Source organism: Terriglobia bacterium (assembly GCA_020072565.1).
GTDB lineage: Bacteria > Acidobacteriota > UBA6911 > UBA6911 > UBA6911 > JAFNAG01.
On sequence record JAIQGI010000030.1, the window covers coordinates 1 to 57,671 of the forward strand.

A 57,671-nucleotide genomic window follows, 5' to 3' on the forward strand; every position below is an offset into this window, starting at 1 on the left:
GTGTCATGTACAACGAAGAGATTCATATCCAATCGCTTCGAAATAAAGGGTCCGAGGTTTTGGACTTTATTGACAAGGCCGCATAGAGAATCATGAAATCAAAAATACTTGACAGACTACCTCAGATGTCTTCGGGCCTTGGCTCCGTGTTGAATGTATAGGCCCCAGGCCCTGGGCATCAGCCCGGTGTTGGGAGCAAGTGAGGAAGGAGCCCGGAAGGGGCGACACACCTTCCGACCAAATGCACCAATGCCTGTCAGGGAGGTCGGAGGTCGGACTATTCCACCCATTGGGTCCAGGATTGGAGGCGTGATTTGAGAGCCGCCATGCACTGATCTGCTACGGCGCCGTCAATTACGCGGTGATCGAACGAAAGTGCTAGGTAGACCATGGTGCGGATCGCTATGGCGTCGTTGATGATGACCGGCCGCTTTTCCAGACTCCCTACGCCCAGGATCGCCACCTGCGGCTGGTTGATGATCGGGGTGCCGAAAAGCGATCCGTAAATGCCGGGATTGGTGATGGTGATTGTTCCCTGCTGGACTTCTTCGGGTTTGAGCTTCCGGGCACGGGCGCGCTCGGCCAGGTCGCGGATCGCGAGCGCCAGACCGGTGAAAGACTTCAGGTGGGCATCCTTGATCACGGGCACAATCAGTCCCGTATCGAGGGCGACTGCAATGCCTACATTGATTGTCTTTTTGAAGATGATTTTGTCGCCGGACACCGAGCAATTCAGGATCGGAAATTCGCGTACGGTATCCACGAGCGCCTTGACGAAGAATGGCGTGAAGCTCAGTTTGAATCCCACGCGCGCTTCGAACTCATCTTTGTGCGTTTCGCGCACCTGTACTATCGAAGTCATGTCGACCTCGAAGACTGTCTGCACGTGCGCTGAAGTCCGCCGGCTGAGGACCATGTGATCCGCAATCGCTTTGCGCATGGGGGTCATTGTGACCGTTTCGGTCTCGCCATAAGACTTGGGAACTTCGATCAGCGCTGCCGGTTCGGGCACTCCTTGCTGCGGTGCAGTAGTTTCGGCAGTGGCCGGCCCTGCGGGTGCGACGGCCGGTATGCTTTCGGGCACTCTTGGAGTGAAAGCAGCAGGAAGGGGAGGAACCACAGCGCGCGGCTCCTCGGTCCGGAGCGCGGCCGCCGGCGGCCGCGGCGCAGTGCGCGGTACCTTTTTACCGGCCCGCTCAAGATGGCTGAAAACATCTTCCTTTGTGATTCGTCCCGACAGGCCTGTCCCTTCGATCTCCGACAATTCAACGTCGTAGTCCCGGGCAATCCGGCGCACGAGAGGAGAGGTGTGGATGAACGGCAAAGGTTCCGTGGCGATCGCCGGCTGTGGTGCGACCTCCGGTACCTCGCTCGGCGCGGGCTCAACCTCGACGGCAGGCGCTGCTTCTTCGACGGGAGCCGCCTCGGGTTCTGCCGCCACAACAGGCGCCTGCTGTTCAACGGCAATCAATCGCGCTTCTGCTTCGGGCGCGTGTTCTCCGGCCGGTGACGCCTCTTGGGGAGATACGATCGCCTCACTTGCCTGTTCCGGCACAGGCTCGACGACGGGCTCGGTGACTGCGGGCGTCTCCATGACAGCGGTCTTTGCTTCCTCAATAATCGCGACCACGCCACCGATCTTGACGATCTGACCCTCCGGAACAACTATCTCGCTCAAGACGCCATTTGCCGGGGATGGGATCTCGGAATCGACCTTATCCGTCGACACTTCAAAGAGAGGTTCATCTCTGGCAACCTGGTCGCCGACCTTCTTTAACCACTTCGTGAGAGTCCCCTCGAAGATGGATTCCCCCATTTGCGGCATAATCACATTGGTCAACATGAATCCCCCGCATGCTATGGAATCAGGTTCGTGAAATTCGGGTTCATTGCGGCAAGGTCCTTTTCAGACGCCGGAACCATCTGCCGTCCAAAAACCTGCCCGAAATGCACCGTCAGCCTGTCCTCGACTGCCGGCAGGTCCACTTCCCGTCCGAGAATTGCCCGCATCGAAGTGACCTGTTTGCCCTGCAGACCGCAGGGAACAATCAGGTCGTAAAAAGAAAGGTCCGTGTTCACGTTTAATGCGAAACCGTGCCTGGTCACCCAGCGGCTGATATGGACGCCCATGGCGCAGATCTTACCCGAATCCGTCCAGACGCCGGTCAGCTTCTCCTCCCGGCGCGCCACGATGCCGTACTCGGCCAGGGTGCGGATCATCGTTTCTTCGAGATTCCGCATATAGCGGTGCACATCCTGTTCGTGGCGCTCCAGCTTCAGGAGCGGGTATCCGACGACTTGGCCGGGGCCGTGGAAGGTGATGTCACCGCCACGATCCACGTGATAGCGGCTCACGCCCCTTGCCTTCAATGTCTCTTCCGCGACCACCAGGTTGTGCCAGTCGCCGTTGCGCCCGAGCGTGATAACCGGAGGATGTTCCAGAAGCAGTAGAACGTCCGGCGCAAATCCCTCTTTTTTGAGTGCGCAGATCTTCATCTGCAACGCGAGCGCACGCGCATATTCCACGCGCTCCTGGAAGAGGACGGCGTAGCAGGTTTTGTCGGCTCCGCTCACCAAAGCGCTCAAAAGTGGATCGCTGCCCCGTAGATCGCCTCTGCCGCTTCCATAACGGCTTCGGAGACCGTGGGATGGGCGTGGATCAGGTGGGACAGGTCCTCGGCTGTGGCCTCTAGGCCCAGCGCGGCCGTCCCTTCCGCGATGAGTTCGGTAACATGCGGCCCAATCATGTGGACGCCAAGAATCTGATTGTACTTCCTGTCGCAGACCAGCTTCACAAAGCCGTCATTTTCGCTGAGAATCGAGGCTTTCCCGATAGCCGCAAAGGGAAATCTGCTCGTTACCACATCGTAACCCCGGTCACGCGCATCGTGCTCGGTCAGCCCTACGCTGGCCACCTCGGGATGGCAGAAGGTGCAGTTCGGGACCTGGTCGTAATTGATGGCAACAGTGTTTTCACCGGCCAGATGGCGCATGAGGAGCATTCCCTGATGAGAAGCAAGGTGAGCCAATTGCTGTGTCGGCACCACATCCCCAATGGCGAACACGCCCGGCACGTTCGTCTCCATATGAGCACCGACCGGGATGCGCCCATTTATGGTGGCCACGCCCAAGGTTTCAAGGCCGATTCCCTCGGTCACCGGCCTGCGTCCCACGGCGATCAGAGCCCTTTCTGCCGCAATCGTCTGCGCTTCACCGCCTGAAACCGTCACCGTGGCAACGACCTTGCCATCCTGCACGGCCATGTTTTCCAGACGCGAGCCGGTCAACACCTTGATTCTCCTCTTGGACAGCAGCTTATGCAACTCCCCGGAAATCTCCGCGTCCTCCAGCGGCAGGATGCGGGGGAGCATCTCGACGATCGTGACGTCGGAACCGAAGCGCCCGAACAACGAGGCAAACTCGATCCCGACCGCACCCGCACCCACCACAAGCAATGACTTGGGAACACTGCCGATATCCAGTATTTCCTTATTCGTCAAGATCGCGTGCCCATCCAACTCCAGACCGGGAAGGAGCATCGCTTCGGAACCGGTGGCAATCACGATATTTCGGGCTTTCACCTCGGCAGGAGTTGCGCCCTCAACCTGTACGGTTCCAGGCGCGGTTATGGTTCCCCTGCCTTGGAAGGTCGTTATTCGGTTCTTCTTCATCAGGAAAGCCGTTCCCATTGCCAGCTTCTTGACAATCTTGTCCTTGCGCGCCACGGCCAGGCGGAAGTCGAGCTTTATGTCCTTGCACAGGATGCCGAATTCCCTGCCCTTGAGCGTTTTGTCATAGAGCTCGGCGCTGTAAAGCAGCGATTTGGTCGGGATGCATCCCCAGTGCAGGCAGGTGCCGCCGAACTTCGCATATTTTTCGATGAGGGCGACTTTCAGCCCGAGTTGGCTCCCCTTGATGGCCGCCACGTATCCACCCGGTCCGCTTCCGATGACAGCCACATCAAAAGTGATGGATTCAGTATTCAAGTATCACCTTCTATGAATTCATGTTTAAAGAGTTACGGGCGCTCTCACGCCCGACAACGGAGTCCGATACTATCACCCGTACCGCGCTATTTCAAAAAAATATCACCATGAAGCGGGCGCAATCAAAGCAATGTCGGCCACGGATTTTGCTTTTGTTTTTGAGGTAAGGCATAATCCCGTCGCATGGCCGAAGATATCTACGAGGAAATCGTCCAAATCCGTCGCCAGGGGCTTCGGGCTGCACTGGCAACCGTCATCGTGCGCAAGGGTTCCACCCCCCGCAGGGATGCTGCCAAAATGCTGATCTACGAAGACGGCCGGCGCACGGGAAGCATCGGGGGCGGATGCACGGAAGCGGAGGTCTGTCGTGAAGCCCTGGCGGCTATGAGGTGCGGGAAGCCACAAGTGCTGAAATTTGATCTGACCGGCGACGATGCGGAAGACGGCGGCATGATTTGCGGCGGAAGCATGGAGGTGTATGTGGAACCGATCCTTCCCGATCCAACCCTCGTCATTTTCGGGGCGGGTCACGTGGGCCAGCGTTTGGCGGAGATTGCGAAAACCATCGGGTTCCGCATCGTAGTGGTCGATGACCGTATTAAATACGCCAATCGCGAGCGATTTCCCTATGCCGAAGCCCTGCATGTGGATGGCTGGGAAGAGGCGTTCCGCCGGCTGCCCGTGAACGAGTCGTCATATCTGCTGATCGTGACCCGCGGCCACCAGTACGACCTGGCCTGCCTCCGCTACGCCCTTAAGTCGCCGGCAAAATACATTGGCCTGATGGGAAGTGCGCGAAAGGTCAAACTTTTCTTTGACGCGCTCGAAAAAGAGGGAATCGCCCCGGAGCAGTTCGCGCGTGTCAATTCCCCTGTGGGAATCGACATCGGGTCGGAAACGCCCGAGGAGATCGCCGTCAGCATTGCCGCCCAGTTGATCGCCGTCCGCAAGAAAAAACCTTAAACGCGAAAAGCGAAAGATCGGCGCAGGGGAAACGGAGGGGAGCAGAGAGTTCGGAATTGAGCCTGTCAAAGATCCGCGTCCTCTGCGTCGAAATTTTCTGCGGCCAAGGCCGTCTCAGGCGAGGAGTTGATCCATGTGGTAAAGCAGGCCCTCGCGGGTGTAGGCAGCCAGCTCGACGATCCCCGTATCCATCCGGATGGCGTCTTCCGGACAGGCCTGAACGCAAAAACCACAGAAGACACAGGTGCCGAGATCGATGTCAAACACCGTAGGCAACTTCTCGATATTGGGATCCGGGTGTTCGCCGGCCACGATGTGAATGCAGCGCGCCGGGCAGATGGTTTCGCACATCATGCACGCGACACATCGCGGCGTGCCATCTTTGCGCTTCATCAGGCGATGGCGGGTGCGCAGCCTCCTGGCATACGGCCTGCGTTCTTCAGGGTATTCGTAGGTAACGGTTCCCCCTTTGCCTACCTTGAACCCGAATCCGCGAGCCAAGTGGCGTGGCATGTTGACAAAGAAGTGTCGTGCCGTGAGTACCAGGCCCTGCACTACTTCACGCACATAAAAACGCTGGACGAACCCGAGAGCTTGCTGACCCATAAGATGAGGGATGATAGTCAATTCACGACGCGAAGTCCAGCCTGACTGCGAAATCGAATGCAGTTACGTGTTACGATTAGGACGCATCCGAAAAACCTCAAGGCTGAGCACCCTGAGGGCGCCGAGAAGAAATAACTGCAGATGCCCGCGGACGCGGGACGAATTCTGCCTTCCCGTGATTCGTACTACGTACCTGCAGATCCTTGCCATTTATGCAAGAAAAGCAAAAGATCAACGTAGAGGTCGCAGAGAAAAGTGATGCAGAGGCGAACACCCTCTACAGCCTCTGCGTTAAGGCTTTGGGTTGCGGATATTCCACACCCTGTCATTCGTGGCAGTTCTATCTTACTGCGCAGCAACCATTGTTTCGGCGCGGTGACCCATGGAGGCGCAGTGCTTCATGGCTTGTTCGGCAAATCGCTGGAAAATGCGTTTCCCTTCCGTGTCCCCGAATTTCTCTGCATACTCTTTAAAAAATCCTGCGGCGCGATTTTCCAGCTGCATCGCGACTTCCAGCGCGCGGCGCGCATCCAGAAGCATCTGCCCACCGACCAAGTTGCCCTGCAGGCACGGCACCAATTGCTGCAGTTCGCACGTGTCGAAGTGCAGGAAGACCGGAGCATCTTCCAGGCCCTTCTCCTGCCTGTGCATCAGCTCAAGCTCCTGCTCCAGTTCCTGTGCATGAACCTCCTCCTCACGTGCCACGGTCTCGAAGACTGTGCGTCCGGTGGGATCCTGGTTGTGCCCGGCGGCAGACCGGTAGAATTCCAACCCCTGTTTTTGCATGGCCAGTGCCATCCTCAATGCGTCCCGCGCAAAAACCTTTCCCGTGTCCGGCTTCGGCCCCTGATGGGCCTGTCGCTGCTCTCGGCAATCCTGGCAGACCCCATAGACTTGAATGCGCTGGTGCGACGGCTGAAAATGGTACCTGGCCACGATCCCCTGCTGAATCCTTTCCAGCTCGGGCGACACAAACTCGATCACCTTGTGGCATTTCGTGCACACGATGTGGTGGTGCCCAGGGTGATGGTAGCAGTGCTCGAAACGTGTCAAGCCATCCCCGAGGGTGATTTCCTTGGCTATCCCGCAGGCGGTCAGGGATTTCAGTGTCCTGAACACGGTTACTATGCCGACCTTCCTGTCCTTTTTCTTTACCAGGGCGTAGATATCTTCGACGCTCAAATGCCCTTCGTTGCCGAGGAAGGTCTCAAGGATCAGGTCCTTCTGATGGGTCTTTTTCAAGCTGTTCTGGCGCAGGTAATCGTAAAACAGGTCCTTTTCTTCATCGAGCTGTTTCGCAGGCATGACGAAGCTCCTCCCCCTCCTTGCGGACGTATCCAATGGGGTATGACGCCCCCTTATCATATCATTGCACAGCGATCCGATCCCCTAAAATCTCACCGCAGCAGACGCACGGAGAGCCGGGTTTCAAGTTCCACCGATGCTCTGCGATCCCAACATCCTCTGCGTTGAGATTTTCATGAAATCCGGCGGGCCAGGAAGGTGTAGCTGATCCGGTGCCGTTCGCTCGCCAACATTTTGAGACCGTGGAGGCGCACCCGCTCGCGCAGCTCGGTTTCATTGAAGAAGCCGAAACGGATGAACCGCTCCAGGAAGTAAGTGACCCCTCCAGAGTGCTCGGGCCGGATCGTAGTTTGAACCGACAGGTGTCCGGCCGAGTGGAGTACACGGTCGATCTCTTTGAGAGCCAAATCAGGCTGGTCAAAGAGATGCAGCGCTCCGCAGCAGTTGATGTATTGGAAAGTGCCGCTGATGAAGGGGAGCCGGAAAGCGGTGCCGCGCATCAGAACAACATTGCGCAGATCGTCGCCTTCGAGCAACCGCCGGGCGTGGCGCAGCATCGGCCAGGAGAGATCCAGGCCGACGACAACACCTTGAGTGCCGCGCGCAAGCGGCCGCGTAAACACTCCCGTGCCGCAAGCCAGATCGAGCACGCGTCCCGTCTCGCGCCCCTGCTGAAGCCGCAGAATGGTTTGAACCTCCTTCTCGAACGGTCGTGAGCTGGCGATGAAATATCCCAGGCGGCGCCACCAGCCCTCGTAAACGGAAACTACAATCGGCGTCTGCATGATGCGTTGGAAGGGCGTGATCCTCTCGGGCTCGTCGTCCCCCATCAGATCCAGGATTCCATCCCGGAATGGATATCGCGCTGAGCATCCCGGGCACCTTACTCCCCCCGCAGCAGGCTTCAAGGGCGTTTCCGCACACCGCGGGCAGCGCATGAAATCAATGATTTTGTCGAACATTTTCAGCCCGGTAAGCGAGACAGACCACCAACGAAAACGATACTGCAAATGCCTCTACGCCCGCGGAGGAATCAAAAGGACTTCCTCGAAGTCCTCGAGGTACTGGCGGCGTGCCGATTGAGCCGGCTAGGTAATCCTGGTGAGGACATCGGGCCCGGTTTCAGTGACCGCGACTGTATGCTCGAAGTGCGCTGACGGCTGCCCATCCGCAGTCACGACGGTCCAGCCATCCGCCAGCGTGATCACTTTGTCCGTGCCGAGATTCACCATGGGCTCCAGCGCGAGTACGAGTCCGGGTTGGAGTTTGATCCCGCGTCCGTCGGTGACGTAGTTGAGCACCATCGGTTCTTCATGCATCCGCTTGCCGATGCCGTGCCCGCCGAGTTCCTTCACCACCGAGTACCCGTGAGATTCAGCATGCGTCTGGATGGCGCAGGAGATGTCGATGAGATGGTTGCCCGCCACGGTCTGTTCGATGCCCAGGTACAGGCTCTCCTCGGTCACGCGCAGCAGGTCCTGCACCTCCCGCGGGACCTGCCCGATGGGAACCGTGATCGTTGCGTCGCCATAATAACCGTTATAGAGCACGCCGTAGTCCAGCCCGATGATGTCCCCTTCCTTCAGCTCACGGCTCCCCGGAATCCCGTGGACCACTTCCTGATTGATGGAGGCGCACAGGCTCCCCGGATATCCTCGGTAGCCTTTGAAGGCGGGGTGCGCATTTCTCTTGAGCGTTTCTTCCTCGGCGATCCGATCCAAATCCCTGGTCGTAGTCCCGGGCCGGCAGCGATCCCGCAAAATCAGCAGAATTTCGGCTACGATCCGGCCGGCATCCCTCATGATCTCTATTTCGCGTTTGGATTTCAGCATTACCATCGCGCACTCTCCGGCACCATCGCATCAAGTATATATCAGTTCACCCACTTCAGGTGTTCCCCGGAGGCGTCAATGCTCTCGGTAAGGGGGCGCCGATGGCTGAAGTTCTCCCACACCTTGTGGGTGTAGCAGATCTTGTCCTCACCGTAGTTCCAGCAATAGAGCAGCTCGGGATCGATCGACTGAAAGTCGACGGTGAAATAGCCCTTAGGATTGCCGCCCAGCTCGATTACACCCTCGGACCAGCCCTGGAGTGCTTCCTCCACTTCTTTCAGGACCGCGTCGGATATCGACGAACTGCCGGATTCCGCATCCGGGCGGCTGCGCCGCCGGATGTTGTCCAGTTCGTGAATCACCTGTTCCGTCAGGTCCGCGACCTTGGGGACCAGCTGGTTGACCTCGGTGAAGCTGAAGACCTTTGAGGGGCGGTTGGGCATCGGCAACAACCTCAAGTTATTTAAGCGTCTCAAACACCGAAATGTTGCGCATTTGCGCCAGGCGTTCGAAAAACGGAATCGCCTTTCTGACCGTGTGGGTATTGATCAGAAAACTGGCCGTGGTTACCGCCAGCCTGGGCCGGGCCGCAGAACAGTTCAGGCAAGCCTTGTAGCTGCTCAAATCGCCATCGATGTGCGCCTGCCGGAGCTGAACCATTTTTTCCGAGTTCCATATCCGCGAGAGAGTTTCCCTCTTGACATTGCCGACGGGCTGATCCGGATAGATATAGCAACAGGGGAAAACGGTACCGTCGTAGTGGATGTACATCGGGCCGCGCCAGAGCAGATAGCACGGATGCCGCAGCGGCGGCCGCGAGCCGTCGTCTCCCGGAATGGCGCTTCCTTCGTTATGGACCTCGTCTTTTTTAATGCGCACTTCATTGATCCCCTCGACGCGCCACATGCGCACCAGATCTGGAATCTCCTGACTGTTATCCTTCAGCCGGACCACCTGAATGATGCAGAAGATCCGGGAGCGCATTTCCTTCTTTACTCGCAGGAAGGTCAGGATGTTGCCGCGGACCTTGTCGAAATCCGCCCCCTTCCGGTACTTCGCGAAGGTCTCCGGCCTGGCTCCATCAAAAGCAAAGATGATGTAGTCGAGCCCGGCTTCGATCAGCCTGTGTGCAGCCTTCTCATTCAGCACCGTGGCATTGGTCGAGATCCCCGTAGGAACACCGAGCTTCCTGCAGTAGGAGATCATCTCGTAAATCTCCGGGTTCAGGAGCGGCTCGCCGACCCCGTAAGGCACGGCAAACTCCAGAAACTCCTTGGCCTCGTCAATGATCTTCCGGAACAGGGCCAGGTCCATATCCTTGGGGGGGAAATACAGATATTCCCTTGGGCACATGGGACAGAACAGGTTGCATTTGGCGGTGCTTTCGATCGCCAGCGTCAACGGACCGCCGGGCACCCGCGCCCGCTTGAGCAGGTAACTGGACAGCAGGCCCAATCTGTTGTGCATTCCGCCAAGCATTGTCACCTTCGATAAATCAACGCAGAGGACGCTGACCACGCAGCGGAAAGGATCGGTCCTCGCGTCCTCTGCACCCTCTGCGTTGGTATTCGATCACGCACTCATCGGTCGAGTTCGCCGGCAATCATGTTGATGCTGCCGAAGGTCGCGATGATGTCCGCCACCATGTATCCTTCGAGCATGGTGTGGAGCCCTGCCATGTTGAAAAAACATGGAGGCCGGCAGCGCACGCGATAGGGCCGGTCGCCTCCATCGCTGACCACATAGAATCCCAGTTCGCCATTGGCGCCTTCGACGGGAAAATACGCCTCGCCTGCGGGTGGACGCATCCCGTGATAGTCCATGATCAGTTTGAAGTGGTTGATCAGTCCTTCGATGTTCCCATAGGTATCCTCTTTGCTCGGCAGGATGACCGTTCGGTCCGGTGGTGCCATCCGAGGCTGAAAGCGCTTTTCGGTGCCGTCCAGGGTCGGTTCCACTGTGCTGACCACATTGACGAGGCCAGCCGTATGCCCCAACTTCGCTTCGTCGACCAGGTCGAACGATTCCATCACCTTCCCCTGGGCATCCACAGAAACCGCTCCCCCGGGCATCTCACGCAAGGCCTGGCGGATGATGCGGATGCTCTGGCGCATTTCTTCCATGCGCACCAGATATCGGTCATAGTTATCGCCGCGCTCTCCCAAGGGGACGTCGAATTGCATCCGGTCATAGACAAAATATGGAAACGCTTTGCGGACGTCGTAGTTGATGCCGGCGGCGCGCGCCAGCGGTCCGGTGATCGCGTGGGTGATTGCGTTATCCCTGGTAAGTACCCCCACGTCGCGCGTGCGATCGACCCAGATCCGGTTCTTGGTCAGCAGCTTGTCCACCTCCAGCAGCTCTCTCTCCGTCTGCTTGAGAGCATTTGCGAGGGCCACCTCGATACCGGCGGGCAAGTCCGCCTTGACGCCCCCGATCCGCCCGTAGGATACGGTCAGGCGCGCGCCGGTAACCTCCTCCACGATTTCGTACAGGTATTCGCGCGCCTTCATGAGGTAGAGGAAGGCGGTCATGGCTCCAAGCTCCATGGCCGAGGCTGCGATGCAGGTCAGATGATCGGTGATACGCGACACCTCGCTCATGAGGACCCGGATATACTTGCAGCGCTCCGTGATTTCGATTCCCAGGAGCCTCTCCACAGCCCCGCAATAACCGAAGTTGTTGATCAACGGCGAGACGTAATTCAGCCGGTCCGTGTAAGGCATCGCCTGAGTCCAGCTCGAGTTCTCGCAGCTCTTCTCGAATGCGCGGTGCAGATAACCGATCTCGGCCTGCACCTTTATGACCTTTTCGCCTTCCAGCTCCGTAATCAGGCGTATGACCCCGTGCATCGCGGGATGCGAAGGTCCCATATTCAAGAGCATGTTCCTCGTCTCTCTGGTTGCGCTCGCGCTGATCGTTTCCATGGCTGTTCCTAGTAAAGCTGCTTCTGTTTCTCGATCTTGGTCTGCAGTTTCATGAGGCCGTCGAGCACCGCCTCCGGCCGGGGCGGACAGCCCGGAATATAGATGTCGACTGGGATGATCGTGTCAATTCCCTGTACGGTAGCGTAGTTGTCATAGAAGCCCCCGGTGCAGGTGCAGACGCCAAAGGCCACTACCCACTTCGGCTCGCACATCTGGTCGTAGACCCGGCGCAGAACGGGAGCCATTTTGTGGCTGATGGTTCCCACCACAAAAAGCACATCGGCCTGGCGTGGCGAAAACCGCGGCAGACCTGCGCCGAACCGGTCCATATCATAATGGCCCGACGCCGTGGACATGTACTCCATGCCGCAACAGGCCGTGACAAAGGGGTACTGGAAGATCGAGTATTTGCGCGCCCAGCCGATCACGCGCTCCAGTTTCGAGGTGAAGAATCCGGGAGCATTCCCATCAACTTCCGCCATATCCCGTCCTTCCCAATTTTGGATTTTGGGATGCCAATTTTGGATTTGCAGTCAATCCAAAATCCGCATGCCAAAAAACCAAATTCAAAACCGTCTCAGTGCAGAATTACCTTGAGAGTCTCAGGGACTGCTTCGATCGGGGCGAGACAGAGGCAGTCGTCACAAGACAGTGCATCGAGCAAAACTTTCCTGCTGCAGTTCTCACAGGAGTGCAGAATTTTGATGGCCTTTGCGAGTTCAGCCCTCATGGCCTGCAGCGAGGCAATCTTGGATTCCAGCATTTGCAGTTTCTCGCTGAAAACTCGCAGCAGAAAGCTCACCGTGGACTTGTCTCCACCCGAGGGCTTCTTCGCCAACAGAATTTCACGAATCTCAGTGAGCGAAAGTCCCATGTCCTTGAGAAAATTGATGACCGCCAACCGCTTGTGGTTCTCAGGGCCATACAGGCGGAAGCCTCCCCGGCTGCGCTTTTCCGGACGTATCAAACCGAGCTCTTCATAATAGCGAATGGCCCGGACACTGACACCGGCTTGTTTCGCAAACTCCCCGATTTGCATAACCTGATCCAGGTAAGAACTCAATCGCACAAATATCTCACGGTTGCTCGACCTCCACTTCGACGTGATCGAGCTTCTCCGTCAGAGTTGCGGGCTGCTTGCGCACTTTAACGCTTACACGCTGCGCAGGAAAAGCTTCCAGCACGGCGCGCCCCAGACGGTAGGCGAGCGTCTCCAGCAAGTTGTACTCGCGCTGGTGGGCCACTTCAATCACTTTTGCCAGGATTCTGCTGTAGTCCAACGCAGCGGCCAGCTCATCAGTGGAGGCCGCTGCCTCGAAGTCGCCCCAGATAGTGAGGTCGGCAGTGCAAAACTGAGGGAAGCGCCGTTCGCCCGGGGTGACCCCCAGGCGGGGACGCAGTTTTATGCCGACGAGAGCCAACCGATCCAGCCGCGATCTGTCTGCCAAGGTGTTGTTCCTTTGGGGAGCCAGGAGTCAGAACAAAAAACTACGCTCGTGCGTCCATAAGCCGCACGAGGAAAAACCAAAACTCAGGCAGAGCCGGCCAATCTCGGCACAACGTATGGACCGTTTTTTCTTCTGATTTCTGACCCCTTCTTGCCCAGTTCCCACGGAAAATGAAAAACGCGGGCATCCATGAGCCCGCGCTTTCCGAGATTCCCGTTTAGCTCCGCCGGCTTATGCGTTAAAGGATTCACCGCACCCGCACGTGCCGCGCGCGTTGGGATTGTCGAACTTGAAGCCGGAGCCGTTCAGTCCGTCAACATAATCGACCTTTGTGCCCTCCAGATAAAGCAAGGAACGCGCATCAATGAACACTCTTAACCCGCCCTGTTCGATGACTTTGTCATCCGCATTCGCTTCCGCGTCCAAGGACATCTGGTACTGGAATCCGGAGCATCCGCCGCCGATGACAGCGATTCTAAGGCCGCCCTCCTCACCACGTTCCGCCATGATTGCCTTGACCTTATCAATCGCTGTAGCGGTCAAAGTAAGCATTACCATTCTCCTTTCGCACTCCGAAAACCCTTGGGCGATACACCTACCCCAAAGAGACTGCACACGATAGTCAATTCTTACGTGAATGTCAAGGTACGAGAGATAATTCGTGTCATTCGTAACTACCTTCGGGGTGTATCATGATCTGAGTTTGCGCTTATCGTCATGGCAGAGAAACGGAAGAGAGAATCCGGTACCGCATCGGGACACCGCCCCTTCACTGAACTGGCAGATCTCATACAGAAGGCTGGAATCGGGTTGCGCACGGAAGAAACTGCCTTGTCGAAGCCGCCGGCGGCGCCCTCCACAGATCCCAAAACCGAAACGGCACCGGAGGATGCCGATCAGGTCTTCGAACGAGCGATGGAGGGGGTGGCTCGGATCGCCTGGCGCCGCGATCCCGCCCCCACTACTTCAGTTCCTCCCACGATCACGACAGATTCGGAAGCCGAAGACATGCATCTCTTTCAGGAGGCAGTCGACAGCGATGCGCCGCCTCCACTCCTGGATCACCCCGAGTATATCGAAGGCTGGGTAGGCATTGCAGGCCGGCGGTTTCTCCCAAACCTGCGCAACGGCGCGTATTCGATTCAAGGCTATATTGACCTCCACGGTCTGAGCCGTATCGAGGCGCGAGAGGCTGTGGAGGCGTTCATTATCCGCATGTCGCGAGAGCGCTCCTGCTGCGTCAAAATCGTCCATGGCCGCGGCATCAACTCGTCCAGCGACAAGGCTGTGCTCAAGGAGCATTTGCAGCGCTGGTTGGCCACGCGCCGCATGTCCCATCATGTGGTCGCCTATGCCTCCGCTCCTCACGCGGACGGTGGCGTCGGCGCCATCTATGTACTCCTTCGCAGGAAGCAGTAGCCGGGAGCCAGGAATTCCCGGCCCTCGATTCTCATGCGTGACGGTCCGGCGAACCACACCTTGTTGCGCCATTTTCAGCCTTGGCTGCTCGTTCTGACTCCCGACTCCTGTCTCCTGACTTCTTCTTCATGACTTATGACTCCTGTTTTTCGCGGCTCTAGTGTAAGATGGGCCGTCGTTTTCAGACCGTTTCATTCGTTCCGGCATGCCCGGAATCCTTTACCCACATTTTAAAAAGGAGGAGTCTGCATGAGGCTTTCACGCATGCGGTTTCTGTCCCGCCGCGCGATGTGGTGCCTGTTCATGATTGCCTGCCTGGCGGTCGTGCTCCTGGCAACTGCCACCGTGGTGAAAACAGGAGAGCCCCCGGTGTTTGCAGTGACAAACGCCAGGATTATCCCTGTGGCCGGCGCACCGATCGAGAAGGGCACTATTGTGTTGCGCCGCGGCATCATCGAGTCCGTGGGCGCCAATGTAGCAGTCCCTGCCGATGCCAGGGTGATTGACGCCACGGGCTTGACGGTTTACCCCGGTTTTATTGATGCGTTTTCCGATATCGGACTGGAGGAACAGGCCCGCCAGACGACGCCGGCAGCAGCAACGCCTCCCGTTACGGGACGTGGCGCGCAGCAACAGCCACAGCAACCGGCGATTCCCCCCGACGAGAGGCAGGGTTTGACGCCTTACCGGCAGGCCCTGGAGGTGCTCAATCCGGCCAATAGCAAGGTGGCTGCGGCACGTGCCGCCGGCGTCACAACAACGATGGTCACGCCCCGCCGCGGCTTTTTCCCCGGTCAAAGCACGCTGGTCAACCTCACCGGCACTGAAGTCGGAGCGATGGTGGTCAAGACCCCCGTTGCCTTCTACATCAACGTTGCCGGCAGAGGCGGTGCCGGTGGGGGCGGAGGCGGCTACCCGGGTTCGCTTATGGGTATCATCGCTTTCGTAAAGCAAACGCTGCTGGACGCCAATCGATATGCCACTGCCTGGAGTGTTTACCGGGCTACACCTGGAGCAGAGCGCCCTGAGTACAGCCGGGCTTTGGAGGCGCTTCAGCCGGCCTTGAAGCGCGAGCTGCCGGTGGTCATGCCGGCCAATACCCCCCAAGAGATTCAGCGGGCGCTGGATCTCGCGGACTCATTTAAGATCAACCTCGTCCTCGCGGGCTGTGCCGAAGGCGGCAAGATAGCGCCGCTTCTAAAAAGCCGCAATCTCCCCATCCTGCTCGCGGTCAAGTACCCCGAGCGCCCAGCCACCACCGACCCTGACGTCAGGGAGGAGTTGGAGAGCCTGCGCCGCAGAGTTGAAGCTCCGTCCAACGCAGCCCTGCTGGCTAAGGCCGGAGTGCGCTTCGCTTTTGTATCCGACGACATCGCCAACCCGCGGGATTTCATCCGCAATGTCGGACGGGCCATCGAAGCGGGTTTGGATAAGGAGGTTGCGGTCCGGGCTCTGACCTTAACCCCTGCGGAACTCCTGGGCGTGTCGGATCGGCTCGGCAGCATCGAAAAAAACAAGACCGCCAACTTGATCCTGGCCACGGGCGACATCTTTGACGAGAAGACCAGGGTTAAGTACGCATTTGTGGACGGACAGAAGTACGACATCGTGGAAGCCCCGGCACCAACCACTGGCGGATCCGGTCGCCAGGGCGGCCCGGGCCGCTGATTCGGAAGCGAGGAAACCTATGTCAAACAACTTAGGAGTCGACATGAGAAAATTCATATTCCTGACAGTCCTCCTGGGGGCGTGCGTTGCCTGGGCGCCGGCGACCGATCAGCAGACTGCCGGTTCAGGGTTGACCGTCATCAGGGATGCAACCATCCTCACGGTTTCACACGGCAATATTCCCAAGGGATCCATCCTGATCCGTGATGGCAAGATCGCCGAAGTCGGGCCCAATGTCACCGTGCCCGCGGGCGCGACCGTGATCGATGCCGCCGGCCAGTTCGTTACGCCCGGCATCATCGACCCGCATTCGCACATCGCAATCTCAGGCGGCATCAATGAGGGGACTCTCGCAGTCACTTCCATGACGGCGATCGAGGATGTGCTGGATCCGACCGACGTCAACATCTACCGCGAGCTCGCCGGCGGTGTCACCGCCACGAACACGCTGCACGGCAGTGCCAACCCGATCGGCGGCACGAACGCGATCATCAAACTCCGCTGGGGCAAGGATGCCAAGGGGCTTTTGTTCAAGGGCGCCAAGCCCGGGCTGAAGTTTGCCCTGGGAGAGAACGTCAAGAGGAGCGGAGCGACCGCGTCACGCTACCCGGGCACGAGGATGGGGACCGAGGACGTGATCCGCACGGCCTTCATCGAAGCTCGGGACTATATGCGGAGGTGGGATGATTATAGGAAGCGCGCCGCTGCAGGAGACAAGACCGCGATCCCGCCCAGAAAAGATCTGGCCATGGAGCCCCTGGCGGAAGTCCTGCGCGGCGAGCGTCTGACTTTCGTTCACGGCTATCGAGCCGACGAGATGATGATGATGCTGCGCATGGCCGACGAGTTTGGCTTCAAGATCGACTCGTTTGAGCACGCGCTCGAGGGCTACAAGATTGCCAAGGAAATGGCAGCCCATGGCACGGTAGGATCCACATTCGCGGATTCATGGGCTTACAAGGTCGAGGCCTATGACGCCATCCCGTACAACGCCGCGCTCATGACCCGCAAGGGAGTCCTGGCAGCCATCAACTCGGACAGCGCCGAGAGGGCGCGCCGCCTGAATCAGGAAGCCGCAAGGTGCATGAAATACGGCGGGCTGACTGAGCAGGAGGCTTTGGCGCTGGTCACCCTCAACCCTGCCAAAGAGCTGCGTATCGATGACCGGGTGGGAACGATCGATCCGGGTAAGGATGCGGATCTCGTCATCTGGAATCACCATCCGTTGAGCGTGTATGCCGTCGCTCAAAAGACTCTTATTGACGGCGAAGTTTATTTCGACATCCAAAAGGACCAGGAGATGCGCAAGCGCAAGGAGGAGGAGCGCAAGACACTCGAGGCTCTGGATAAGAAAAACGCGCCGCAGGGGCGCCCCGGCACCGGCCGCGGGGCGTCGTCCGGCATTTCCAATGACAAAGTTCCTCAGCGCAATAAATAAAGGAAAAAAACCATGGCTAATCTCACCAAACGTTGCACAACTCTTCTTGCAGGTATGGCACTGATCGCCGCGGTCTTTTCCCTCTCTGCGGCGGACAACCGCGCCTACGTGATCCAGAATGCCAAGGTGTTCACCCTCTCTTCGGCAGGAACTCTGGAGAAAGCATCCGTGCTCGTGGTAGACGGCAAGATCGCTGCTGTCGGCAAGACAATCAAAGTGCCGGCGGGAGCGCAGATTATCAAAGGAGAAGGACTGGAGGTCTACCCGGGCATGGTAAATGCCTGGGGCAACATCGGGCTCACTGAGATAGGATCGGTCGATGTCATGAACGATTCCGCCGATCTCGGCAATTTCAAGCCGCAGCTGTTGGCCTTCAGCGCCGTTCACCCCGCCAGCGAGATGATCCCCGTAGCACGGGTGAACGGCATTACTGCCGCAATCAGCGCGCCGTCGGGGGGCATGATTGCCGGACAGGCAGCGCTGCTCCACCTGGACGGGTGGACTGCCGATGAAATGGCGGTGCTCAAATCCGCCGGCATGGTTCTCGCCCTTCCCAGCAGCGGAGGCGGCAGAGGCGGACGCGGCGGCGCCCCTGGAACCCCGCCAACAGGCGAAGCCGCTCGCGGGAGTCAGCAGCAACAGCAGATCAACGAACTTTCCGAACTGCTGGAGAAGGCTCGTCATTATGCCAAGGCGCGTGAGACCAATCCGGCAACGGAACGCGACCGCCAGCTCGATGCCCTGATCCCGGTCGTTTCGGGAAAAATGACGGTCTTCATGCAGGCCCAGACCGCGCGCGACATACGCAACGCTGTCGAGTTTGCCCGCAAGGAAAAATTGAAGTTCGTAATTCAGGGTGGCCGCGAGGTGAATAAGGTGGCCGACCTGCTCAAAAAAGAGAACGTTCCGGTTATCCTGGATTCAATTGTGGCGCTTCCGACGCGCCAGGACGATCCGTATGATGCCAGATTCACATTGCCGAAGGAGCTGGCTGCCGCGGGGGTGAAGTTCGCACTGACCTCCCCGAGCGCGGCGGACGTGCGCAACCTGCCTTACGAGGCAGGATTTGCGCAAGCCTACGGGCTTTCTCACGAGGAAGCCCTGAAAGCTGTCATACTGAATCCGGCAGAGATTCTCGGGGTTGCCGACAAGATCGGCACGATCGAACCGGGAAAAATCGCCGACCTGGTCGTTACCGATGGCGATCTGTTGGAGATCAGAACCCAGGTGAAAAACCTGTTCATCTCCGGCAGAGACATCAGCCTGGAGACCAAGCACACCCTTCTCTACAAGAAATATATGGAGAGGAAGTAATCCGGGGAGAAGAAAAATCTCAACGCGGAGGCCGCATTTCTGCGGCCTCCGCGTTGAGAGCTTAAATCCGTGGAACTACTCGTAACGCAGACACTCGATCGGATCCAGGTTGGACGCCTGCACCGCGGGATAGATCCCGAAGACCAGGCCGACCATTGTGCTCACTCCGAAAGAGAGGGTGATGGATGACCACAGAATGATCGTGGTCCAACCCGCGAACATAGCGATCATCTTCGAGGTGCCCCATCCCAGTCCGATGCCGATGAGCCCGCCTGCGAGACTGAGCGCCACCGCTTCCGAAATAAACTGCATGCGGATATCGGCCTTACGGGCGCCGATGGCGCGCCGCAGCCCGATTTCACTGGTGCGCTCGAGCACGGAGGCCAGCATGATGTTCATGATGCCGATGCCGCCGACGAGAAGCGAAATGCTGGCGATAGCTCCCATCACGATATTGAAGATCGCCTGTGTTTTCTGACTCTGCTCAAGCAGCTTCTCGGGCACCACGAGCGAGAAGTCATCCACATAACGATGCATTGTGGACATAAGGCTGTTGATCGATGCCGACTGGTCCTTGATGTCCACTCCCGGTTCATTCGGAACCTGGACCACGACTTCGTTGAGCTGGTTCTCGAGCGCGTCGACGTCGAATTTCTTGATGGACGTGTAGATGGGAATGCAGATATCGTTGTTGGGATTCTGAATCTTGACTCCCTCGAACTCTTTCTTGGTTCCCACGGTCATATCCGCCAGGACTCCGACGACCGTTAGCCACTGATCGTTGATCTTGAGCCGTTGCCCGACTGCGCTGCCGAAGCCGAAGAGCTTTTGCTTCGCCGTGATTCCCAGCACGCAAACCTGGTTCTCCGCCTCGTCATCGAAGGGAAGGAAGAAAGTCCCCTCAAGAAGCTTGAGGTTGTTGATTTCGGCATAGGTGCTGCTGACGCCCAGCACGCGGCTGTCGCTGCGCCCCCTTTCCGAAACCACCTGCCAGGACTTGACGATGCGCTTGGCCGAAACCAGCGGCCTCGGGCGCACAACCGCCTCGATCGCCTCGACGTCGCGCATGTGCAGCCCGAGAGATTCGGTCCGGATCTGTTTCAGCTCTTCCTGTTTGAAATCCTTGGCCGAAATGATGATGTTGCGGATGCCGAAGCTCTCGATCGTCTTCAAGCTCTCGCTCTCGGCGCCGGCACCGATCGACAGCATCGCGATGACCGCGCTGACGCCGAAGATCATCCCCAGCATGGTCAGAAAGGAGCGCAGCTTGCGCCGGCCCAGGTTCTGCAGAGCGACTTTAATACTCTCCATCATAAACATAATCTATGGGTCCTTCTTCAGTCTGGTTAGCGTCCTCGACCACCACCGCCGCCGCCACCGCCGCCATAACCACCACCACCGCCGCCGTAGCCGCCACCGCCGCCGCCACCGCGATCCAGCTGCATCATCTGCCCGGGTCCGCCCCTGCCCCTGCCCTGCTGGGACGCGGAGGCTTTGCTGAAATCAGGCAGCTTCAACTGTTTCTGTTCGAACGGATTTCTCAGCGCGATCAGTTCCTTATCGTTCACTCCGCTCAGGATCGTCGCCTGGCCGTGCTTTCCCAGGCCGATCACCACAGCTCTCTTCTCGTAGCCATCGCCTTTCCTGATGTAGACGATAGCCTGGTCATTTTTAAAGTCAATCGCGCTGGAAGGCACCATAAAGCAGGATTCATATCTCTCCAGGATCACTCTGGCCTGCAGTGCCATTCCGGGCTTGATCAGGTGAAGATAGGGCCCGGCATCGCGGATGGTCACGTCGCACGTGAAATACTTGAGCGGCGAGTTCCGCTCCAACGATGATGCCAGAGACGAGACCGTGCGCACTTCGCCGTGAAATTCCCTATCGGAAAGCGCATCCAACCTGATAGTTACCGGCTTTCCCTTGGCCAGGTTGCCGGCTTCTTTTTCGAGCACATAGATCCTGGCCTGCAGAGCATTCAGGTCGACCAGATCAATCATGACCTGCCCTGCCTGGCTGTTATCTCCGACCTTGGGATCGACCCTGCGGTCCCGCCGGTAGACGACGAGCCCTGCTTTAGGTGCAGGCAACTGCATGACAGCGAGGGTCTGATTGATGATATCTACCTCAGTTTGGGCCCGGTTTCTGGCGATCGTTGTAACCTGCTCCTGGGAGCGGTTGATGCGCTTCTGAACCTTCCCCTTGGCCGCGAGGTTTTCGATTTTTGATTTCGCAAAATCCGCGTTGAGCTGAGCATTGATGATCTCCCACGACGAGAAGATCATAGGATCCTCCGCCTGGGTCGACTTCGTGTACTCGTAGTCCATCTGCGCAGTGGTGAGATCGATACCCATGCTCTTTTCGTTCAACTGCCGGTTGCCAGTATCGATCCTGGTATTCAACGCGTTGGACGTGAGCGTGTTGTTCTGCTGCTCGAGGTTCAGCTGCATATCCGTGCTGTCGTAACGTATCAGTGGATCACCCTGGTTCACCATGGTACCTTCGGGAATCAGCCATGCCACCTTGAGTGTGCCGGAGCGAGTACTGGGCGTCGCTACCGGAACACTCTCGAGCCCGACGATTTCACCATTGGCCTGCACCTCGAGCTGCAGGGGGCCCCGCTCCAGACTCAACACGGGAATCGGCTCTTCGTCTTTAGACAGGGCGAGCACCTTGTTGATCTTCGTCATGATCTCATTTTTGTATTTCACGACGCCCACCACGGCGCCGATGAGGATGAGAATGCCGACCACCCTCAAGATCAGCCGAGCCGGCCCCTTTTTCCTTATGTCATCATCCCGATCGTGATATACCATGATCAACCTCAGATTTTGGGTTTGGAACGAATCTGCTCTTTTTCTCCCAGGCCCGCCCTTACAACCGCCAACTCCTCATCGTTGGCCTGGAGTTCAATCTGGCGCCATTGGAAGTCTTTCTTGACCGGATCATAAACCTGCACGTACGAGCCCCCGTTCCGCTCCTGGATGCAGCCCAAGGGAATGGCCAGAGCCTGCGAGATTATGCCGACCTGGATCTGAACATTCGCGCTCATTCCGGGCCGCAGGAGTGAAAGATCCTGCCCCGGATCGAGCTCGACGCGCGCCTCGGCGATCTTCTGGGCCCGATCGTAGCTAGCCTGCTTGAGGATCGCGCTCATATCGATGACCTTGCCGTCGAATGCCAGGCCTTGGAGAGCCGGCACGGTGATGCGGGCCTTTTGGCCGATCCGGACTTTCCCGGCGTCGATCTCGTCCACCAGGACCTTGACGCGCATGGTGGAGAGATCCGGAATCTCGAGTACCGGGTTCATCGGAGTGACGTTCGAGCCCAGCGCGGGAGGTTCATTGTTAAAATCGCGTTTATAGATAACCACGCCGGCCACGGGCGCCCGGACAGTGAGCGAGTCCATGGTGTCGAGCAGGTCTTCCATCTGCTTTTTGGTATGCGCCTCGCTGCTGCGCGCAATCTGCATATCAAGGCGGGCGCTTTCATCCATGTACTTGATTTTCCTCTCGAGCATGTCCACCTGGGTCTGCTTCATATCCCTTTGAAGCTTGGTGATGGCGATGGTAAGCGCGCTCTCGAGTTCGGCCTGCTGACTGAGCTTGAGTTTGAGGTTTTCCAGATCGGCCTTGGATTGATCCAGATTGAGCTTGTTGTCGCGCACCTGGCTGTCATATCTGGAGCGGTTTTGCTGATACGTCTCCTGATAGCGCTGAAAGGAGGTCTGGGCGTCCCGCAAACGCCTGCTGAAATCGGCGCCGTCAAACTCCAGGAGAAAGTCGCCTTCAGATACCTGGCTCCCCTCGTCGACCATGCGAACCAGCTTGAAACTTCTGGTGTCCCCGACCAGGGGAGGCGTGACGGCCTGGCTGGATCTGGCTTCCAGCAGCCCCGAGGAGACCACGATCTGCGGAAAGTCGACACGCGGCACTGTGACAAGATCCTTCTCGCTTACTACCACCGAGGCCGTGGTGGACCGGTAAAACCAGATTCCGGCCGCAACCACGATGACCAGGCCGATCAGTATTGCAATGGGCTTCTTGGATTTCATTGGTTATTCTCCCAAGGTCTTCTGAACCGGAAGCAGGCGATCTCCGAGGCTCACTCCCGAAAGGATCTGAACCATCTGGTCGCCGAAAACGCCGACCTTCACCAATTCTCTAGTTGGAGGAGTCTTGGGCCCCGTTTCTTTGAGCACATAATATCGGCCCTGACCGTCCAGAGCCAGCTGCTGGCGAGGGATCGCGATTACACCGGCCGCCATCGACAAGACGACTTCCGCGCGGGCGGTCATGCCGGGTTTCATCACATTCAGATCCACGCCATCGAGAGGGATCATGGCCTTGAATACTTTCTGCGTAGTGGCAAATCCCTTTTTCCCTGCCACGCTGGTAAGCGATGCGATCTTGCCGCGCCAGGACTTGGCCGGAACCGCATCGAGGTGAATCTCGCAGGCCATGCCGGGCGTGAGGAACTGGAGTTCGGTGTCATAGACGAATCCGGCGACCCTCATCCCTGAAAGGTCCGGCAAGGTAATGATGGTTTGACCCGGAAAGGCCATGTCTCCCACCTGGTATTTGCGGTTGCTTGCCCAGTTGTCGCCGTAAATGACCACGCCGTCCTGAGGCGCATCCACCGACAAAATCGCCAGGTCGTTCTGCATTCTCTTCAGCACGATTTCCAGCTGAGATCTGGAGATTTCCTTCAGGCGAATCTGGGAATCGTAGTTGGCCTCGAAGTTCGCCAATTGCTCTTTCGCCTTGGTGAGGGCCAGTTTCGCCTTCTCATAATCGTTCTGGTACTTCAGGTAGGTGTTGTTTGGCTGAAGTTCCACGGGAATGTCGGCGTTGAGCTTGGTAATCTTGAGGTTACCCTCGGCCTGGGCGACGGAATTGAGAAGGTCGCATCTCTGGGCCTCGAGATCCTTTTTCTGCTTCTCAATACCCAGAGCAGCCTCGTCTAACTGACGCTGCTGATCGGTCATCTGGCTGAGCAGCGCCGAGGCATCAAACTCGACCAGTTTCTCCCCTTTCTTGATGGGTTTGCCCTCCTCGGCCAGGAATGTGATGGCGTTGGCGGCGCTGGCTTTGGTGGCAGGCGCTTGTATGTCCAGAGACCGCGCTGCCTGAAGCTCACCCGTGATGAGGATGGTTCTGGTAACATCGGCATTGGAGACGGTATAAACAGAAGGTGCCGGTATAACAGGAGCCTTCGCTTCAGGCAAGTTTCCGCTTTTGGGCGCGGGCGCCTGCGCTGTCGTGGTACTGAGCCACCGACCGCCGATCAGTACCAGAACTCCCGCCAGGAGGGCCGGGAGAATCCAAAGCCATCGTCGCTGAGTATTCTTGGATATTGCAGCCATAGTCTTCTTGAACCTCACGATGTTATCGGGCCAGATTCACAGGTCTAGTTTCGAGAAGCATTGTTCACCCGGATGTTCTCCGGCGGCTTCTGTGCCTTGACCCACGTCTGCCAGTCTCTCTCAATCTGGTCGAAATCGTTACCGAGGAAACCCTGCACGACCAACAGAGATTCTTTTCCCTTCACGTTCTGCTGGACTACTTCTTTCACCTTGTCGACGCCGACCTTCTCGATCAAATAATTGAAAAACGTTGCCGCCTGACCGTCGAACAGCATCCGGTCCTGAACGTCCTTGGGCAGAACTCTGCCGGCGCCTCCGCCACCACCGCGACCACCGCCGCCTGACCCACCCGCTGCACCCATCATGACCATGCCGGGATTGCCTCCGCCGCCGCCAGCGCCGCCCCCTCCGCCACCGCCACCCGAAGCCGAATCCTGTCCGGCAACGAAGGGCCGATTCATGGAGAGAACATCATCGAGCGCAAAGGCCTCTTCCAGGTGGTCCTGCAAGAAACGCAAGTTGGAGTTCGCGGTCCCGGTGGCATGAGCGACCAGGGCTATATCGAGCCAGTCCACGAGCGGGCTTCGACCCATGTCATCGAGGCGCGAGGTTCTAAAAGGCTTGCTCGTGGGGAGGGTCGTCATCAGGGTTGCGTATCCTACATTCGAAGCGAGCGTCGTCGCAGTACGCGCTTCCTGTGCCGCCCTGAAATCGGGAGACTGGCCGCCGCGCTGCCCGCCCGGTCCGCCTTGATCCTGGCCCCCCCGCTGCCGTCCGGCCTGTGCCCCGGCCTGATCTTGGCCGCTACGCCCTCCACCGCGGCCGCTCTGTGCGCCTTGCCCGCCGCGGCCGCCCTGCGCGGCCTGGTCGGTCTGGCCGTTCTGCGCATTCAGGGCCTGCGCCGCCTGCATCCGGGCCTGCCTCTCCTCACGCTGCGCCTCGGGGGTCAACTGGATCAAGTACCACTTGTACCCGAGTTTGAACGCGCGCACGTCATAGACGGAGTCCTTCTGCACAAGCGTCGAGCAAACAAATACGGCTCCATTCGCCAGATCGGTGCCCAGAAAATCGGCAAGCTTCCGACGTGCTTCCGTCACCGGCTTCACGAACGGCTCGATGTCGCTCTGGTTGCTGGCATAGAAGTCGACGCCGGGAGCTATGTCCTTGAAAATTTTGAAGTTCTTGCTGAAAGGATTTCCCTGTGCCAGGCTGACACTGGCGAAAAGAGTCAGGCAAACCGCGGCAGTTATGAGTCGCTGTATCATAAAACTCCCCTGCAATTTGGAAAAAGGAGTCGCCTTACGACGTTAAGCGTAGCTTCCTGCTGAGCTTCGCCACGCCCCGGAATTGCCGGCGTGCATACCGGCACGCTGGTGCCTTCCTGGCGTCTTCCCGCAGATAATTACGTATTGATTCCGGGTCTGTTCCGCTTTTCCTGAGATCCGGATTAGAAAGCGGGAAAAAAAGTCCTGCATTCTCTGGTTTTGCCTGCCGGGGGGCGATCGCACCACCGGCATCTGGGGCAACTAACCGTTTCGCGACCCGTGAGCTTTCCGGCTCGGTCCTTGGAGCATGCGGGCCACCGAGGGAGGAATTTCCTCCTTGTTCGCCGAGAACAACTCGTGCACCAGTTGGGGCTTGCGAGCGGCGACATATTCCAACGCCCGGCAAGCAAAACTGCGCACCAGTTTGTCCTCATCAACCAGGCGAGCTTTCACATCGGCCAGGGAAAAAGAGGCGCGGCGCGGAAACTGCGAGATCACCTGACCCAGCGTGTAAAGCAGGTGCCATCGTACATATGCTGAATCATCCCCGAGCGCTTCCCGGAGCCGCTCCACATGCCGGACCAGGCGGGCCGGGTGTGATTCCGAGAGGCGCGCGAGCGTTGCTGCAGCTCGTCCCCGAATCAACCTCTCAGTATCCCTTAACAAATCTACCAGTTCTTCCAGCCGGTGCGGATGATCCACAACCGTCCGGACCACCTCTGAAGTGCGCAATTTCGACAAGGGGACGACATTCTTTTTGCGACCTCGTGAGGTACGGCGGTGAAAATCAGGTTTCATCATGCTCTGCCGCCCACCGCTGTCTGCTGCAGTCCCAATGCTCTTGACCCTGATTTCCTGCCCGGCCACCCGAGACACCGGTTGAAGACTGCGCGGTGAGATTCCTTGATCTTCATTATAGTACTACTGCGCAATGTTCTGAAACTTCCGCGACATGAGCGCGAGTCTAGACGTCCCGCAAGCGGGCGTGACCGCCATCAACCTGTTTGCATCACTCATGACGATTTGTGAATAAAATGCATTTTCAAACTTCAGTCGGCAGTATGACGCGACAAGGGATCGATGTCAATCAAGCGATTCATGCGCGGAATCTCGAGGCCGCGGGCGCGTCGGACGCAGAGAATTCCTCAGTATTTCTCTGCGTCCGACGCGCCCTCTGCGTCGAGATTTTTATTGGTCTCGGGGAGCTTCGGGGATGCTGTCCAGGGCTTCCGTGTTTTCCACGGATGTGATGTCGCCAAGCGGCAGGCCAAGGTAGCGACGCTTGATCGCGCCACGCACGATCTTGGCAGAGCGCGTCTTCGGCAGCGACGGCACGAAGTGGATCCTGGAGGGACGGAGTGTCCGCCCTAAGGCACCGCCAACCTGGTTCGCAAGCCGGGCGGCAAGCTCGTCGCCTGCAGCCGCACCGGGGCTGGTGACCACGAAGCAGACGATGGCTTCACCCGTCAGATCGTCGGGCACGCCGATGGCGGCTGCCTCCGATACTGAAGGATGGCTCATCAGGGCGGCCTCGATTTCCGCGGGTCCGGTGCGCCGCCCGGCAACCTTGATCGTGTCATCGGCGCGCCCCTCGATATACCAGAAACCAGCCTCGTCGATGCGGGCCCAGTCGCCGTGATTCCACAGGCCTGGCCAACGCGAAAAATATGTGTCGAGGTAGCGCTGCGTATCGTTGAGAAACCCGCGCGTCATCGACGGCGCGGGCTGCTTCAGCACCAGATAGCCGCGGGCTCCCCGCACGGGACGGGCATTGTCATCGACGACGTCCACGTCCATCGCGAGCCCAGGCCCGTGAAATGAGCACGGCTTCAGCGGAGCAACCGGCGCGCACGCAAGCAGGCATCCCATGATTTCCGTGCCACCGGATATGTTGATGACAGGGCAGCGCGCGCGACCCGCCTTCTGAAAGAACCAGGCATAAGATTCCGGATCCCACGGCTCGCCTGTCGAGCCCAGGATACGCAAGCATTGCAGGTCGTGCCGTTCTATCCATGCGTCGCCGGCACGCGAAAGGAGGCGGATTGCGGTCGGCGAAATTCCCAGATGCGTGAGTTGATGCCGGTCGACAAGATCCCAAAGCCGGTCGGGACGCGGCCAATTGGGGGCGCCCTCGAAGACCATGCAGGTTGCCCCGAAAAACATGGTGCCGATGACAGCCCATGGGCCCATCATCCAACCCATGTCCGTGAGCCAAAAAAAGCGGTCGTCGGGTTTCACGTCAAAATAGTAGCCAAGTTCTTTTGCAATCTGGGCCAGCGCGCCGCCGTGCGTGTGAACCGCCCCTTTCGGCCGGCCGGTGGTTCCTGAGGTGTAAACCACGAGGCAGCGGTCCTCGGAATCAGTAGGCACAGTGGCGATCGGCTCGCCGGAGCCGAGCACGAAATCATCCCACGAGACATCGCGGCCGCTTGTCCATGGGATCTCATCGCCGGTCCTGCGCAGCACGACGACCGTCCGGACAGAGGGTGCCGATTGCAAGGCGCGATCGGCGACTTCCTTGATCCGGATCCTTTGGCCGCGGCGGAACGAGCCGTCGGCCGTGAACAGGACTTTGGCGCCGGCGTCCTGGAGCCGGAAAGACAGCGCATCGGGACCGAAGGCAGAGAAGACCGGAACCCCGACCGCGCCCAGCTTGAGCACGGCAAAGAAGGCGATGATCAGCTCAGGCACCATCGGCATGAAAAACGTGACCACGTCCCCCCGCCCGACACCAACCCCGCGCAGGGCCGCGGCTGCCCGCGCCACCTCGCCAGCCAGTTCCGAATAGGTGAAGCGTCGCGTCTCCCCGCCGTCCCCCTCCCACAGCACGGCCGTCGCCCCGGGACGTGCCAGCACGTGCCGATCCAGGCAGTTGTGCACGATATTGATCTTTCCCGACAGGAACCAGCGGCACCAGGGGAATCCTGCAGAATCGTCCAGAACGCGCGTATAGGGCTGGTACCATTCCACACCTAAATCCTTCAGGGCAGCGTCCCAGAACCACTCGATGTCACCCACCGACCGGCGCTGGAGTTCACGGTAGTCCGCGATGCCCTGGCGTTTCATAAACCGACGCACGTTCGCTGCGGCCAATTGCTCCCCGGTCGGCCGCCAGAGGATCTCGCCGATCGACGCCTCCGCCATGGCTCGCCCCTTTCAGATCGCGGATTCCGGCGGCTTCTTGAGAACGGCCAGATAGTCGCGAAACCTGGAACGGATCGCGATAAGGTCTTTGTGCTCAATTCTGAGCTCGTCTGCAATCTGGCTTATCTCGGTATCCTCGACCGTGGAAATGCTCTGATCGGCGGCCGAAACGGCAAAGAGACATTGCAGCAGCGCAAGCTTCTGTTCTTGGGACGCGATTCTGTTGAATTCGCGGGTAACCAGGTAGTTCTCCGTCGCGCCGAACAGCACATTTTGTGTCTTCGCCATTTGAACTACGAGAATCGCCTGCTCCTCGGGAAGACCGGCATGCTCCATGACTACCCGTTCCATGACCGCGGTCTCTTCCGGGGTGATGATCAGATCCGCGCGGGCAACCCGGCTCAAAAGGTAGGCAAAGGCAGCGATGAACTTGGCGCGCTCGGGTTCGAGCTGGTCGAGTGCGCTTGCGATCTTGCGCACCGTCTCGGTTTCAGCCGAAGACTGCGAGGATTGTGCGGAATCCAACTTGAGAAACTTGAGAATCGACATATTTCTTCCTTTCCCTACGGATGATGCCACAGAATCGGACTGTGGCAAAAAAATCTCAACACCAGCGTCCACACGCATGAATCATTTTGCGAGCCTCAGGAGCTCAAGGCAGAGGCCGCGGAGCACACTCAGCCTCATGCCCTGACTCTCTATGCCCTCGTCAGCCTCTGCGTAGATCTTTCTTGTCACCAGCATTTCCCGCACGGAGATTGCGGAGAACTGAGCTATAATGGCGCCCGTATTTTGTGCCAGGAGTTGATTATGTTCGTCAGCAGGATCTATCGCGGACTTTGTGCGACTTGCGGTAATACTGTGATCTGCACCTATGCGAAAGAGGCAGACCAGCCCGTGACCGCTTGCGAGGAATTCGACGGGTACGCCATGACCCGACCGATCGCGTGCGGCGGCTACCTTTCACCGCTGGCAAAATCGTGGGTTCGGTCCGAAGAAGAATGCTATTCCGGCGAAGACGGATTATGCGGGACATGCGGCGCACGCAGGTCCTGCGCCGGCGAACCCGGCAAGTCCAGCTGTGCCGACTACCGCTAGAAGAGAATAACGATGGGCGATGGACGGATGAGGAAGTCTTTTCGCCCGTCATGCGTCAATGCAGCTTCCTGCCTGGTTTCATCACCACGCCGTAGTTCCTGCGGCCGTTCAGAGCGATCTCCAGAGGTTCCTCGAAAGACAGGTGGCGCAGATGCTCCGTTTCGGTGACTGCAGGTTGCGTATCCAGCAATGCCTGATCCAGTACGTCCGCTCGTCTCATGTCGACCGTGAGATATCCGATGCCGAAGGACATGATGTTGTGAAAGAAATGCGATCCCTGCGAGGGATCCACGTGCATGTCCGCAAGATCGGTCTCGATGATGCAACGCACTCCTGAAATCTGGGCCCACTTCACGGGAATCCCGAGCCAGGGATCCGCGCTCCCCCACCGGCCGGGCCCGATCAGAAGATAAGGACTCTTGCTTTCCCTCAGGCGCGAGTTCACGACGCCGACCTCGCGCGCAATCTGGGGCGTCTTGCCACGATCAAATCGGTCCCTGCGAACATAGACCAGATCTCTCACGCCTCCGAGGAATCCGTTCCCCAACGCCTGGTGAGCGATGCAGATCGCGTTCTGCGGATCGATCTGCTCGAGTTGGATGTCCTGGGCATCGGAACCAAGCACGAGAGGTCTGATTTGCAAAAAACCGAATTCATGGGGTTTCGCATCTTGAGACAGGTTGATTGCAAACTCCATTTCCACTGGACAGGATGAGCCGGCCGCTCCTACTTTGAGCAGGAAGGAAAGCACATCGGCAATCGGGAAAACGCCCCCTTTGAGCACACCTGCCATGGTGACCAGCCGAATGCCTGGCCGTGAAATCCCATCGTAGATGGCATCGTTATCAGGAGAATAGACGGAGGCTACCGGCGAAAGGGTGCCATGCTGTTCAGCCACATCGAGGTCCAGCGAGACCAATCCGGCTTCGGCGAGCATCGTGCCCGCCCTCGGCCCCGGTTGCGACAGATCCAGCGCAAAAAGGGTTCGCTGGGCGTTGTCGAGGCATTCTTCCGTAGTGAGGAACTGCATGGGCTTGCGGGGGTGCGCAGGCGAGAAGCGAACGCAGCGGCCCCCTTCCACCACCGCTTTGCCCAGTCCCAGCACCACCGAAGCCACACCATCTTCGGGCTTCGTCCCCGGCATGGGGTAAAAGTTCAGGGATCGCGTCACCCCGGCTATATCGGGGTAGAAGTAGGATCCGTGCTGGCGTCCCACGACCTGCTGGATCACCACCGCCATTTTCTCCTCTTCGAGGCGGTTGGGTGTCGATTCGATGTAAGCCTTGGCGTCGGCATGATAGGTGGAGGCGTACACCATCTTGATGGCGTTGCACAGCTCTTCGAGGCGTATTTCAGCGTTTTCGTGGTTGTTGGGAATCATGTAAGTCTGATAAATGCCCGCGAACGGCTGAAATGATGCGTCCTCCAGGAGGCTCGAAGACCGGACGGCGAGCGGGTAGCGCACCCAATCCAGAAAGGTCCAAAGGTTTTCTACTACCTCTCCGGGAAGATCAGCATCGAGGAACGCCCTGGTGATCTTATCGTCGTCCATTTCGCCAAGAGCGAAAGATGACAGCCCGGAGGATTCCATGAACTGGTCGAAGACTCCCGTGCCCAGCACGGCGGTGGGAGGTACGAAGATCCGCACGCCCGGGATATGCTCGGAGAACTTGTAACGGTTGATCAGGGAATTCGTGAAGGCCAGGCCGCGTCCCTTGCCGCCGAGCGATCCGGTTCCGATCCTTACAAAGCCGCTGTCGCCCTCGAAGGTGCCGCTGGAAAACTCCGCCACGACGCCGGCGCGATAACGCTGGCGATGCGCCGCCAGGGCAGTGAGAAGCAGCGTGCGCACTTCTGCGTGGCTCCAATTGTCGTTCCGGGAAATCGTGCGGACCACGTCGGCAAGAGAAAACTCAGTCCGGGCCATGAGCCATGTGGCGAGGTCGTTGCGGCGCACGTGATACATGAGGCAGTCTTCGGGGATCGCCTGAATCGCCCATTCCAGACTGCGCAGATCGCTGGCCCGCGACACCAGCCGGCCGTCAGGGCGCCGGAATACGAAATCCCCAAACCCAAGTTGGTTCTGCATGAAACGACGCAGGTCGTGAAGAAGACTGGGCGAATTCTTGTCCAGGAATTCGATCCCGAGCGCCTCCGCGATGGAAATGTTCTCGGACTTTGACTGGATCACCACGGGAACGCCCGGAGTTTGCGCTTTCACCATGCGCGCGAAATCGGGCCCCGAGGACCGGTCCACCGCCCCGCCCCTCGGAAAGAACGCGTCCAGAATGACGCCCAGCAGATCGTTCCGATAGCGCGTATATAGCTCCAGACCCTCTTCATACGTGGTTGCGAGCAGGATCTTCGGACGGGCGCGCATGCGCATCATTTTCTGCATGCGGTTGACGCCGTCCGACATCAGCGTCTGCGTCTGCTTCATGATCTCGGTGTAGAGCAGGGGCAGATACGAGGAGTAAAACTGAACGGAATCCTCGATGAGGAGAATGCACTTGACCCCGGCCGTGCGCGCGTCGTGCCAGGCGTTGGCACGATCCTCGATGTGCTTGATCATTGCCAGAAAGAGCCTGACATCCCCGAGCCACACAAAGACCTTGTCGATGCCGGGCAACCTCTCGAGCTGCCGAAGCGCGCACAGCTCGCGCGCGCTGGAGGCAAGGAGAACAACCGGCAACGCCGGCGCAATCTCGCGCACCGCGCGCCCGAAGTCGCGCACGTCCATCTCCCCCACGCGCGGCATCGAAATGACCAAATCGAAGGATTCCGAACGAATCCGCTGCAGCGCTTCCTCCGCAGTCGAAACTCTTTCGATCGACGGCGCGAAACGAAGGTTGAGTTCGAGGTACTCGGAAAAAAGCATCTCCGACAGCCTGCCATCTTCAATGAAGGTGTAGCAATCGTAAAGGCTGGTCACCAGCAGCAGGTTGTTCACCCTCCGGGGCATAAGAGAGTCAAAGGGTGCGTCGACCTGCTCCGGCGGCCCAAGGATGGCCTCAAGAGCCTGATCTCGCATCGAACCTCCGGTCTTTGTCCTTCTTGACGTGTCGGTCGCAGGAATAATTTATCACGATACCGATCGACGCCGGGAACAATGATTCTGCCCGGGATGCGGAACATCTTGCCCATGCAACCATACCGCAACGCGGCTTTCAGGGCGGAGTGGTTTTACCCGGCATCTCAATCCCGGAAGCCGGTTCAGAGGATCCCTCACATTAATTGTTGATAATAATTTCATTTTTTCATTGTGGAGAAGAATGCCTCAGCGGTATAAAATTCCCCGATATCTGGGGAGATTTGCACCACCGTGATTAGGTAACAAGCAAAACCTTCAAGGAGGCAATCTATTTATGAATATCAAGGAATACACCGCGAAATTCATGGACAATCTGGTCGCAAAGCACCCGGCCCAGCCGGAGTTTCACCAGGCCGTCCGTGAGGTCGTGGACACACTTGGTCCCTGCCTGGTAAAACACCCGGAATACGTCGAATATAAGATCCTCGAGAGAATGGTGGAACCGGATCGCGTTTTCATTTTTCGCGTGCCCTGGCAGGATGACAAAGGCGAGATCCAGGTGAACCGCGGTTTCCGCGTCGAGTTCAACAACGCCATCGGACCGTACAAGGGTGGTCTCCGCTTCCATCCGAGCGTCAACCTGGGAATTTTGAAGTTTCTCGGCTTCGAGCAGATCCTGAAGAACAGCCTCACGACGCTTCCCATGGGTGGCGCCAAGGGCGGCATTGACTTTGATCCCAAAGGAAAGTCCGATTCCGAGGTGATGCGAGTCTGCCAGAGTTTCATGAATGAGCTGTACCGCCACATCGGCGCCAATATCGACGTGCCTGCGGGCGACATCGGCGTGGGCGGCCGCGAAATCGGCTACATGTTCGGCCAGTTCAAGAAGCTGACCCACTCATTCGAGGGAGTGCTCACGGGTAAGGGGCTCAATTGGGGCGGCTCGCTGATTCGTCCTGAGGCCACGGGCTTCGGTCAGGTTTACTTCGCCGAAGAAATGTTGAAGACGCGGAAACAGTCCTTCGACGGCAAGATCGTGACCGTATCCGGCTCCGGGAACGTGTCCCAGTATGCGGTGCAGAAGGTGAATCAGCTGGGTGGAAAAGTGGTCACGCTCTCCGACTCCAACGGCACGGTCGTGGATCCCCAGGGCGTGAAGGGGGAGAAGTGGGACTTCTTCATGCATCTCAAGAATGTCAAGCGCGGCCGCATCAAGGAATACGCAGAGAAGTTCAAATGCGAGTACTACGACGGGAAGAGGCCGTGGTTTGTGAAGTGCGACGTCGCGCTCCCATGTGCTCATGAGAATGAGATCAGCGGGGAGGACGCCGTGATGCTCGTCAATAACGGCTGCTATTGCGTCTCCGAAGGCGCCAACATGCCTACGACGCCGGAAGGAATTGAGGTCTTTCAGACTCACAAGGTTCTCTACGGACCGGGCAAAGCCGCCAATGCCGGCGGCGTCGCCACCTCGGGTCTGGAAATGTCGCAGAATTCGCTGCGTCTGTCCTGGACGCGAGAAGAGGTGGACAACCGTCTCCACGGCATCATGAAGAGCATTCACAAGGCATGCGTGGAAACGGCTGCAGAGTTTGGCGAACCCGGCAATTACGTTCTGGGAGCGAACGTCGCAGGCTTCGTCAAAGTGGCAAACGCCATGATCGATCAGGGCTTGATCTAGACGCAGTCTGACTTATTCAGTCTACTTCCGTAACCGGGAGGAGAACCTTCGGGGTCTCCTCCCCGGGCGCGGCGACTGCAGATTCTGAGACTTCAAACGCCACGACCCGCCCAGCCCGATTCCGGAAAGCACCTCTTGAGCGCGGGTTTCGAGCCCGGTAAGGGTTCGCCGCTCTGATCCCCGCGCGGCAGGGGATTGCCCGTGAGTCGACTATGAACCAGGACAAACCCGTCAGGGTGGAAAATCACACCCGCGGAACCAAGCTGCCTCACCGCCTGGGTGAGTTGATTCACAAGCTGCTGTTTTTCACCCACCGGGGCCTCACCCGCACAGATTTCCTCTGCCTGGCTGCGGAGATCCTCCTCGATTTTTCAGGCTGCGACATTGTTGAAATCAGGATTGCTGAAAACGGCAAGAACTACCGCTGCATCAACTGGATTGGACCGGAGGGCGGCATTCATCGTGACCGCCATTATCCCCGGTCCGGCGAGGAAGGAGGCCCGGCATCGGCAAGCGTGCCTGGCCCGATTCCGGAGGCCATGCTCGAAGCGGTACTGGATGGGCGCTTCACCGCCGCCGCCCCTTTCCTGACACGTGCCGGCAGCTTCTGGACGGGCGACTCGTCCCGGCCCATCCTGCTGCGGCATAAAGAAGGAGGAAGGGCTGCCGACTCCCACAGCGTCGTGATTGGCGGCGAATTTCGCTCGCTGGCACTGATTCCCTTCCCTGTGGGTGATCGCACCCGAGGGGTCCTGCACCTGAGCAGCCGCCGCCTCGACTTCTTCACCAAGAGCGACATCCAGTTTCACGAGGCGGTCGCAGAAACGCTCGGGGTCGCGTTGGCCCATCAAGCCGCACAATGGGCCTTGCGCGAACGGATCAAGGAAATCACGTGTCTCTACGGAGTAGCTAAGGCGACTCAAGATCCGGGCCGATCTGTGGACGATCTTCTCAGGGAAGTTGTCGAGCTCCTTCCCCCCGGGTGGCAGTATCCGGACATTACGTGTGCGCGCATCACCTTCGACGGCCGCTTGTTTGCTACGGCCGGATTCCGGGACCTTCCCTGGAGACAGAGCGCCGACGTTATCGTCAGCGGCGTGCGCCGCGGCAGCATAGAAGTCGCTTATCTGGAGGAGAGGCCGCCGGCCGACGAGGGACCCTTTTTGAGAGAAGAGCGCAATCTGATTAATGGAGTGGCGGAAACGCTCGGTGTAACGCTCGCGTTCCAGGGAGCCCAATGGGCCCTTCGGGAACGCGTCAAAGAGCTGACCTGCCTTTACGCCATTGCCGCGCTGGCACAGCGTCCCGAGATCCCCCTCCCCCGGCTGCTGCGGGAGATCGCATCCCTTCTGCCCCCGGCGTTCCAATATCCGGAGATCACACAGGCGCGAATTGTCATAGATGAGGAGTCTCATGCAACGCCCGGCTTCAGGGAGGATGGCGCCGCCCTTGCCGGCGAGATCTTCATCGGCGAACAGTACCGGGGAAGAGTCCAGGTCGTTTATACTGACGTTTGCCCCCAGGCGGACGAGGGCCCTTTCCTGAAGGAGGAACGCAGCCTTATTGATGAAGTCGCCATACAGACGGGTTTGATCCTGGAACGCCGGGAGAACGAGGAGGAAAAGAACCGGCTCCAGGAGCAGCTTCGCCATGCGGACCGCCTGGCAACAATTGGCCAGTTGGCCGCCGGCGCCGCGCACGAGTTAAACGAGCCGCTCGGGAGCGTGCTGGGCTTCGCGCAGCTTGCGAAGGACTGCCCTGGCATGCCCGCTCAGGCCGAGCAGGATCTTGACAAGATCGTCAACGCAGCCCTGCATGCCCGCGAAGTCATCAAGAAGCTGATGATTTTTTCCCGGCAGATGCCGACGCGCACAGCACCCTGCAACCTCAACAACCTTGTGCGCGACGGTCTTCTCTTCCTGGAATCGCGCTGCGTCCGGGAGGGGATCAGTCTGGTGCGCCGGTTGCAGGATGACCTCCCGGAGATCATCGCGGATTCCTCGCAGCTGCATCAGGTATTGGTTAACCTCGTCGTAAACGCCATCCAGGCGATGCCACGCGGAGGAACTCTGACCATCACAACGCGCGCTCAAGGCGATCATGTTCAGCTGGAGGTGGAAGATACGGGTATCGGCATGAGCGCCGAGGTCCTGAAGCAGCTCTTTATCCCGTTCTTCACCACCAAAGGCATCGGCCAGGGTACCGGTCTCGGGCTGTCGGTGGTCCATGGAATCGTGACCTCGCATAGCGGGAAGATTCACGTGGAGAGCCAGGTCGGCCAGGGGTCGCGGTTCCTGGTCACCCTTCCCGTGAGCGCTGCTTCAAATCCCAAGGAGAACAACTGATATGGCAGCCTCCCCTGCGAAAGAACGTCTCCTCGTCGTCGACGATGCTCTCGACACCAGGGAGGTACTCCAGAGGAATCTGGGTTCGCAAGGATATCAAGTCTTCACCGCGGCCAACGTGGCCGAGGCAGTGCAGATCCTCGATTCCCTGGCCGTCGATCTCGTCATCACGGATTTAAAGATGCCGGGAGCCTCCGGGCTGGACTTGGTACGACACGTCAGGGAAAACCTCAAGGACACCGAGGTCATGATGATCACCGGTTATCCCACTATTGAGGGGGCGGTCACGGCGGTCAAGAGCGGCGCCGAAGACTATCTGTCCAAGCCCTTTACGCAGGAGGAGCTGCTTTTGACCGTGCGGCGGGCTCTGGACAAGCTTCACGTCAGGCGCCTGGCGCGGGACACGGGAGAACAGGCCGCTCCTTCCTCGGGGCTGATCGGAAAGTCGGAGCCGATGCGCAAAGTGTCCGATTCCATTCTTAAGGCCGCCGGCACTACGGCGACCATTCTGATCACGGGCGAAAGCGGTACCGGCAAGGAGCTTGTGGCGCGGGCCATCCATTACCGCAGCTCCAGGGCCGCATCACCCTTCGTGGCTGTAAATTGCGGAGGTATCCCTCAGGAACTTCTCGAGAGCGAACTGTTCGGACATCTAAAGGGTGCATTTACCGGCGCCATCGAAACGCGCGCCGGCTTTTTCCAAACCGCCGAGGGGGGCACGATCTTTCTCGACGAAATCAGCGAAATGCCCCTCCCCATGCAGGTGAAACTGTTGCGCGTGCTCCAGGACCGGGAGGTGCGCATGGTCGGCTCGACGCGTGCGAAGACGGTCGATGTGCGGATTCTAGCCGCGACCAATAAGGATCTGGCCGGGCTTGTAGGCAAGGGGGTCTTCCGCGAAGACCTCTTCTATCGCATCAACGTCATCACGATTGCCCTTCCCCCACTGCGGTCCCGGGGTGACGACGTTCTGATCCTTACCCAACATTTTGTCAAAAAGTTCTCGCAAGAATTCGGAAAGCCTGTCCAGCAGATCTCGGAGCGTGCTTTAAATGTTCTGAAAAACTACCTGTGGCCCGGAAACGTGCGCGAGTTGGAGAACATTATTCAACGTCTCGTCGTCATGACCGATGGCGACATCATCGATGTTCCCGATCTCCCCCCGCTGATGCGCTTCTCCGCCCTGCGTGAGGTCGGGCTCAGGCGCACCCTTGCGGAGGTGGAAGCAGAGTACGTACAGAATGTTCTTTCCTCAGTCGGTGGCAATAAGAGCCGCGCCGCCGAAATCCTGGGAATCGACCGCAAGACGCTGCGCAAGAGGCTGCAGGAGTCCGCAAGAAATTCTCAATAAACATTGCCATCTGCGCAAAGAATCTCTGCGCAAAGGGCGCAGAGATCGCAGAGACCACAAACCAATGGTCGTTGACTTGGGAGGATTCTCTCCGCAGTGGCCGGATTTTCCCGGGTAATGCAGTCACCGGTCAGAAGACCACCCGGTTCGTCTTCATGCCTCCTCGCAGCAGTCTTTCCCAGGCATTAATTGGCATACCTGAATCCTAAATATTCGATCGCAGATGAGGATTTCCTTCCTTCTGGTCCAATTATCCCCACTTTTTTCCCATAATTCCACCGCCCTTGAGTGTGATACTCTGCCCCGCACTCAGCGTCGATGGCAGATCTAAACAGCTAATATCGCTTACGTTTCTCGTGACTACAACTGGGGCGACCGAAACCTCCGAACCATTGTGGCACAGGTGTTGCGTAGAAGAGACTAGTAGAAATGTAGATTCAGCAACGGTTTTTTTGTACATCATAACTCTAATGCCGCTTGCGGCTCGGAATCCAGGGATGTTGAAATCTCCGGGTGGGGAGCTGAGGTGCTTGTGCTTGACGTGCTCGAAGGCCGCTATTTGCGCCCTGCCGAGGGTATCAGAACTACCGATCTTGGAATGCGGGACCTATCGGGCTTCGACACAGATTCGGGCTCCGGCATCCGGCTCGCCGAAGAGGCAGGACCGCTCCAAGGAAGAAGGGGAGTTCAGGGGACTGTGTGCCGATTGCGAACTCCGCAATGACTGCACTTTCTCCAGGCCCGAGAGCGGGGTATGGCACTGCGAGCACTACCGTTGATTCAGGCAAGCCCGGTCATTATGAGGATTCGGCTTCTGGAAGGCGGATGTCATGAAAACACAGGAAATTCAGGCCATTATCGAGAAACACAGCGGGCAGCGTGGTGAGCTCATCGCGATCCTTGAAGATATCCAGTCCAAGTACAGTTATCTTCCCGAACCAGCCCTGAAAGCCGTAGCGGAGCAGACGGGCCGATCTCTGGTCGACATCTATGGCGTCGCTACCTTCTATCGATGGTTCAGCCTCAAACCACGCGGCCGGCATCTGTGCTCCGTTTGTCTCGGGACGGCCTGTCACGTCCGCGGCGGGCCGGTCATTGCCGAGGAATTCGGACGTGAATTGGGAATCAAGACAGGCGAGAACACCTCGGATGGGGAGTTTACTCTGGAGACCGTGAACTGCCTGGGGGCGTGCGCACTTGGGCCGATTGTGGTGGTCGACGGTCATTATTTCTCCAACGTAAGTCCCATCCGGGTCAAAGAAATTGTCGGCCAGACCCGGGAGGGGCTCGATAAAGTCGACATCAAAACGGACCAGCGGGTGTTCCCCATCGAGGTCAGCTGCGCACGCTGCAACCACAGCCTCACCGACTCGAACAACCTATTGGACGGCATCCCCGCCATTCGGGTGACAGCTGCTTACGAACATACTCATGGCTGGCTTTTTCTGTCCTCCTTGTATGGAAGCTACAGCACCCAGTCTGAACACGAAATCCCGATGGATATGACGGTGAACTTCTTCTGCCCGCACTGCCACGCCGAACTCTCCGGAGGGACACCGTGCACGGAGTGCAGTGCTCCAATGGTTCCCATGATTGTGCGCGGCGGCGGGATTCTGCAGATCTGCTCGCGTCGAGGTTGCCGGGCCCACAGGCTTGATTTTGACGGGATGAATCTATGATCCCGCGCTCAAACCGGCCTTCAGATGGGGACCAATGATCTACCTTCAGGCGGAAAGGGAAGGAACGCGTCCATGGAAAAACTCAAGTCGATAGACGATCTCAGGAGCCTGCAAAGCCGGCTGGTCGCCAGCACGGATCTCCATAAACCAACGATTGTCATCTCTGCGGGCACTTGCGGTCAAGCCAGCGGCGCCAACGATCTCATTCGCATCACCAAGCGTCAGTTGCTCTACAAGGGTCTCACGGACAGGATCCGGTTGCGGATCACCGGGTGTCACGGATATTGCCAGGCTGAGCCGTCGGTTCTGGTTGAGCCCAAAGGGATCTTCTATCCGAGAATCAGCCCGGAGGACATGGAACGTATTGTCGATGCCACGGCTTCCGATGAGCCGGTCGAACGCCTGCTCTGGAAGGATCCCAACACGCGCAAGCGAATCAGCACGCAAAGCGACATCCCCTTCTTCAAGAGCCAGAAGCGTACGATTCTCGCGCGCAACGAAAAGATCGATCCGATTCGCATTTACAGCTACATCCAGGACGCGGGCTATTCGGCGCTGGCGAAAGCTCTCGAGCAACGCGACCCTCAGGCGCTGATCGCGGAAATCAAAGCCTCGGGGCTCCGCGGACGTGGAGGCGCAGGGTTCCCCACGGGAATCAAGTGGGAACTCCTGGCAAAACAGAACAACGGGAGAGGAAAGGTCCTGGTCTGCAACGCGGACGAAGGCGATCCCGGCGCCTACATGGACCGCAGCGTACTTGAAGGAAATCCTCACAGCATCCTCGAGGGCATGCTTATCGGCGCCTATGCCACAGGTGCAACGGAGGGGGTGCTCTATGTCCGCAATGAGTATCCGCTGGCGATCAAGCATCTGATCATCGCCCTGCGCCAGGCAGAGGAACTGGGACTTATCGGAGCGGATATCCTTGGAACAGGATTCTCGTTCGACGTCAGCCTGGTCAGGGGGGCAGGAGCCTTCGTGTGCGGCGAGGAGACGGCGTTGATGCGGTCCATCGAAGGCAAGATCGGCGAACCGCGCCAGCGGCCTCCGTATCCCGTGCAAAAGGGGATCGAGGGCAAACCGACCGCCATCAACAATGTGGAAACGTGGGCGAATATCCCCGTCATCGTCAATCAGGGTGCCGCCGCGTACGCGCTAACCGGGACGCAAAGCAATCACGGCACGAAAATTTTCAGCCTGGTGGGAAAGGTCAAAAACACCGGTCTCGTCGAAGTACCCATGGGTATTACGATCGGCGAAATCGTCCACGACATCGGCGGCGGACCTTCCGGGCGTGCCCAGATCAAGGCCGTTCAAACCGGCGGGCCCAGTGGCGGCTGCATCCCCACCTCGATGTTCGATCTGCCCGTCGACTACGAAAGCTTGAGCGCGGCGGGTTCCATCATGGGATCAGGCGGGATGATCGTCATGGACGAAAACACCTGCATGGTTGATGTCGCGAAGTACTTCATGAATTTCCTGAAGGATGAGTCGTGCGGGAAGTGCTATGTCTGCCGCAAGGGCACGCAGCGGATGTGGGAAATACTCGACGACATTACCAAGGGGAATGGAACGGCCGAGGATCTCGACCTCCTGGAAGAACTCGCGCTCGTGGTCAAGGACGCCTCCATGTGCGGTTTGGGTCAGACCGCTTCCAATCCCGTGCTCAGCACCCTGCGCTACTTTCGCGAGGAATACCTTGCCCACGTCGAGCGGAAATTCTGTCCGGCGACAGTCTGCCGCGGTCTGTTCAACTATCGGGTTATCGCCGAGAAGTGCACCGGCTGTGCGCTCTGCGTGAAAGTCTGCCCTACCGGTGCCATTATGGGACCGCGCAAGGAAGCGCACAACCTGGATCGATCCAAGTGCATCAAGTGCCGGGCATGCTATGACGTGTGCAAGTTCGATGCGATCGCCGGAGATGCCATCATCGTTGTTCCCGTTTCGTGATTGACGAGGAGGAAACCGAATGATCAAGCTGAGCCTGAACGGTCTGCCCGTCTCAGTGGAGGAGGGCATGACCCTGCTGGAAGCTGCAACCTTTTTTGGCTTCCCGATCCCGACCTTGTGCCACATGGATGGACTCTCCCCCTATGGCGCCTGCAGGTTGTGCCTCGTCGAAATCGGCGAGGGCCCCAAAGCCAAATTGGTCAGTTCTTGCACCTACCCGGTCGAAGAGGGCCTCAAAGTGCGCACGGCTTCCGCGCGCGTCGTCAAGGCGCGCAAAATGATCCTGGAACTGCTGCTGGCCTCATGCCCCCAATCCAAGACCATCCAGGATCTGGCTTCGGCTCACCAGGTGCGCCAGCAGCGCTTCAAGCAGGAGCACGAGACTTGTATCCTCTGCGGGCTCTGCGTGCGCATGTGCCGCGAGCAGATGATGGCGGGGGCCATCGGTTTTCGAGGGCGGGGCAATCATCGCAGTCTGGGTACGCCCTTCGACATCAAATCCGAAGTTTGCCGGCTGTGCGGCGGTTGCATCCAGGTCTGCCCGGCCTGCCAGCTTCGCTGCACGTACACGGAGCCCGACAAAGCAATCTGCGGGGGGTGTGCCAACCTCAGCCCGCCCTGCCTCGAGAAGCCGCAATTCAACGATATGATGTGTTTCATGGCGCCTTGTGTCGCCTGTGAAATCCGGAAAGATTGAAAAGCCCAAAGGAGAAAGCACTCATGAGTCTATCAAAGACAAATGCCACAGCAGCAACTCTTACCAAGAACCGAACCGAAGACTCCATCGTCCCCACATCAGGCATGTGTGTCACCTGCGTGGACGGCTGCATCGGAATGTGCGAGATCGGCAAGTCCGCCTATCGGGGGCACGAGGTCATCTACCCCCAGCCATTCGGAGTCATCACCACCGCAGCAGAAAAGACCTATCCCGTCGACTATTCACACTTCAACATCATGGGGACCGCCGTCGGCGCCCACGGCATTGAAGCCGACTCCGACAAGGCCATCTTTCCTTCCGTCAGGCTCGATGTCGCCATCGGCCACGACAAGAAGCTGAAGTTCCGCCTCCCCTGGATCATTCCCGGCATCGGATCGACCAATGTCGCCAAGAACAACTGGGAGGGGCTGGCCATTGGCTCGGCCCTGGCGGGCACCGGCCTGACCATCGGAGAGAACGTGGTCGGCATGGACCCCGAAGCGGTGATCAAGAATGGCCGTGTAGTGGACACCGTGGACCTGAAGCGCCGGGTGAAGCTCTATCAGGATTACCAGCGCGACGGCTACGGGGCCACCATCGTGCAGTCGAACATCGAGGACACCCGCCTGGGAGTGCAGGAGTACGCAGTGGAAAAGCTCGGCGTCGAGTGTGTCGAGCTGAAGTGGGGCCAGGGCGCCAAGGACATCGGCGGCGAGGTCAAGATCAACAACCTCAAGAAGGCCCGGTTGCTTCATGAGCGCGGATACATCGTGCTCCCCGACCCGACCAATGCCTTCGTCATCAAAGCCTTCGAACAGGGCGCCTTCAAGGAGTTCGAGCGCCATTCGCGCGTCGGCATGGTGAGCGAGGAATCTTTTGCCCAGAGAGTGGAAGAACTGCGCAAGGCCGGCGCCAAGTACGTTTTCCTCAAGACGGGTGCCTATCGCCCTGCCGACCTGGCGCGCGCTCTGGCATTCTCTTCCAAGTACAGGATCGACCTGCTCACCGTCGATGGCGCGGGCGGGGGTACCGGAATGAGCCCCTGGAAAATGATGAATGAATGGGGCGTCCCGCCGGTCGAACTCCACTCGCTCCTCCATGGGTACGCGAAGAAACTCGCTGACGAAGGCAGGTATGTTCCTGCCCTGGCTGTCGCCGGCGGATTCACATTCGAAGATCAGATCTTCAAAGGCCTCGCTCTCGGCGCGCCTTTTGTGAAGCTCGTCGGAATGGCGCGCAGCCCGATCGCGGCCGCCATGGTCGGCAAGACCATCGGCCGGGCCATCGACGACGGACAATTGCCGGTCTACATCGAGCGTTTCGGGAATACCAAGGATGAAATCTTCGTCACGGCCGCCTCGCTGCGACAGGAAGTGGGCAACGACGAGTTCGAGAAATTGCCCACCGGAGCACTCGGCCTTTACACCTACTACGAGCGGCTCGCCCAGGGGTTACGCCAACTCATGGCCGGGAGCCGGAAGTTTGCTCCTGAATTCATCAGCCGTGATGATCTGGCCGCGCTCACCAGGGAGGCGGCGGCGATCAGCGGTATCCGCCATGTGATGGACGTCGACGAGGAGGAAGTCGAAAAGATTCTGAACGGCAAGTCTCTCGCGCCGCCGGCCAAGCGGCAGCAAGCAGGCAGCAAGCCCTAGACGGCGCTGGACGCACTTCTGCTTGCTATCCCGGCTGTCTTGGTTTATTACTTCCCCGTTGAGGGAAGTGCTCCGGGGCGTTTTTTCGCCAGCGGTCTGCCGCTGCATCCGCTCCGGGAGCGATCAGGCGGCCGTCTCTCATGATCAAGATCGCGCTACTGGGGTTCGGAAATGTTGGGCGCGCATTTGCGCACTTCCTCGACAAGACGGGTGAGGGTGCAGAGTTTCCGATCCTGGGCATCGCGGACATTACCGGCGGCTTGATCTTGCGCGATGCCGAGGATGCGCGCTGGCTCCTGGCGATGCAGGAGCAGGGGCGCACAGTTGCCGATTGCGCTGCGCGGGGCGCGTTCTTCAACGTCCTGTCCTATATCAACAACCTGCCGAAAGCGGGCATCGCGGCGCTTGTGGAATGCTTGCCCACCAATCCGCTCGACGGACAGCCTGCCCTTGATCTGATCAGGCGCGCAATCGACAAGGGACTCGCCGTTGTTACCGTAGACAAAGGGCCGATTGTTCATGGCTTCCAGTCCCTGACCTCAGCCGCCCGGCGCAAAGGCACAAAACTGGCTTACAGCGGCACGACCGGCGTGCGGCCTCCTGAAGGGATTGCAGGATGTCATGTCCTCGACATCCGCGGCATCCTCAATGGGACCACGAACTATATTCTCACCGAAATGCAGGAGCGCGGGCTCACCTTCAGGCAGGCCCTGGTGCTGGCAAAGGATCAGGGGATCGCCGAGCCCAACCCGGAGCTCGATATCGAAGGGTGGGATACCGCGTGCAAGATCCTGATTCTCGCCAACGAGTGGATGCAGGCCCGGGCATCCCTGGCGGATGTGGTGCGCATCGGGATCGGGCCGGAGACGGAGCAGATGATCATGGAGGCGGGCAGCTCCGGTCGTGTCGTGCGGCTCATAGGCCGCGCACGCCTGCAGGATGGGCGGATGCGCCTCAGCGTCGGACCTAAAACCGTCGGCCCCCAATCCTTGCTCCACTCGATCTCCGGCACATCGAAGGGCGCGATCTTCGCGACCAGGGAAAAGGGCGAACTCTTCGCCGGCGGCGTGTCTGGCCGCGATGCCATAGCGCAGACAATTCTCGAAGACCTCAAATCGGTGACCCAGACAAACAGTGGCACGCCATGAGTGATGAACACTGAGCATATCACTCACCGCCCGGCACTCGGCGCACATCGCCCGTCACTTGCCACTGTCCCCAGCCGTACTGTGGTGGTAATTATTTGGTGTGATCCAAAACGAAGACGCCGACTTGGAGACAAAGCATGAAGTTCCATCCAGGCTGTCAAGAGGAGGAGACGACCAAGAGCCGGAAGCGGATCCGGATCGACGTTAGCCGCCGCCTGCCCCGGGGGGAAGGTTGCGGGTGATGGCCAAATTCCTGCTCTGGTGTATTTTGCTGGTGCTCTGCTGGCCCATAGCGCTGCTGGCGCTTGTTCTCTATCCGTTGGTCTGGTTGATCCTCCTTCCCTTCCGGATTCTCGGCATCGCGGTCGCCGGAGTGCTCGGGCTGTTCTGGGCGGTGGTCACCCTGCCCGTACGGATCATCAAAAAAATCGCATGAGGAAGCATGAAGATCGGAATCACCTGTTACCCGACCTACGGCGGCAGCGGGATCGTCGCGACAGAGCTTGGCAAGGAACTGGCAGAGAAAGGGCACGAGATTCATTTCATCAGCTATGCCCTGCCGCTGCGGCTGAACCGGGCAACGCCCAACATATTTTTTCACGAGGTCGAAGTCACCAACTATCCTCTGTTCGACCACCCCCCCTATACGCTCGCCCTGGCCACCAAGATGGCGGAGGTGGCGGAACTGCAAGGGCTGGACCTGCTGCACTGTCACTACGCCATTCCCCACTCGGTGAGCGCTTTCCTGGCCAAGTCGATGTTGCACCCGCGCAAGCTTCCCGTGGTGACGACGCTGCACGGCACGGATATCACTCTCGTAGGCGCAGACCGCTCCTACCTTCCCATCACCAAGTTCTCAATCGAACGCTCCGATGGAGTCACTGCCGTCTCTCAGTACCTCAAGCAGGCGACTTGCGAGACCTTTGGGGTGCAGAACGAGATCGAAGTGATCTACAACTTCGTCAACTGCGACGTCTACAAGCCGGGGGCAAGACCCGGACTGCAGGAGCGCTTCGCGCCGGGCGGCGAAAAGATACTCATTCATCTCTCGAATTTCCGGGCGGTGAAGCGGACCGGCGACGTGATCGAGATCTTCCTGCGTGTGCAAAGGAAGCTGCCTGCGGTGCTGCTCATGGTCGGAGACGGCCCGGAGCGCAGCAGCGCCGAATGGCTGGCGCATCATTACGGCATTGCAGAGAAGGTTCGTTTTCTGGGCAAACGCGACAACATCGACGAATTGATCGGAGCCGCCCACCTGCTCCTGCTGCCCAGCGAGACCGAGTCTTTCGGCCTGGTCGCGCTGGAAGCGATGGCCTGCGAAGTTCCGGTGGTGGTTTCGAGGGTTGGTGGACTTCCCGAGGTGATCACCGACGGCAGAGAAGGATTTCTGGTCGAGCCGCACAACATCGATGGAATGGCTGAGAGAGCGCTGCAAATTCTCTCAGACGAGAAAGAGCGCCGGGAAATGGGCAAGCGCGGCCGCGAATCGGCCAGAGCCCGGTTCTGTGCCGACGAAATCGTGTGCCAATACGAGAGTTATTATAAGAAGATCCTCGCCAAGGTCTGATCCCTGCCGCCGCCGTCGGTCAGCTAATGCGCGCGGTGGGAAGATTCGATCAGAACCAGCCCGGAGCTGATGGCGTTGGGCAGCTTCACAATGGAGCCCAGGTCAAAACCATCCTTGATCTTGCCCCTCACCGCGACCCGAGCGCCTGTGCGTGGCACCCCCTTGTCCGAAACCACCCACAGCTTGCCGGTACCGTCGTCCACTTCGTAGGCGCCGCGCCCCAGAGCTGAGTAGCTGCGCACCACTTTACCGACAATCCCGACTTCGCGATTCGCGTACCGATAGGGCTCCGCCATGATCTGGTTGATCGTTTTCTGCACGCAGCCGGCAAGCAATAATAACAGTATCAGCAGCACCGGCACAGCGGCGATCCGCCTTCCCGTGGTTTTCCGCATAGCGATTCTCCCGAATGTTCTCGCCTATTAGATCCATCTGACAGCCGAAGGTTTCACCGCGCGGCCCGACGGCCGACGCCAACTCTGAGATCACGAAAGGCGCGCAAACCACATCTCTTCTTTCGTGGCTCCGGGAGGCGACCTGGAAAATTGCCGAACTGCAGTTGGACTGGAGCCGCAAACAGGGCATAATAGTGATGCCCAAACGGAGGAACATGACGCGCCGCCCCAAGATGTTCGTGCTGGACACCAATGTAATCCTTCACGACGCCACCTGCATCCACCAATTCCAGGAAAACGACATCGTCATTCCCCTCGCCGTGATTGAGGAGATCGATCACTTCAAGCGTGGGAGCCAGGTCATCAACTTCAACGCCCGCGAATTCGCGCGCACCCTCGATTCCATAACCGGCAATGCCCTCTTCGATGGCGGCATCCCTCTTGGCGAGGGCAAAGGGAAAGTCCGGATCGCAATCACGAAGGGCTTGAGTCCGGAGATCCAGGAGGTCTTCCGCGAAGACAATGCGGATCACAGAATCCTGAGCGTCGCACTCGATCTGCACAAAAAGGCCAGGAGCCGGAGATCGGTGATCCTGGTGACCAAAGATGTCAATTTGCGCATGAAGGCGAAGGCCCTGTGCATACCGGCGGAGGATTACGCTACCGACCGCGTGCACAGCATCGATGCGCTATACAGCGGGAAGGAAATCCTCGAGGATATAGACAGCGAGCTTCTGACTGCGCTTCATCAACCTCCGTTTGAGCTGCCCGCCGCGAAGCTCCTGAACGTTCGGCCATTGGATCTTGTGCCGAACCAATATCTCATTTTACGCAATCAAAGCCGGTCCGTGCTTGCCTGCTTCGATGCGGAGACCGGGCGGCTGCGCAAGGTGGAGAAAGGTATGGTTTACGGCATCAAGCCGAGGAACGCCGAGCAGACCTTCGCCGTCGACGCGCTGACCCGGACGAACATTCCGCTGGTGACCATGACGGGGAAAGCCGGCACAGGCAAGACGCTTCTGGCGCTTGCAAGCGCCATGCAGGTCAGGAAAAACTATCGCCAGATCTTCCTCGCCCGCCCCGTCGTCCCACTGAGCAACAAGGACATGGGATTTCTCCCGGGCGATATCGAAGCCAAGCTCGCTCCCTATATGCAGCCCCTCTGGGACAATCTCAAGATCATCCAGAGCCAGTACCCTGAGGGCGACAAGCAGTACAAGCAGATCGACCAGATGATCGAAGAAAAAAAGCTGGTCATCGAGCCTTTGAGCTACATCCGCGGCCGGAGTCTGCAGAAAGTGATCTTTATTGTCGACGAGGCTCAGAATCTGACCCCCCACGAGATCAAGACCATCATCACGCGCGCGGGCGAGGGGGTGAAGATCGTCATCACAGGAGATATCTACCAGATCGATCACCCTTATCTCGACTCTCAATCCAACGGGGTCTCCTACCTCATTGATCATTTCAAAGGCCAGCCCTTGTACGCGCACGTCAACCTGGAGAAGGGCGAGCGATCAGAGTTGGCCGAGTTGGCCAGTAACCTGCTCTGAGCACCCGAATACCTCGGCTGACGTCGGCGCAACCGCTTCCAAAGTATTACTGAACAGTCCCGCAGGCGCTGGTGGCGCACCCTACGACGCATGAAAATCGAGGCGATGTCGGGAGACATGTGGAGAGTCGCGTCCGGCATCCGCCACCCACGTCGCGGGCGCGGGCGGCCCGACCGCGCTCAACAAAGTCCATTTTCGAAACAGTAAAGGCGCGAGGAGTTTTTCATAGGTGCAGATGACCGCTCTGGATGCTACCAATCCCATTCAACGAGCTGCTCTCCGGAACGGTCAAATCGGTAATGGGTTCTCAAATTCAGAACGATATAAGTACAGACCCCCTCACCGTCCATACTGGCTCGGGCTGAAGCCGGAAAGGAGGCAGCATGCCCCACGTGCCTCGCCCTGCGTCTGGCGATCGCGGGAAATCCTTAGAGTGCAACGCGTTGCTCAGAGAGTTGCTTGACCAGCCCGACCTCATCCTGCAGCTCCGCAACGTCTTTGCCGGAGAGACGCAGAAGGACATTGAGAATCTCATGGCGGCCTGCGTCGCGCATGACTCTGCGCGGGTCGCAAGCATCGCTCATCGACTCAAGGGTTCTGCCGCTACCATCGGAGCCGAGCCCCTGCGAGCGGCAGCTGCACGAATTGAGCGATTCGGGCGCCAGGGCCGGCTGCCACAGGTTCAGGAGTGCGTACCCAGTCTAAACGTTGAATTCGTTCGTTTTTGCAGCTTCCTTTCGACGCTTGCCGAGTCAGAACAATCCTAGACTTTTCGGGCTCCCCCCTCATAAATACTTCTGATCCTTGCCAAAATCCGTGTCGATTAGAAACATCGTAGCCAGGCCAATGAAATCTGATAACCATAATCTGCCTGCAGCATAGGAAAACTGGTGGCGCCCATGACGGAAGCATCGCGCCAGACCATTGGCATCCTGCTTGTGGATGACCATGCGGTGATCCGCGCCGCACTGCGATTGCTGATCGACAAACAACCGGGAATGGTGGTCGTCGGTGAAGCCGGCAACAAAGAGGAGGCGGTCTCGATCGCATCCCGGGAGCAACCCGAGATCATACTTCTTGATCTATGCCTCGGAGAGGAAAACGGCATCGATCTGATCCCGGAGTTGCTGGCCGCGGCCGAAGAATCCAAGATCATCGTGCTGACCGGAGTACGAGATCCGGCAGAACATCAGGTCGCAATCCGTCGCGGGGCCATGGGCATCGTTCATAAAGAGGCTTCCGCGGATATGCTCATTAAAGCCATCGATCGTGTCAATGCCGGCGAACTGTGGCTCGATCGGCGCATGACGGCAACACTGGTATCCCGGTTAAGGCGTGACCTTGAAGTCCCGAGTCTGTCTGACGTGGCCGATGTGACTTCCCGAATAACTGCCCGTGAGCGTGAGATCATCTCTCTCGTTGGAGAGGGATTGAAGAACAAACAGATTGCAGACCGCCTGTGCATCAGCGAAGCGACGGTCCGGCACCATTTGACATCCATACTGAAAAAACTGGATGTGTCGGACCGCCTCGAGCTTCTCATATTCGCCTACCAGCACAATCTGGTCAGCATGAAGAAGGATGATCCTGCGGGAAAGATATTGACGCTGCCTCAGGTGTCAAAGCGTCTCCTGCAGTAACAGTCTCTGTCCTGCGCCCCCCTCGAACGCTGCGTATATCTTAGAGCCGGATGAGCATTTGACGGCGTGCAATTCCGAACCCCAGATGCACCAAATGGTGGCGGGTTGAAGCGGGGAGAGGGCAGAGGGAAAGCAGACCCGGCAATAGAGCAACCCCTCACGTGCCCTGCGGCCGGCGCGTTCTCGACTGCCCTTCCCTCATATCGGCTCTTCAAGCACATCCATGAGAAGGCAATTCCAGGGTGCCCTGACTTCTAATGCCGTGAGGTAGAGCCAGTGCGGGTCAATCGCCATTTTGTCTTAAGGGCATATCACGATCGGGTCGAAGAGAGCCAGTGGACTCGAGGGCGGTTAGCTCAGCGCAGAGCGCCGGCATTACCCGCCGGAGGCCGGGGGTTCAAATCCTTCACCGCCCACCAGTCCGGCAACCGCCGCCACACTTCGAAGATTGGAACAAATCCCAAATTTTGTTAAACCTCTGAACGATTTCTGCCGATCCGCGTAGTAGGACAGCGAACGCAGCATGTTCGGGTCACGGGGCAAATGTATGAGCAGGCAATGGCTGACACTCTTGTTCATTCATCTCTGCGCTCCAGCTTTACTCGGTGCTCAGAACATCACAGACACTTCAAACGGGACGTTGAATCTTGTCGTCAGCTTCACCGTGGTGCCCGGCACTTCGAATTCTCCGACCAGCAGAACGGTGAACTTTCGCGTGCGCTGCATGAGTGCTGCGGGATACCAGTTGGCGGCCTCGGCAGTCTACTCAACCGCGGCAAGTGCACCCGCCGACAACGGACGGACGATCCAGGCATCCGATATCGGTGTAGGCATCACCGCGATCGACACTTCGGGCTCGGAAGTCTTGAAACCACGCGCGGACACGATAGCATTCGGATTCGACTACGACCCGGCGAACGTGCCGGCAACCAATGGACTGACACCATACACAGGGAAAGCGTCCGGACAGGCAACTCTTGCCGACTTTGTTGACAATCCGATAGTGACGATTCTGGCCGGACCCCAGGTGGCGAATACCGAAGATACTTCAAGTTCAACCAACTATATTTCCGTAACTATGACCTTTGCGCTCGTGCCGCAATACTTCACGCCGGGCACTTTTACCGCAGTCATCACGCTCTCGACTTCACGAGGAAACCCGGAAACTATGACAAAAATCAAACCTAACGGAGCAAACCATCATGCACAAGAGCTATTTGATTCTCTTTGGGACGATTGTATTGACGTTATTGATGTTTGCGCAAATCGGATTTGCCCAGACGACGGGAACCATCACTGTTAGCGGGACGGACCCCGATGCCTTCTCCATCACCAACACCTCGAATGCCGCGCTGAGTGCAACCATCATTCTGGGCAATCTGAATCCCGCCACGGGAGGCGTGCTCACCAGCGGAACCGCTCAAATTCGCCTCAGAAGCAACAAGGCCTACTATTTGACCGCACAGACGACGGTGCTCAGCTTCACGGGAGCCGGGGCAGTTGATGGGGGTGCCACCATCGCTCTGTCCGACTTCGGTTTCGGCATCAGCGCGATCGACGCGACCGGCGTGAATGTTGCCAATCAAATTGGTCATACTCCCGTGGCCCTTTTCAACTATGACCCACGGACGGTTGCGGTTACCAATGGTCTGACACCGTTTGTGTCCGGCACGCACGGAACCTTGAATGACATCTCATCGAGCGTCCAGATACTCGGGGGACCGCGCATCAGTACCCAGGGCAACATCTCCACCGACAACAACTTCATTTTGGCCACGCTGGTGGTGGCCACGTTGCCGCAGTACTTCACGCCGAACACGAGTTTTTCCACCACCATAACATTGACCATCGCTTCACAATGAAGGGGGAGTGCCAATGGCCGGTCAAACACGGAGCTGCGCAGTAACGATGCTGGCGTTCCTCGTCGTGGGCGCGAGTCTTCCCTGCAACGGACGTGCCAAGACCGCAGGATTGGGCCTGAATCCAGCACGACTCGAGGTCGAAATCAATCCAGGCGGCGAGAAGACGGTGGCCTTCCGGGTCGAAGCGCCACCTTCCGACACGCCGGTGCAAGGCCGTTTGATGCTCACCTTGACCGACTGGAATATCGATGAGCAGGCAAATGTCAGCTATTCGGATCCCGGGTCGCAACCAAGCTCAGCTTCTCCCTGGATAATCTTCAGCCCCGCCGCCATCAGCATCAACTCCGGCGAAGCGCATCTGGTGCGGGTCACCGTGAGGGTTCCGGACAGCGCCACCCCGGGTGTCTATCGCAGTGGAATCTTTGTCCAGGAACGTCCGCCTGCGGCACCGGTGAATCCCGGGGAGCATAAGCTCTATTTCCGATTCCGGTATGTGTTCACCCTGTATGTTATTGTCCCTCCAGTCGCGGGCAAAGGCGAACTGCGGGACGTCCGAATCGTGTCGGACCACACTGGTGCGGCACTCCTCTTTGAAATGAAGAACCTGGGTTCGCGCCACATCCGGCCCCGAGCCGCCTGGGCCCTGCGTGACGGCAACCAGAAGGAGATCATGTCGGCGAAGAACAAGGAAACTACTGTTCTACTGCCCTTCGCGTCCCTGACGGTGAGGTTTCCGGTTACCGAAAACCTGCTGCCCGGCCAATATGAGCTTGAAGCCCAGGTGGATTTCAATGATGGCAACTCGGTTCAAGCGATCAAACGCACCGTCCAACTTCCCGCAAGCCCGGACAAGCCGGTGCTGGCAAGCGCCGTGAAGCGGTAGTTCCCAGACCTCTTTGGTAGCGTCAGCCCCCGGTCCCTGTGCAGGCAGGGAGACGAGCCATGATGAAGAGGGTCGCCGATATCTTTGCCGGTGTTTCAGCCCGAACACTGTGGCCCGTTGCCTTGCTTCTGTCGCTCGCAATCCCGGGACCGGCCCAGCTCCTCCAACCCACACTGAGCGTGAACGGCAGTCCACTGATCACTGCGCGTCCGGTAACCAAAGTAGGTCAAGAGTGGTTCCTGCCGCTTATCCCGATTGCTGAGGCTCTTGGTGTGGAAATTGCCATTTCGGCAGACGGCCAGGAGCTGCGGGCGCAACATCAGAACGGCACCGAGATCACTTATGACGCCCGCACCGGCCAGATCCGGCACGGCTACGTGCTCGTCGGTCAGGTGAGAAACTACAAACAAATTCAATTTGCCGGTCCCAGGGAGGATATTCTGTTTCCCCTCGGCGGGGTGGTGGCGCTGCTGGGCGTCGACGTTGAGGAGGACCCTGGGCATGGCGTTCTCCGCATCGAACCCAGCCGGGAGGGCATGGAGGCCCGGTCAGCGACGGCTCCGGCCTTCAGCTTGACGTCTCTGAACTACAATTATGCCTATACAACCAATACCCGAGACTACAGCCAATCCATCAACCTCTTCGGCGAGGGCCTGGCAGGAATTACCCGGCTGAGGGGAAATATGCTGTTCAGTCGTTATCCGGGCCAGCCCCGCTTGAATTTCAGCCAGGGGGCTCTTCGTATGGAGCTTCCCAGGGAACGCAAGCTTGTTCTCGGTGATCAAGGAATTTACTCCGGTATTGAGGCGCTGACAAACACCGTGCGCGGTATCGGCTTTGAAGAGCCGGTTCGGGGATATCAGTTCAATGTGTACGGCGGCCAATCGATGAGTGCGACCTTCGGATCGCTCGGCGGCAGCTTTTCTCGCTATGATACCGGCATCGCCGGTTTTGCAGTGAGAAAGAGATCGAGGACTGGAGAACTTTCCTTGGGCGGGCACTATTTCTCCGGCGACAGCCGGCGGGGAACGGCCGTCGGCCTGGCGTATGGTCGACTCAGCACCAGGAATCAGTTCAAATCACAGGTCGTCATTGGCCTTTTCTCGGGGCTGAGCGCGAGCAGCGTTCTGATGAGCAGAGATCAGGTGCCTTTGAGCGGCATGCCTGAATCCCGGACGGGCACCACCCTCGGAGGAACAGATCCAAACGAAACAAGCCTCACAAGCCCGACCGGCGAGTTCTACACACCTATCAGGGTGGATGGGCCGGCCGTCGGTTTCACGCTCAAGGATACATTCACCCCGATCAAGCGAGTGTCGCTCGGCGGACAATTCGACTACTACGGCAGGAACTTTCTTACGCCGCGCTCGGACCCTCGGTATAGCGGGCAGTCAGACGGCGCCCTGTCGGTTGTGTTCCGGCCCAATCGATATACGAGTCTGACAGCCGGAATCAACAGACGCGAGTACCTTCTGGGGAATCGCCCCGGGGTCAGCAGCCGCAACTTTGGCGCACTCGCAAGTCTGCCGGGCCGATACCCCGTGCAGATCGGATTTTTCAGGTCCGAGCAGACAGATTCCTTTTCGTCCCCGGGCAAGACCTCGCTTACTCAATTCTCGCTGGCAATGCCGAAGTTCAGCCGGTATTCAGCATACGCGTACTACACAGAAATGGAATTTGCCGGCCAACGGTCGCAACACTTCAACGGTATCTTCGTGATAGATCTGAAGAGCCGCGGTCGCATCACTCTGAATGACCAGCTACAGTCGCACAGTGATCACCGCCTGGGACTGGACTGGTATCTGGACCTTCCCAGGAACAGCGGATTTATCCGAGTCGGCGTCGACCGGATCACGTCGATGAACGCATCCACCGGCTACTCTCCCCTGATAGGAATCAGGCTGCCTCTACCCCATGGACATAGCCTGGAGTTCACGTATTATTCCGACCGTGATTATCGGTCCTTGAGAGTGGAGGTTGGAGGCAGGCTTGTTCGCGAATCTGCAGGGACGGGAAGCAATTTTGTCTCAGGCAGCGTTGTGCACCGGGCACCTGTCACGGGCCGCGTCTTTCTCGATGAGGACCTCAACGGGGCCTTTGATGAAGCGGTGGAACGTCCGGTGGCCGATGTCCAGGTAAGGATGGATGGGACGCAGGTTGCAGTCACTGATGCGCGAGGCCTGTTCCGGTTCGGGCAGGTTGAGCCGGGGGCACACACCGTGCAGGCCGGCCTCGAAGGCTTGCCCGCCGATATGATCTTCGCTGACGCCCAGGAAAAAACCATCGCCGTGCTCCCCTACCGGGACAATATTCTCAATTTCCGTGTGGTGCAGACCGGGCGCATCACCGGAAAAGTGACTTATCTTGATTACAGCAAAAACCCGGAGATCCCCGTGGAGCGCCCGCTTCCTGATGCGCGTATTACAGCCGGATCCCGGCACGACGCCCTTTCCGAACTCAACGGCATTTTTTTGATCGGCGATTTGCCACCAGGCACCTACGAGCTGGAAATAGATCGCAATACCCTGCCGGAGGGCTATGCGCCGAAACCCGCTTCAATCCAGGTAGTGGTTAAGCCAGGAAAAACGATGGGAGATGTGGCTTTTCTGCTCGTGATACCTCCCAAGCCGGTCGTGCAGAAGATTCTGCCTCCCCAAGCGGCCGAACCCGCAGTGGCCTTCGCCAGCGAGAAGGCCGCCGCAAAGGAGACTCCGGTCAAAGATCCGCGCGCCGGACAGCAACTGCCTGATTCCCCGCAACTCACCTCCGCATCTGCGAGACCATCACCAGCAGCGGTTTCTCCCCTGCGGCCGCCGACCGATACGCCTCCTGCAAAGAAAACCCCCGCTTCGGGAGCCCGGGCAGTCCGAAGCGGCCGCTCGATGTCCCCCAAGCAATTGGATACCCGCGGAGGCGGGGGAACCTCCGACACAACTGCCAGGCAATCTCAGGGGAAAACCTCAGGTCAATTCCAGCTGCAAATTTATGCCGCTCAAGCGCTTAATAATGTTGAAGAACGCGCCAGAAAACTCCGCCAGTCAGGCTTTTCCTGCCGCATTTCTACTGTCCAAATCGCAGGGAAAGGGACCTGGTACCGAGTCAGGCTCGTGGGCCTCAGTTCCCGCGAAGACGCAATCGCCGCTGGGGAGCTGCTTATTGCGCGCGGACTGACAACAGCATATTGGGTGGTCCGCTAGATCCGACCTGGTGTGCCGCTGCGCCTCCCGAGGGCGAAACCGCAAGAGCCTGAGAATGTGTGGCGTCCCATAGTGGACGATTTGCGCAACCGGATTACCGAAACCGGACGCGATTGGCGGAACTGCGAGTGACCAAATGGTGTCCAACCTTGAGTAATGGAGCAGAGGGCCTCATGCTGATGCGGAACAGAATCCGTTGTCTGTTCCTGGCAATTTCCCTTTATCTCACGGGAACCTGGGGGTTGGCTCAGATAGTTCGCAACAAAGCCGCCGATGCACCGCAGACTGCGCCCCTCAAAGCAGATTCCTCCCGGCCCACAGAAGTGCTGTCTCGAGTAGAACCTGAATATCCCCCCGAGGTGCTAAGGGTGGGACTCAGGGGCGTTGTGAGATGCCAGCTGATTGTGAATGAAAGAGGGATAGTTTACGAAGCGAAAGCCCTGGTGGGCCATCCCTGGATGCGCAAACCCGCTCTGAACGCCGTGGTGCAGTGGAAATTCAAGCCTCTGCTCGTGGACGGCATTCCAAAGCCATTTGTGGTGCTTGTAACGGTCTCCCTTAACCGCTAGGTGTGGTCCATCGGCTCTCTTTCCCTTCATTTTTCGATATCATGGGTGCAATGGCAAACAGCGGGCGCATGGCGTCCCCAACGGGATTCGAACCCGTGTTGCCGCATTGAAAGTCCGTCTTGGGCACTTTGTACGAATTTGCATAGCTTCGTGTGGAGTGAGAAATCCCCAGTGTTTATGCGGCTACGCCGACACTGGGATGTAACACTGCTTCACGCTGCTTCACACTGCTTTCTAAGCTTCCGCGTCACCACAGCATCACCAGAAATTCCATCATGCAAAATCGTATTTCAACCTTCGTTGCTGGGGTTACGCCGCTCCATTGGGTCTGAGGGGTTCCAGTGAGAACTACGGCGTGACCCCGGTTCCGCTGCAACCCCCCATGCCCCCCCAGCCTACCCTACCCGGGGGAGCATTTAAGTATGCTTTGAGCCGATCTCAAGCCGCAAGCCGTTGATTTCATTGGGCCGATTTTGGGCAATTTCGGCTGCGGGGAGGATCTGGGACTTATGGGCGTGAAATGGTACTTTCATGGCCCCGGATGCGTCCCAGGCAATCTAGGCAGGGGGGACGCATGAACGTGGGCTCCTGCGCCCCGTAGGGAGCGCGGGCCACACGACGGGCTGCATTCTCTGCGGAAGCCTCCCACGCGACGGCACGTCGCGCTGTGGCACTCTCTGCACTCTCGCT

The 57,671-nt window shown here is 58.5% G+C and carries 48 protein-coding genes and 1 tRNA gene; 25 read left to right on the top strand and 24 right to left on the bottom strand.

Features of this window, described 5'->3' with window-relative positions:
- Nucleotides 1-277: 277 nt before the first annotated feature.
- From LAP85_18160 to lpdA, 3 genes are all read right to left on the bottom strand, one after another.
- On the bottom strand, nt 278-1,843 hold the full coding sequence (locus LAP85_18160) for a 2-oxo acid dehydrogenase subunit E2 (protein ID MBZ5498328.1): 1,566 nt from the start codon (nt 1,841-1,843) through the stop codon (nt 278-280).
- Nucleotides 1,844-1,857: 14 nt separating this feature from the next.
- Nucleotides 1,858-2,496, bottom strand: a complete 639-nt coding sequence (gene lipB / locus LAP85_18165) for a lipoyl(octanoyl) transferase LipB (GenBank protein ID MBZ5498329.1) — start codon at nt 2,494-2,496, stop codon at nt 1,858-1,860.
- 86 nt (nt 2,497-2,582) lie between these two features.
- Nucleotides 2,583-3,986 (bottom strand): dihydrolipoyl dehydrogenase, encoded by a 1,404-nt coding sequence (gene lpdA / locus LAP85_18170; GenBank protein ID MBZ5498330.1) that lies wholly within the window; start codon nt 3,984-3,986, stop codon nt 2,583-2,585.
- Between the two features lie 183 nt (nt 3,987-4,169).
- Between lpdA and LAP85_18175 the strand changes: the two genes are divergently transcribed.
- The gene (locus LAP85_18175; protein MBZ5498331.1) at nt 4,170-4,949 is read left to right on the top strand and encodes an XdhC/CoxI family protein; all 780 of its coding nucleotides are present in this window, start codon (nt 4,170-4,172) and stop codon (nt 4,947-4,949) included.
- Between the two features lie 114 nt (nt 4,950-5,063).
- Here the strand turns inward: LAP85_18175 and LAP85_18180 are convergent, their stop codons facing one another.
- The 11 genes from LAP85_18180 to erpA all read right to left on the bottom strand — a co-directional run bounded on the left by LAP85_18180 (nt 5,064) and on the right by erpA (nt 13,619).
- Complete coding sequence (locus LAP85_18180) at nt 5,064-5,555, bottom strand: NADH-quinone oxidoreductase subunit I (GenBank protein ID MBZ5498332.1); 492 nt, start codon at nt 5,553-5,555, stop codon at nt 5,064-5,066.
- 345 nt (nt 5,556-5,900) lie between these two features.
- Complete coding sequence (locus tag LAP85_18185; GenBank protein MBZ5498333.1) at nt 5,901-6,860, bottom strand: transcriptional repressor; 960 nt, start codon at nt 6,858-6,860, stop codon at nt 5,901-5,903.
- A 173-nt stretch (nt 6,861-7,033) separates the two neighbouring features.
- Nucleotides 7,034-7,690 carry a class I SAM-dependent methyltransferase gene (locus LAP85_18190; GenBank protein MBZ5498334.1) on the bottom strand — a complete coding sequence of 219 codons (657 nt, stop codon included), beginning with the start codon at nt 7,688-7,690 and terminating at the stop codon, nt 7,034-7,036.
- A gap of 258 nt (nt 7,691-7,948) precedes the next feature.
- The gene (gene map / locus LAP85_18195) at nt 7,949-8,698 is read right to left on the bottom strand and encodes a type I methionyl aminopeptidase (GenBank protein ID MBZ5498335.1); all 750 of its coding nucleotides are present in this window, start codon (nt 8,696-8,698) and stop codon (nt 7,949-7,951) included.
- A 35-nt stretch (nt 8,699-8,733) separates the two neighbouring features.
- A complete protein-coding gene (locus LAP85_18200; GenBank protein ID MBZ5498336.1) occupies nt 8,734-9,135 on the bottom strand; it encodes a DUF2203 domain-containing protein in 402 nt (133 codons plus the stop codon).
- 16 nt (nt 9,136-9,151) lie between these two features.
- A complete protein-coding gene (locus tag LAP85_18205) occupies nt 9,152-10,159 on the bottom strand; it encodes a radical SAM protein (protein MBZ5498337.1) in 1,008 nt (335 codons plus the stop codon).
- A gap of 113 nt (nt 10,160-10,272) precedes the next feature.
- Nucleotides 10,273-11,619: an NADH-quinone oxidoreductase subunit D gene (locus LAP85_18210; protein MBZ5498338.1), complete on the bottom strand. Its 1,347-nt coding sequence runs from the start codon at nt 11,617-11,619 to the stop codon at nt 10,273-10,275.
- Nucleotides 11,620-11,627: 8 nt separating this feature from the next.
- Nucleotides 11,628-12,101, bottom strand: a complete 474-nt coding sequence (locus tag LAP85_18215; protein MBZ5498339.1) for an NADH-quinone oxidoreductase subunit B — start codon at nt 12,099-12,101, stop codon at nt 11,628-11,630.
- A gap of 95 nt (nt 12,102-12,196) precedes the next feature.
- Nucleotides 12,197-12,658 carry a MerR family transcriptional regulator gene (locus LAP85_18220; GenBank protein MBZ5498340.1) on the bottom strand — a complete coding sequence of 154 codons (462 nt, stop codon included), beginning with the start codon at nt 12,656-12,658 and terminating at the stop codon, nt 12,197-12,199.
- 37 nt (nt 12,659-12,695) lie between these two features.
- A complete protein-coding gene (locus LAP85_18225) occupies nt 12,696-13,067 on the bottom strand; it encodes a dihydroneopterin aldolase (protein ID MBZ5498341.1) in 372 nt (123 codons plus the stop codon).
- Nucleotides 13,068-13,298: 231 nt separating this feature from the next.
- Nucleotides 13,299-13,619, bottom strand: a complete 321-nt coding sequence (erpA, locus tag LAP85_18230) for an iron-sulfur cluster insertion protein ErpA (protein MBZ5498342.1) — start codon at nt 13,617-13,619, stop codon at nt 13,299-13,301.
- Nucleotides 13,620-13,784: 165 nt separating this feature from the next.
- Between erpA and LAP85_18235 the strand changes: the two genes are divergently transcribed.
- From LAP85_18235 to LAP85_18250, 4 genes are all read left to right on the top strand, one after another.
- Complete coding sequence (locus LAP85_18235; protein MBZ5498343.1) at nt 13,785-14,486, top strand: Smr/MutS family protein; 702 nt, start codon at nt 13,785-13,787, stop codon at nt 14,484-14,486.
- Nucleotides 14,487-14,735: 249 nt separating this feature from the next.
- A complete protein-coding gene (locus LAP85_18240) occupies nt 14,736-16,154 on the top strand; it encodes an amidohydrolase family protein (GenBank protein MBZ5498344.1) in 1,419 nt (472 codons plus the stop codon).
- Between the two features lie 43 nt (nt 16,155-16,197).
- Nucleotides 16,198-17,592, top strand: coding sequence for an amidohydrolase (locus LAP85_18245; protein ID MBZ5498345.1), 1,395 nt, complete (start codon nt 16,198-16,200; stop codon nt 17,590-17,592).
- A 12-nt stretch (nt 17,593-17,604) separates the two neighbouring features.
- The gene (locus LAP85_18250; protein MBZ5498346.1) at nt 17,605-18,906 is read left to right on the top strand and encodes an amidohydrolase family protein; all 1,302 of its coding nucleotides are present in this window, start codon (nt 17,605-17,607) and stop codon (nt 18,904-18,906) included.
- A gap of 75 nt (nt 18,907-18,981) precedes the next feature.
- Here LAP85_18250 and LAP85_18255 read toward each other — a convergent pair whose 3' ends face one another.
- The 8 genes from LAP85_18255 to LAP85_18290 form a co-directional block, all read right to left on the bottom strand.
- Nucleotides 18,982-20,220, bottom strand: a complete 1,239-nt coding sequence (locus LAP85_18255) for an ABC transporter permease (protein MBZ5498347.1) — start codon at nt 20,218-20,220, stop codon at nt 18,982-18,984.
- A gap of 32 nt (nt 20,221-20,252) precedes the next feature.
- Nucleotides 20,253-21,722, bottom strand: a complete 1,470-nt coding sequence (locus LAP85_18260; GenBank protein MBZ5498348.1) for an efflux RND transporter periplasmic adaptor subunit — start codon at nt 21,720-21,722, stop codon at nt 20,253-20,255.
- An 8-nt stretch (nt 21,723-21,730) separates the two neighbouring features.
- A complete protein-coding gene (locus tag LAP85_18265) occupies nt 21,731-22,960 on the bottom strand; it encodes an efflux RND transporter periplasmic adaptor subunit (GenBank protein ID MBZ5498349.1) in 1,230 nt (409 codons plus the stop codon).
- Nucleotides 22,961-22,963: 3 nt separating this feature from the next.
- A complete protein-coding gene (locus LAP85_18270) occupies nt 22,964-24,271 on the bottom strand; it encodes an efflux RND transporter periplasmic adaptor subunit (GenBank protein MBZ5498350.1) in 1,308 nt (435 codons plus the stop codon).
- Nucleotides 24,272-24,315: 44 nt separating this feature from the next.
- Nucleotides 24,316-25,536 (bottom strand): hypothetical protein, encoded by a 1,221-nt coding sequence (locus LAP85_18275; protein ID MBZ5498351.1) that lies wholly within the window; start codon nt 25,534-25,536, stop codon nt 24,316-24,318.
- 261 nt (nt 25,537-25,797) lie between these two features.
- Nucleotides 25,798-26,337 (bottom strand): HEAT repeat domain-containing protein, encoded by a 540-nt coding sequence (locus LAP85_18280; GenBank protein MBZ5498352.1) that lies wholly within the window; start codon nt 26,335-26,337, stop codon nt 25,798-25,800.
- A gap of 387 nt (nt 26,338-26,724) precedes the next feature.
- Nucleotides 26,725-28,680 carry an AMP-binding protein gene (locus tag LAP85_18285; protein ID MBZ5498353.1) on the bottom strand — a complete coding sequence of 652 codons (1,956 nt, stop codon included), beginning with the start codon at nt 28,678-28,680 and terminating at the stop codon, nt 26,725-26,727.
- Nucleotides 28,681-28,692: 12 nt separating this feature from the next.
- Nucleotides 28,693-29,229 carry a TerB family tellurite resistance protein gene (locus LAP85_18290; protein ID MBZ5498354.1) on the bottom strand — a complete coding sequence of 179 codons (537 nt, stop codon included), beginning with the start codon at nt 29,227-29,229 and terminating at the stop codon, nt 28,693-28,695.
- Between the two features lie 261 nt (nt 29,230-29,490).
- On the opposite strand from LAP85_18290, the gene LAP85_18295 reads away from it, so the two are divergent.
- A complete protein-coding gene (locus LAP85_18295; GenBank protein ID MBZ5498355.1) occupies nt 29,491-29,778 on the top strand; it encodes a hypothetical protein in 288 nt (95 codons plus the stop codon).
- Nucleotides 29,779-29,833: 55 nt separating this feature from the next.
- Here the strand turns inward: LAP85_18295 and LAP85_18300 are convergent, their stop codons facing one another.
- Nucleotides 29,834-32,809 carry a histidine kinase gene (locus tag LAP85_18300; protein ID MBZ5498356.1) on the bottom strand — a complete coding sequence of 992 codons (2,976 nt, stop codon included), beginning with the start codon at nt 32,807-32,809 and terminating at the stop codon, nt 29,834-29,836.
- A 334-nt stretch (nt 32,810-33,143) separates the two neighbouring features.
- On the opposite strand from LAP85_18300, the gene gdhA reads away from it, so the two are divergent.
- The 10 genes from gdhA (at nt 33,144) to bshA (ending at nt 46,882) form a co-directional block, all read left to right on the top strand.
- Nucleotides 33,144-34,490 (top strand): NADP-specific glutamate dehydrogenase, encoded by a 1,347-nt coding sequence (gene gdhA, locus LAP85_18305; GenBank protein ID MBZ5498357.1) that lies wholly within the window; start codon nt 33,144-33,146, stop codon nt 34,488-34,490.
- A 212-nt stretch (nt 34,491-34,702) separates the two neighbouring features.
- Entirely contained in the window at nt 34,703-36,835 is a 2,133-nt protein-coding gene (locus LAP85_18310; protein MBZ5498358.1) for a hypothetical protein, read from the top strand.
- A gap of 1 nt (nt 36,836) precedes the next feature.
- Nucleotides 36,837-38,186 carry a sigma-54 dependent transcriptional regulator gene (locus LAP85_18315; GenBank protein ID MBZ5498359.1) on the top strand — a complete coding sequence of 450 codons (1,350 nt, stop codon included), beginning with the start codon at nt 36,837-36,839 and terminating at the stop codon, nt 38,184-38,186.
- Between the two features lie 830 nt (nt 38,187-39,016).
- Nucleotides 39,017-39,865: an NAD(P)H-dependent oxidoreductase subunit E gene (locus tag LAP85_18320; GenBank protein ID MBZ5498360.1), complete on the top strand. Its 849-nt coding sequence runs from the start codon at nt 39,017-39,019 to the stop codon at nt 39,863-39,865.
- Between the two features lie 72 nt (nt 39,866-39,937).
- Nucleotides 39,938-41,815, top strand: a complete 1,878-nt coding sequence (locus LAP85_18325) for a 4Fe-4S binding protein (GenBank protein ID MBZ5498361.1) — start codon at nt 39,938-39,940, stop codon at nt 41,813-41,815.
- 19 nt (nt 41,816-41,834) lie between these two features.
- Entirely contained in the window at nt 41,835-42,512 is a 678-nt protein-coding gene (locus LAP85_18330) for a (2Fe-2S)-binding protein (GenBank protein MBZ5498362.1), read from the top strand.
- Between the two features lie 23 nt (nt 42,513-42,535).
- Nucleotides 42,536-44,167, top strand: coding sequence for an FMN-binding glutamate synthase family protein (locus tag LAP85_18335; protein ID MBZ5498363.1), 1,632 nt, complete (start codon nt 42,536-42,538; stop codon nt 44,165-44,167).
- A 140-nt stretch (nt 44,168-44,307) separates the two neighbouring features.
- Entirely contained in the window at nt 44,308-45,315 is a 1,008-nt protein-coding gene (locus LAP85_18340) for a hypothetical protein (protein MBZ5498364.1), read from the top strand.
- A gap of 241 nt (nt 45,316-45,556) precedes the next feature.
- Nucleotides 45,557-45,751, top strand: a complete 195-nt coding sequence (locus LAP85_18345; protein ID MBZ5498365.1) for a hypothetical protein — start codon at nt 45,557-45,559, stop codon at nt 45,749-45,751.
- Nucleotides 45,752-45,757: 6 nt separating this feature from the next.
- Entirely contained in the window at nt 45,758-46,882 is a 1,125-nt protein-coding gene (bshA, locus tag LAP85_18350) for an N-acetyl-alpha-D-glucosaminyl L-malate synthase BshA (GenBank protein MBZ5498366.1), read from the top strand.
- Between the two features lie 23 nt (nt 46,883-46,905).
- Here bshA and LAP85_18355 read toward each other — a convergent pair whose 3' ends face one another.
- Nucleotides 46,906-47,277, bottom strand: a complete 372-nt coding sequence (locus tag LAP85_18355) for a hypothetical protein (protein ID MBZ5498367.1) — start codon at nt 47,275-47,277, stop codon at nt 46,906-46,908.
- Between the two features lie 197 nt (nt 47,278-47,474).
- Between LAP85_18355 and LAP85_18360 the strand changes: the two genes are divergently transcribed.
- From LAP85_18360 to LAP85_18400, 9 genes are all read left to right on the top strand, one after another.
- On the top strand, nt 47,475-48,830 hold the full coding sequence (locus tag LAP85_18360; protein MBZ5498368.1) for a PhoH family protein: 1,356 nt from the start codon (nt 47,475-47,477) through the stop codon (nt 48,828-48,830).
- 383 nt (nt 48,831-49,213) lie between these two features.
- Complete coding sequence (locus LAP85_18365; GenBank protein ID MBZ5498369.1) at nt 49,214-49,597, top strand: Hpt domain-containing protein; 384 nt, start codon at nt 49,214-49,216, stop codon at nt 49,595-49,597.
- 132 nt (nt 49,598-49,729) lie between these two features.
- On the top strand, nt 49,730-50,470 hold the full coding sequence (locus tag LAP85_18370; protein MBZ5498370.1) for a response regulator transcription factor: 741 nt from the start codon (nt 49,730-49,732) through the stop codon (nt 50,468-50,470).
- A 345-nt stretch (nt 50,471-50,815) separates the two neighbouring features.
- Nucleotides 50,816-50,889: transfer RNA gene (locus LAP85_18375), tRNA-Val, on the top strand.
- 152 nt (nt 50,890-51,041) lie between these two features.
- Nucleotides 51,042-51,773, top strand: coding sequence for a hypothetical protein (locus LAP85_18380; protein MBZ5498371.1), 732 nt, complete (start codon nt 51,042-51,044; stop codon nt 51,771-51,773).
- Nucleotides 51,724-52,332, top strand: a complete 609-nt coding sequence (locus tag LAP85_18385; GenBank protein MBZ5498372.1) for a hypothetical protein — start codon at nt 51,724-51,726, stop codon at nt 52,330-52,332. The genes LAP85_18380 and LAP85_18385 overlap by 50 nt, the downstream gene beginning before the upstream one ends.
- A 13-nt stretch (nt 52,333-52,345) precedes the next feature.
- The gene (locus LAP85_18390; protein MBZ5498373.1) at nt 52,346-53,215 is read left to right on the top strand and encodes a hypothetical protein; all 870 of its coding nucleotides are present in this window, start codon (nt 52,346-52,348) and stop codon (nt 53,213-53,215) included.
- Between the two features lie 59 nt (nt 53,216-53,274).
- On the top strand, nt 53,275-56,412 hold the full coding sequence (locus tag LAP85_18395) for an SPOR domain-containing protein (protein MBZ5498374.1): 3,138 nt from the start codon (nt 53,275-53,277) through the stop codon (nt 56,410-56,412).
- Nucleotides 56,413-56,585: 173 nt separating this feature from the next.
- A complete protein-coding gene (locus LAP85_18400) occupies nt 56,586-56,981 on the top strand; it encodes an energy transducer TonB (protein MBZ5498375.1) in 396 nt (131 codons plus the stop codon).
- The last annotated feature ends 690 nt before the right edge of the window (nt 56,982-57,671 follow it).

Bases quoted from the DNA above. Each gene is read 5' to 3' on its own strand.
- LAP85_18160 (MBZ5498328.1), bottom strand. From the start codon at position 1,843: ATGTTGACCAATGTGATTATGCCGCAAATGGGGGAATCCATCTTCGAG.
- lipB (MBZ5498329.1), bottom strand. From the start codon at position 2,496: ATGAAGATCTGCGCACTCAAAAAAGAGGGATTTGCGCCGGACGTTCTA.
- LAP85_18175 (MBZ5498331.1), top strand. From the start codon at position 4,170: ATGGCCGAAGATATCTACGAGGAAATCGTCCAAATCCGTCGCCAGGGG.
- LAP85_18180 (MBZ5498332.1), bottom strand. From the start codon at position 5,555: ATGGGTCAGCAAGCTCTCGGGTTCGTCCAGCGTTTTTATGTGCGTGAA.
- LAP85_18185 (MBZ5498333.1), bottom strand. From the start codon at position 6,860: ATGCCTGCGAAACAGCTCGATGAAGAAAAGGACCTGTTTTACGATTAC.
- LAP85_18190 (MBZ5498334.1), bottom strand. From the start codon at position 7,690: ATGGGGGACGACGAGCCCGAGAGGATCACGCCCTTCCAACGCATCATG.
- map (MBZ5498335.1), bottom strand. From the start codon at position 8,698: ATGGTAATGCTGAAATCCAAACGCGAAATAGAGATCATGAGGGATGCC.
- LAP85_18200 (MBZ5498336.1), bottom strand. From the start codon at position 9,135: ATGCCCAACCGCCCCTCAAAGGTCTTCAGCTTCACCGAGGTCAACCAG.
- LAP85_18205 (MBZ5498337.1), bottom strand. From the start codon at position 10,159: ATGCACAACAGATTGGGCCTGCTGTCCAGTTACCTGCTCAAGCGGGCG.
- LAP85_18210 (MBZ5498338.1), bottom strand. From the start codon at position 11,619: ATGGAAACGATCAGCGCGAGCGCAACCAGAGAGACGAGGAACATGCTC.
- LAP85_18215 (MBZ5498339.1), bottom strand. From the start codon at position 12,101: ATGGCGGAAGTTGATGGGAATGCTCCCGGATTCTTCACCTCGAAACTG.
- LAP85_18220 (MBZ5498340.1), bottom strand. From the start codon at position 12,658: ATGCAAATCGGGGAGTTTGCGAAACAAGCCGGTGTCAGTGTCCGGGCC.
- erpA (MBZ5498342.1), bottom strand. From the start codon at position 13,619: ATGCTTACTTTGACCGCTACAGCGATTGATAAGGTCAAGGCAATCATG.
- LAP85_18235 (MBZ5498343.1), top strand. From the start codon at position 13,785: ATGGCAGAGAAACGGAAGAGAGAATCCGGTACCGCATCGGGACACCGC.
- LAP85_18240 (MBZ5498344.1), top strand. From the start codon at position 14,736: ATGAGGCTTTCACGCATGCGGTTTCTGTCCCGCCGCGCGATGTGGTGC.
- LAP85_18245 (MBZ5498345.1), top strand. From the start codon at position 16,198: ATGAGAAAATTCATATTCCTGACAGTCCTCCTGGGGGCGTGCGTTGCC.
- LAP85_18250 (MBZ5498346.1), top strand. From the start codon at position 17,605: ATGGCTAATCTCACCAAACGTTGCACAACTCTTCTTGCAGGTATGGCA.
- LAP85_18255 (MBZ5498347.1), bottom strand. From the start codon at position 20,220: ATGATGGAGAGTATTAAAGTCGCTCTGCAGAACCTGGGCCGGCGCAAG.
- LAP85_18260 (MBZ5498348.1), bottom strand. From the start codon at position 21,722: ATGGTATATCACGATCGGGATGATGACATAAGGAAAAAGGGGCCGGCT.
- LAP85_18265 (MBZ5498349.1), bottom strand. From the start codon at position 22,960: ATGAAATCCAAGAAGCCCATTGCAATACTGATCGGCCTGGTCATCGTG.
- LAP85_18270 (MBZ5498350.1), bottom strand. From the start codon at position 24,271: ATGGCTGCAATATCCAAGAATACTCAGCGACGATGGCTTTGGATTCTC.
- LAP85_18275 (MBZ5498351.1), bottom strand. From the start codon at position 25,536: ATGATACAGCGACTCATAACTGCCGCGGTTTGCCTGACTCTTTTCGCC.
- LAP85_18280 (MBZ5498352.1), bottom strand. From the start codon at position 26,337: ATGATGAAACCTGATTTTCACCGCCGTACCTCACGAGGTCGCAAAAAG.
- LAP85_18285 (MBZ5498353.1), bottom strand. From the start codon at position 28,680: ATGGCGGAGGCGTCGATCGGCGAGATCCTCTGGCGGCCGACCGGGGAG.
- LAP85_18290 (MBZ5498354.1), bottom strand. From the start codon at position 29,229: ATGTCGATTCTCAAGTTTCTCAAGTTGGATTCCGCACAATCCTCGCAG.
- LAP85_18295 (MBZ5498355.1), top strand. From the start codon at position 29,491: ATGTTCGTCAGCAGGATCTATCGCGGACTTTGTGCGACTTGCGGTAAT.
- LAP85_18300 (MBZ5498356.1), bottom strand. From the start codon at position 32,809: ATGCGAGATCAGGCTCTTGAGGCCATCCTTGGGCCGCCGGAGCAGGTC.
- gdhA (MBZ5498357.1), top strand. From the start codon at position 33,144: ATGAATATCAAGGAATACACCGCGAAATTCATGGACAATCTGGTCGCA.
- LAP85_18310 (MBZ5498358.1), top strand. From the start codon at position 34,703: ATGAACCAGGACAAACCCGTCAGGGTGGAAAATCACACCCGCGGAACC.
- LAP85_18315 (MBZ5498359.1), top strand. From the start codon at position 36,837: ATGGCAGCCTCCCCTGCGAAAGAACGTCTCCTCGTCGTCGACGATGCT.
- LAP85_18320 (MBZ5498360.1), top strand. From the start codon at position 39,017: ATGAAAACACAGGAAATTCAGGCCATTATCGAGAAACACAGCGGGCAG.
- LAP85_18325 (MBZ5498361.1), top strand. From the start codon at position 39,938: ATGGAAAAACTCAAGTCGATAGACGATCTCAGGAGCCTGCAAAGCCGG.
- LAP85_18330 (MBZ5498362.1), top strand. From the start codon at position 41,835: ATGATCAAGCTGAGCCTGAACGGTCTGCCCGTCTCAGTGGAGGAGGGC.
- LAP85_18335 (MBZ5498363.1), top strand. From the start codon at position 42,536: ATGAGTCTATCAAAGACAAATGCCACAGCAGCAACTCTTACCAAGAAC.
- LAP85_18340 (MBZ5498364.1), top strand. From the start codon at position 44,308: ATGATCAAGATCGCGCTACTGGGGTTCGGAAATGTTGGGCGCGCATTT.
- LAP85_18345 (MBZ5498365.1), top strand. From the start codon at position 45,557: ATGGCCAAATTCCTGCTCTGGTGTATTTTGCTGGTGCTCTGCTGGCCC.
- bshA (MBZ5498366.1), top strand. From the start codon at position 45,758: ATGAAGATCGGAATCACCTGTTACCCGACCTACGGCGGCAGCGGGATC.
- LAP85_18355 (MBZ5498367.1), bottom strand. From the start codon at position 47,277: ATGCGGAAAACCACGGGAAGGCGGATCGCCGCTGTGCCGGTGCTGCTG.
- LAP85_18360 (MBZ5498368.1), top strand. From the start codon at position 47,475: ATGCCCAAACGGAGGAACATGACGCGCCGCCCCAAGATGTTCGTGCTG.
- LAP85_18365 (MBZ5498369.1), top strand. From the start codon at position 49,214: ATGCCCCACGTGCCTCGCCCTGCGTCTGGCGATCGCGGGAAATCCTTA.
- LAP85_18370 (MBZ5498370.1), top strand. From the start codon at position 49,730: ATGACGGAAGCATCGCGCCAGACCATTGGCATCCTGCTTGTGGATGAC.
- LAP85_18385 (MBZ5498372.1), top strand. From the start codon at position 51,724: ATGTTTGCGCAAATCGGATTTGCCCAGACGACGGGAACCATCACTGTT.
- LAP85_18390 (MBZ5498373.1), top strand. From the start codon at position 52,346: ATGGCCGGTCAAACACGGAGCTGCGCAGTAACGATGCTGGCGTTCCTC.
- LAP85_18395 (MBZ5498374.1), top strand. From the start codon at position 53,275: ATGATGAAGAGGGTCGCCGATATCTTTGCCGGTGTTTCAGCCCGAACA.
- LAP85_18400 (MBZ5498375.1), top strand. From the start codon at position 56,586: ATGCTGATGCGGAACAGAATCCGTTGTCTGTTCCTGGCAATTTCCCTT.